The organism is Parafrankia sp. BMG5.11 (assembly GCF_004337455.1).
The window spans coordinates 56,557-114,227 of the sequence record NZ_SJXI01000016.1 but is presented as its reverse complement, the minus strand read 5'-3'; the positions used below and the strand labels follow the sequence as shown (position 1 = coordinate 114,227).

Here is a 57,671-nt window from a genome sequence, read left to right as displayed (position 1 = left end):
CGCGGCCAGGGACGGCGCGTCGTGGAGATGGCCCACGACGACGAGGGCACCGCCGGCGACTGCGGCCTGCGCGGCCGAGATGCCGTTGATCCCGTCCATGAAGTTGAAGGCGTTGACGAATCCCGTCACCCACAGCGGGCCGATCAGCGCGGCGGCGGGCAGCGCCGCCATCGGCAGGATCGCCGCGTCGTCGAGGGACACGCTGATGAGGACCACAGTCGACACCACCAGGCCGGCGAGCAGCTGCAGGGCCAGTCGGCGCAGTGGGGCTATGCCGCCCACGTCGCCGCCGAGGTCCTCGGCGAGGCCGATGAGGCCGAACAGCGTCACCCCAACGGTCATCGGGAGCAGGTCGGGGGCATCGCCGTGACCGCTGGCGAGTAGGAGAACCAGCACGCCGGCGAAGAGGCCGAGGGCTACCGCGATGCCGCCGCCCCGCGGGGTCGGTACCTGGTGCGAGGAGCGTTCGTTGACGTCGTCGATGGCGGCCAAGCGTCGCATGGCGCCGAGCACGACCGGTGTGGCCGCGAGGGTGACCAGCAACGCCGCGGCTCCCGCTCCGACCATGTCGCTCCTTACGGTTCGGCCGGTGATGACCCGCGCGTGGGCACGCTGGCGCCGACGAAGGCGGATCGCTCACAGGTAGGTGTGACACTCCAGCGGCACGGCAGACCGATGTTCGCGACTGAATGTAATGCATCAACTACGCTCCGCTGCATGATGCGAGTGCGAGTGTCCGACCCGTCGCGGAGCCGCGGATCTTCTGCGCGGCAGGTCCAGGCGATGGGCCGGGATCTCCGGTGAGGCAGGTGGTCCAGGCCGCCGGCGGTGGAGAGGTTCGGGTCGTCGACACTCCGATTCCCTCCATCGGCGCGACTGAGGTACTTGTCGAGACAGTCGCCACCATCGTGTCCGCCGGCACCGAGCGGGCGGTGACGACGCTCGCCCGGTCCGGGCTGCTGGCCAAGGCGCGGGCACGCCCCGACCTCGTCCGCCGGGTGGCGGAGAAGGCCAAAGCGGACGGGATCGGCGAGGCGGTCCGCTCGGTCCGCAACCGGCTCGCCTCCGAACTGCCCCTGGGCTACAGCGGGGCCGGCCGGGCCGTCCGGGTGGGTACCGCTGTCGAGGGCATCCGGCCCGGTGACGTGGTGGTCACCGGCGGGGCGGGCTGGGCGAACCACGCCGAGTTCCAGGCGGTACCCGGACTGCTGTGCGCGCGGGTACCCGCCGGGGTCCCCGCGGCCGATGCCGCCTTCGCGACCATCGCCGCCATCGCGCTGCACGGGCTGCGCCTGGCCGAGGTCGGACCGGGATCGAAGGTGGTCGTCGTCGGGCTGGGTCTCATCGGCCAGCTCGCCGCCCGCATCGCGCTGGCCAGTGGATGTGACGTGGCCGGTGTGGACCTCGCGGACCTGCCGCTGACCACCGCCGCCGCGACCGGCGTGCGGGCGCTGCGCGAGTCCGGCGACGCGACCACGGCCGCCGTGCGGGAGTGGAGCCGGGGACGCGGGGCGGACGCGGTGCTGATCTGCGCGGCGGGCCGGTCCGGCGACCCGGTGATGCGGGCGACCGAGTTCGCGCGCGACCGTGCGCAGCTCGTCGTCGTCGGGGACGTCCCGCTGGGTTTGGCACGCGCGCCGTTCTACGAGAAGGAGCTCGCCCTGCGCTTCGCGCGCTCGTACGGCCCCGGCCGGTACGAGCGTGGCTACGAGGAGTGGGGCGTGGACTACCCGGCGGGCCAGGTCCGCTGGACGGAGGGCCGCAACCAGGAGGCGGTGCTCGACCTGCTCGCCGCCGGCCGGCTGTCCGTGGCCGATCTGGTCACCCACGCCTTCCCGCTCGAGCAGGCCGCGGCCGCCTACGATCTGGTGGCGACGCGACGGGAGCCGTACCTGGCCATCCGGTTCGACTACCCGCGCCGCGCCGAGCTGACCGAGCCGGTGGAGGGCGCCCTTTCTGCGGAGGGCACTCTGCCCGCGGAGGGCATCGCACCGACCCGGGGTTCCGCCCCGGGGGACGCACGGCGGGCCGGACAGCGCACGCAACAGGTGGCGCGTCCGGTCGGCTCGCCGGGCCGACGCCGAGGTGACCGTGTCGGTTGGATCGGCGCCGGGAACTTCTCCGGCTCGGTGTTGCTGCCGGCTTTCCGGGCTGCCGGTTTCGACCGCTTCATCAGCGTCGCTTCGGCCGGTGGGCGGTCGGCGCGCGCCTTCGCCGACCGGCATGGGTTCCAGGGGGCCGCGACCGGGGTCGACGAGCTGCTCGACGACGACGACCTCGACGTGGTGGTGATCGCGACGCCGCACTCCACGCACGCCTGGCTGGCCGCGGCGGCACTCGAACGGGGCCGGCACGTGTGGTGCGAGAAGCCGTTGGCTCTCGACCTGGCCGAGCTGGAGATGGTCGAGCAGGCGGCGGCCGTGGGCGGCGGCGTGCTGATGGTTGGTCTCAACCGCAGGTTCTCCCCGGCGGTCGTCACGGCCCGGCGGCGCCTGGCGGAGCGGGACGGCCCGCTGAGTCTGGTCTACCGGGTCGCGGCCGGTCCCGTACCCGCTGATCACTGGTATGGCGACCGGGTCGAGGGCGGCCGGCTGCTGGGCGAGGTCTGCCACTTCGTCGACACCTGCGCCACGCTGGCGGGAAGCCGGGTCGAGGCGGCGACAGCGCTGCCTGGTCGCCGTGGTGAGGCGCTGCTGGCCGAAGACCTGGCCGTGACACTGCGGCACGTCGACGGAAGCCTGTCGACCATCGCGTACAGCTCCGCCCGCCCCCGGGCCTGCCGGAAGGAGATGGTCGAGGCTTTCGCCGGCCGGCGTCACCTGCGCATCGACGACTTCCGGGAGCTGGTGGTCGACGGCAGCTCGGAATGGAAGGGCGCGCAGGACAAGGGACACCGGGCGGCGGCCGGCGCGTTCCTGCGGATGTGCCGCGGCGGCGCGACCGACGTGACGGCCGAGCTGATCGCGTCGTCCCGGGCGACACTCGCCGCCGCCGCGAGCCTCGGCACCGGACTTCCACAGTCAGTGGAGGCAGCCGCCACCGGCCCGGCCGTCATCGAGCCGGCCGGTGCTGCCCGCACGGGCACGGTGCGGGTGGGCGCGGGCGCGGTCGGGGTGCCGGCGGCGCGGACGGCGGATCCGGACAGCACGCCTCTGGACGGCGCCGGCCTTCCCGCCGCCCAGAGGGGGAAGAGCGAACCATCCCTCTGACGTAGGGGTAACCCGGGTGGACCCGGAGACAGGAGAACAGAGATCGTGCCTCGCGCGCTGATTACGGGAATCACCGGCCAGGACGGGTTGTATCTGGGGGAGTTGCTGGTCGGTCGGGGTTATGAGGTGTTCGGGCTGGTGCGTGGGCAGTCGAACCCGAAGGTGGCGACCGTGGAGCGGCTGGTGCCGGGGGTCGTGTTGTTGGAGGGTGACCTGACGGATCTTCCGTCGTTGATCGGCGCGGTGGAGATCTCCCAGCCCGACGAGGTGTACAACCTGGGCGCGATCTCGTTCGTCGGGCTCTCCTGGAAGCAGGCGGAGCTGACCGGGGAGACGACGGGGATGGGGGTGCTGCGGGTTCTGGAGGCGCTGCGGATCGCGGGTGGTAATGACCTCTCGCGGGTGCGTTTCTACCAGGCGTCGTCGTCGGAGATGTTCGGAAAGGTGCGGGAGACGCCGCAGCGGGAGACGACTCCGTTTCATCCGCGGTCGCCGTACGGGGTGGCGAAGACGTTCGGGCATTACCTGACGGTGAATTACCGCGAGTCGTACGGGTTGTTCGCGTGTTCGGGGATGTTGTTCAATCACGAGTCGCCGCGGCGGGGGATCGAGTTCGTGACGCGGAAGATCTCGCGGGCGGTGGCGCGGATTTCGCTGGGTCTGCAGGACTCGGTGTCCCTGGGGAATCTGGAGTCGCGGCGCGACTGGGGTTTCGCGGGGGACTATGTGGACGCGATGTGGCGGATGCTCCAGCAGGACACCCCGGACGACTTCGTGGTCGCGACGGGGGAGACGCACAGTATTCGTGAACTTCTGGACGTGGCGTTCGCCCGGGTGGGGATCGAGGACTGGTCGGGGTATGTGCGGTCGGATCCGCGGTTCTTCCGGCCGGCGGAGGTGGATGTGCTGGTGGGGGACGCGTCGAAGGCTCGTGAGGTGCTGGGGTGGAAGCCGCGGGTCGGCTTCCACGAGCTGGTGGAGATGATGGTCGACGCCGACCTCGCCGCCGAGCGGGCCGAGGTGTCCCACACGGGGTCGGCCCACCCGGACACGGTGGTCGGCGGCCTGGAGCGCAACTGGACGGCGGCGCCGTGACCGCGGCCTTCGCATCCGTACCTCCGGCGTCGCGCGCCGCGGGCAGGTCCGATCCCGCGCTGGTGCCCGACCAGGGCGCTCTGCCCGCGGCCGGCCTGCACGCCGTCGTCATCGCCGGCGCGAGACCGAACTTCATCAAGGTGAAGCCTGTTCTCGACGCGTTGGCGGCCGACGGTGCCCGAAGCAGCTTCGTGCACACGGGACAGCACTACGACGAGGCGATGAGTGACGTCTTCTTCGCCGATCTCGGGCTGCGGCAGCCCGACTACCATCTGGAGGCGGGATCCGGCTCGCACGCGGTGCAGACCGCGGCCGTGATGACCGCGTTCGAGCCGCTGCTGGCGCGGCTTGCACCCGATGTCGTCGTGGTCGTCGGCGACGTGAACTCGACGTTGGCGTGCGCGCTCGTCGCGGCGAAGGCGAACGTCCCGGTCGCCCACGTCGAGGCCGGCCTGCGCAGCGGTGACCGGACGATGCCCGAGGAGATCAACCGGATCGTCACCGACCGTGTGTCGGACCTGTTGTTCGCCCCCAGCCCCGAAGGTGTCGTCCACCTCCTCGCCGAGGGTGCGCGACCGGAGTCGGTCCACCTCGCGGGCAATGTCATGGTCGACACGCTGCTCGCCTGCCGGGAGCGGGCCCGCTCCCGGCCCGTGCTCGCCGATCTGGGCCTGACCCCCGGGGAGTACGGCCTGGTGACACTGCATCGGCCGAGCAACGTCGACGACCCGGCGGTACTCGACGGGCTGCTCGCGGCGCTGGGCGAGATCGCGCGCCGCTGCCCGCTGGTGTTCCCCGTTCACCCGCGTACCGCCAGCCGCCTGGCCGGGCGGCTGCCGGACGGGGTGCGGGCACTCGGACCGGCCGGCTACCTGGACTGCGTCGCGCTTCAGATGGGTGCGCGACTGGTGCTCACCGATTCTGGTGGTGTCCAGGAGGAGTCCACGGTGCTGGGTGTTCCGTGTCTGACCCTGCGGGAGAGCACCGAGCGGCCGATCACGGTCACCGAGGGGACGAACCGGGTGGTGGGCTGTTCTCCAGCGGCGATCATGGCGGGCGCGTTCGAGGTGCTCGACCGCCCACCACCGCCGCGTTGTCCCGATCTGTGGGACGGGCATGCGGGCCGGCGGATCTCCGCGGTCCTCGGGCGGACCCTCGAACGTCGGGCCCGTCGTGGCGGCGGGTCCCGCCCGCGTGGGCGGGCGGAGGCCGTGCCCGACCCCCTGCTGCCGACATCGCCTGTCGATCGCGGAGCGTGACACACCGTAATGCTGTTGCGTAGCTGACAGTATTTAATGAGTGACAATAAGTTCATGACTTCTTCGGGAAAGCTGGTGGTGGTCGGCCAGGGGTACGTAGGTCTTCCCGTGGCGATGCGCGCGGTCGAGGCCGGCTGGCGGGTGGTCGGCGTCGACGTCGACGCCGGGCGGGTCAAGCGGCTCGCTGCCGGTGAGTCGTACGTCGAGGACGTCTCGCGGGACCGGCTCGCCGCGGCACTCGACTCCGGGCGGTATGAGCCGACGGCCGACTTCGCGGCGGCCGCGGGGTTCGACGTCGCGGTCGTCACCGTCCCCACCCCGCTGCGGGAGGGCGCGCCCGATCTGGGCTACGTCGTCGAGGCGGCCCGCAGCCTGGCGCCACTGGTGACACCGGGGGCGACGGTGGTGCTGGAGTCGACCACCTATCCGGGTACGACAGAGGAACTGTTCGGGCCGTTGCTGGAGGAGGGATCCGGGCTCACCGCCGGAGACGACTTCCGGCTCGGCTACTCCCCGGAGCGTATCGACCCGGGAAACCCGACCTGGCGGCTGGAGAACACGCCGAAGGTCGTCTCCGGCGTCAACGACGCCTCGCTCGAGGCGGTCCGGGCCTTCTACGACTCGCTGGTGGACCGTACCGTGTCGGTCGCCTCGACGAGGACGGCCGAGCTCACCAAGCTGCTGGAGAACACCTTCCGGCACGTCAACATCGCCCTGGTCAACGAGCTCGCGATGTTCGCGCACGAATTGGGGGTGGATGTGTGGGAGGCGATCGACGCCGCCTCCACCAAACCGTTCGGGTTCATGCCGTTCCGGCCCGGCCCCGGCGCCGGTGGCCATTGCCTGCCCATAGACCCGTCGTATCTGTCCTGGCGGGTGCGGCGACGGCTCGGCCGCAGCTTCCGGTTCGTCGAACTGGCCAACGACATCAATGACCACATGCCGGACCATGTGGTCCGTCGTGTGATCGACATGCTCAACCGGCGCGGACGCTCGGTGAGCGGCAGCCGCATCCTTCTGCTCGGACTGGCCTACAAGAGGAACACCGGTGACTCCCGTGAGTCGCCGGCCGCGCGAGTGGCCGCGCTGCTGGCCGATCTCGGCGCCGGGGTCTTCGCGGCCGATCCGCACGTCGACCCCGCGCAGGCGCCGGGACGGGTCGCACTGGTGGACGCCGACGCGGCGCAGATCGCGGCGGCCGACCTGGTGGTCGTGCTGGTCGACCACGACGCGTTCTGTCGCGACCTGGTGATGCGTCACGCCACGGCCGTCCTCGACACGCGCCGGTGGCTGCCGGCCGCGTCGACTCGTGCCGCCGGGGCGCCGGCGGATCGTGAGCAGACCGGAGCGCTACCCGGCCCGGCACTCGACTCGACGGCCGACGTACCGGCGGCGGCCACCGACTCGCCGGTCAGGGTGGTCGTTCCAGCACCACGTTCCGCGCCGCGCCGCGCCCTCATCGAGTCGCTGTGAGACCCGTGAGGGGGTGACCTGCGGCTGTCGCGGGGCGCCCCGCCTGTTCGGTCGTCCCGAGGTCCCGAGTGTCGTGACTCTGTGTAGTAGAACTCTCTCTGTAGGTTGGCGAAGGTTGCCGGGTGTCCTGGAGGGAGCTGGGAGAGTCCTCATGACCACGGAGTCTCGGATCCGTCGGAGTGCCGATGCGGCGATGTTCGCCTGTTCCCCGGCGGGCACGTATCGCCACGGGTTGAGCTGGCCCGGTGCGCTCGACGAGGCGGGAGTGCCGCGCCGGACCGGCGGCTGCGGGTGAACGGTACGGCGCGGAAAGTGACCACGACGGAGGCAACCAGAGCACATGGGTGGCAGATGGACCGGCGGCAGACCGACTGGTGGCAGGGGTACAGGCGGCAGGGGGATGCGTGGCGCCCGCGGGTGGCTGGTGCGCGTGGTCCGGCGCTCGACGGGCTCGGTCGACAGGTGAGGGCGAGGCGCACGGTGGACGGCGACCGGACTGCTGGGCCCATCACGGTCGACGGGCCCGCCGGCAACGGCGAGCACCGTGGCTCGGGAAACGACCGCGAGCGCGCGTCGGTCGGGAGGCGGGTGGACCCCGCGCCCGCCCGCCCTGACCGGGACAGTCCTGTGACGGTGCTGGAGGTGCTCCCGAGGATGGACCGGGCGGGCGAGGTGATCCGCGCGGTCAACCTCCTGCGGCGCCTGGACCCGCAGGAGTACCGGCTGCTGTTCTGCGTCACCTCGGGTGCCCCCGGATCGCTGGACGACGAGATCCGGGCACTGGGTGGCGAGGTCCATTACTGCCGCGCCGACCTGAGGTTCCCGCTCGCCTTCTACCGGCTGCTGCGTTCGGTCCGGCCGGACGTCGTCCACTCGGGTGTGGCGACCTTCTCGGGCGTGGTGCTCGCGGTGGCCCGGGCGGCCGGTGTGCCGCGCCGTGTCGCGCACTTCTTCAGCGGCGCGGACCAGAGCGGCGAGAGCCTTCGCGGCCGCCTCCAGCGGATGGTGGGGCGGGTGCTGCTGGACGCGTTCGCCACCGACCTGCTCGCGGCCAGCGAGGCGGCGATGCGCGGACGGTGGCGGGAGACCTGGCGGCTCGACCCCCGGTGCCGGGTCATCTACAACGGGGTCGAGCTCGAGCCCTTCGGAGTGGCCATCGCGGGCCAGCGGCCCATGCCGGACCTCCCCGAACTCGACGAGTTCGGGGAGGCCATGACACCGCAGCTGACCGTCCTGCACGTCGCCCGCCCGGACCCGGTCAAGAACCGGGCCCGGGCCATCGAGATCGTCGCGGCGATGTGCGCGCGGGGGCTCGACGTCCGCCTGCGGATCGTCGGGCGCCAGACCGAGGACGAGACCGAGCGGCTGATGACCCTGGCCCGGGGTCTGGGTGTGTCCGACCGGGTCGAGTTCATCGGCGAGCGGCTCGACATCCCGAAGCTGCTGGTGACCTCGTCGCTGCTGCTGGTGACTTCGCTGCGCGAGGGGCTGCCGAGTGTGGTGCTCGAGGCCTGCGCGGTCGGGACCCCGGTGCTGTCGTCCGACCTGCCGGGAGTGGGGGAGATCGCCCGGGTGCTGCCCGGGATCACCATGCTGCCGCTGGGCACCCCCAACGAGATCTGGGCCAACACCGCGGCCGATCTGGCGGTCGTCCCGCCCACGATGGACGAGCGCCGTGAGGCGATGCGGCGGCTGCGGCGGTCCCCGTTCACGATGGAGAACTGGCAGCGCGACATCACGGCCGTCTGGTCGTAGCCGGGGTGTGCGGCCCGCTTCTCCGCGGGCGGGTCCGTTCTCGAGGAGCGCCTGCCGCGAGGCGGGCCCGTCTCCGACGGGGCGCTCTCCGCGAGCTGGACCCGTCCAAGGTGGACTCCGGGCGGGTGGGACATCCCACCTCGGTCGCCGACACCCTTATCGTCTTGTTCTGTCCGGCCGCACGGCGTGAGGTGCGCGTCCGGGCGGACCACCTGATATTTTTAGCCTTGCTAATTAAATGTGGCGCGGATTCCGGTGAGGTGCACCGGCGTCCGGGAGGCGATGGTCACAGGCCCACCGGCCCCGCCGGAACGTGACCGACGGTTCCAGCCACCGCCGTCACCCCTGAGAGTGCCAGGATGGGACGAGGTGGCCGAACCGTGGCGAGTCACGGTGTCGACCGGATGTGATCGCTGCTGGTGTCGGACCTCCCCGCGGACGAGGAGCGGGTGAGGTGACGAGGAGGAGACGAAGGCCATGGACAGCTTCGGCAGCACCGGCAGACTCGCGGTAGGTGATCGCACCTACACGATCAGGCGGTTGGACGCGGTGCCCGGGGCCGACCGCCTGCCGTACAGCCTCCGCGTTCTGCTCGAGAACCTGCTGCGCACCGAGGACGGCGCCAACATCACCGCCGACCACGTACGCGCGCTGGCCGACTGGGACCCGGCGGCCGAACCGAGCCAGGAGATCCAGTTCACCCCGGCCCGGGTCATCATGCAGGACTTCACGGGCGTGCCCTGCGTCGTCGACCTCGCCGCCATGCGCGAGGCGATGGTCGCGCTCGGCGGGGACTCCACGAAGATCAACCCGCTGGCGCCCGCCGAGATGGTGATCGACCACTCGATCATCGCCGACCACTTCGGCCGGCCGGACGCCTTCGAGCTCAACGCGACGCTGGAGTTCCAGCGCAACCGCGAGCGGTACCAGTTCCTGCGCTGGGGCCAGGCGGCGTTCGACAACTTCACCGTGGTGCCGCCGAACACCGGCATCGTGCATCAGGTCAACGTCGAGCACCTCGCCCGCGTGGTCTTCACCAAGGAGACCGCCGAGGGCACCCTGGCCTACCCCGACACCCTCGTCGGGACGGACAGCCACACCACGATGATCAACGGTCTCGGGGTGCTCGGCTGGGGCGTCGGCGGCATCGAGGCCGAGGCCGCCATGCTCGGCCAGCCGGTGAGCATGCTGATCCCGACCGTCGTCGGCTTCAAGCTCACCGGTGAGCTGCCCGCCGGCACCACCGCCACCGACATGGTGCTGACCATCACCGAGCAGCTGCGCAAGCACGGCGTGGTCGGCCGCTTCGTCGAGTTCTACGGCGAGGGCGTCGCGAACGTCCCGCTCGCGAACCGGGCCACGATCGGCAACATGAGCCCCGAGTACGGCTCCACCTGCGCGATCTTCCCGATCGACGCCGAGACCCTGTCCTACCTGCGGCTCACCGGCCGCCCCGACGAGCTCGTCGCGCTGGTCGAGGCGTACGCCAAGGAGCAGGGCCTCTGGCACGACCCGAGCCACGAGGCGAAGTACACCACCACCCTCGAGCTCGACCTGTCGACCGTCGTCCCCTCGCTGGCCGGCCCCAAGCGCCCGCAGGACAGGGTGCTGCTGTCGACGGCGAAGCCGGCGTTCCGCGAGGCCCTCGCCAACTACGCCAAGCCCACCGAGCTGGCGAACGGCGGCGCCGACGAGGCCGACGCCGAGTCGTTCCCGGCCTCCGACCCGGCGGCCGCGTTCGGTGACAAGCCCTCCGACGCGCCGGTCGCCCGGATCTCGGTCAACGCGGTCGCCGGTGACGTCAACGGGCGGCCGTCGAAGCCGACGACCGTCACGCTGGCCGACGGCACCAGCTTCGAGATCGACCACGGAGCGGTCGCCGTCGCGGCGATCACCTCCTGCACCAACACGTCGAACCCGCAGGTCATGATCGGGGCCGCGCTGCTCGCGCGCAACGCCGTGGAGAAGGGCCTGACCCGCAAGCCCTGGGTGAAGACCACGCTGGCCCCCGGCTCCAAGGTGGTCATGGACTACTACGAGCGGGCCGGGCTCATCCCCTACCTGGAGAAGGTCGGGTTCAACCTGGTCGGCTACGGCTGCACCACCTGCATCGGCAACTCGGGCCCCCTCGCCCCGGAGATCTCCGCCGCGATCAACGGCGCCGACCTGGCGGTCGTCAGCGTCCTGTCGGGCAACCGGAACTTCGAGGGCCGGATCAGCCCCGACATCAAGATGAACTACCTGGCTTCCCCGCCGCTGGTGGTCGCCTACGCGCTGGCCGGCACGATGGACATCAACATCGACACCGACCCGCTCGGCGTCGACACCGCCGGTGAGCCGGTCTACCTGCGCGACATCTGGCCGAGCGAGACCGAGGTCGCCCAGGTGGTGGGCGACTCGATCACCTCGGAGATGTTCGCGGACCGCTACGCCGACCTCTCCGGAGACGAGCGCTGGCAGGCACTGCCCGTCGGTGACGGCGGCGAGGTGTCGCAGACCTTCGGCTGGGTCGAGGACTCGACCTACGTCCGCCGTCCTCCGTACTTCGACGGGATGGCGGCCAAGCCGTCCGCGCGTACCGACATCGTCGGCGCCCGGGTGCTGGCCTACCTGGGTGACTCGGTGACCACCGACCACATCTCGCCGGCCAGCTCCATCAAGAAGGACTCGCCGGCCGGGCGCTACCTCACCGAGAACGGGGTCGCCCCGGGGGACTTCAACTCCTACGGCTCCCGCCGCGGCAACCACGAGGTGATGATCCGCGGGACCTTCGCCAACATCCGGCTGCGGAACAAGCTGGTGCCCGGCGTGGAGGGCGGCGTCACCCGCCACCTCCCCGACGGCGAGCAGGTGGCGATCTACGACGCGGCCCAGAAGTACGCCGCCGAGAGCGTGCCGCTGGTCGTGCTCGCGGGCAAGGAATACGGCTCGGGCTCGTCGCGTGACTGGGCTGCCAAGGGCACCGCACTGCTGGGCGTTCGGGCCGTCATCGCCGAGTCCTACGAGCGGATCCACCGGTCGAACCTGATCGGCATGGGTGTGCTGCCGCTGCAGTTCCCCGTCGGCGAGTCGGCGGAGTCGCTCGGGCTCACCGGTGAGGAGACCTTCACCATCACCGGGCTGGCCGACGTCGACGAGAAGACCCCGACGATCACCGTGCAGGCGGGGGACAGCTCGTTCGAGGCCGTGGTGCGCATCGACACCCCCGGCGAGGCGGAGTACTACCGCCACGGCGGGATCCTGCTGTACGTCCTGCGCTCGCTGATCTGATCTGACCTGGGTTCGATCCGGTCTGATCCGGTCTGATCAGGTCCGTCCGGAGGAGGGCACCACGCCCGCTCTCCTCCGGACGGGCCCGACGGGCACGCCCGCATCCCGCCTGTTCGGGCTCTGCGGGTTCTCGTGCCCCGCAGTGGGCTCTAGCGACGGCCGCGGCCCCGACCGCGGCCCGGGACTTCCAGCTCCGCCGGCCCCGGCCGGCGGGCGTCGACGAGCTTGCGGACGTAGAACAGCGCCCCGAGGATCACCGCGAGGTCGTCGACGAGGCCCACCGGCCCCAGCGGGATCTCGGGGACGGCGTCCACCGGGGAGATCACGTAGAGCAGGCTGGCGATCGTCGCGGCGACGCCGTGTAGCGGCAACCGGTAGCGGCGCAGCAGGTAGAAGGTGCCGGCGACCAGCACCAGACCTACTGCGGCGATCACGCCGAGGACGACGACCAGGCCCGTGCCCACACCGTCGCTCATCGCAGTTCCTCCGTGCGGTGGTCACATGCCGCCCGGCCCGTACCGGGCGTGCACGCCCCCGGACGTCGTCCCGGTGACGATCGTGCCCCTGGATGGTCGGCCATCGTGGTCCTCACGGCTCCTTCGTCGGGGTTGGTCCCGGATGGATGATCTGTAGGGAGATGCCCCGGTGCGCAGCGGTCCGAACATGCCCCGACCATGCTCCGTGACCGGTGCTTTTCGGCCCTCCACCCGGTTGCCCGATTGTGTGACGAGCGACGTGGGGCCCGGCGTCGCATGTCGTGGAGCGGGACGGCAAACTGCCAGCATGACCTCCGCTGAGGACGAGAGAATCACGTTCGGCCTGCCCGCCGACGACGCCGAGATCATCCGGTCCGCCGCGGACGCCGAGGGCCTCAGCCTGGAGCTGTTCGCGGTGGAGAGCATGCGGCGCTACGCCCGCGAGGTACTCGCCGACCGTCGGCTGTTCAGGGTCTCCGAGACCGCCTGGGCCGAACTGGACGCGATGCTGCAGGCGCCACCCACCGACAACCCGCGGCTGCGCAAGCTGCTCGACGAGGAGCCAGGCCAGGAGTAGGCGGGACCTGTGTCTCCGTAGACGAGCTCCACCTGCCCTGACAGGGCGGCAGGCCCGTCGCCCCGGCTGCCCCCGTCGATCCCGGTAGATCGACCCCACGACGAGATCGACCATGCCTGGAAGGATTCGGCCCGTGCCGTTCACGAAGCCGTCGGCCCTGGTGGAGGACCACGACACGGTCGCGTTCGGCTGTGGCGATCCCGTCCTCGACAGCTGGCTGCGCCACCACGCCAAGGACCACCAGCGCGAACGCATCACCAGCACGTTCGTGCTGCTGGACGGCTCCACCGTGGCCGGCTACTACTGCCTGGCGACCGCGGCGGCCGAGCGCGTCGGCACGGCCTCGCGGTGGCGTTCCCACCGGCCCGTGGACCCGGTCCCGATGATGCTCGTCGGCCGGCTGGCCGTGGACGTCCGCTATCAGGGCCGGGGGGTCGGTGCCCGGCTCGTCCGCGACGCGACGATGCGGGCGCTCACAGTGCGCCGCATGGTCGGAACCCCGCTGCTGGGCGCGCACGCGACCGCACCCGACGGACAGTCGTTCTACCGTCACCTCGGCTTCGTGCCCACCGCGCTGGACCCGCATCTGGTGCTGCTTCCCCTGCAGAACGCCGCCGGCTCCTCGGCCTGACTTCGTGCACCTGGCCCGGGTCGTTGTACTGGTCCCTGCGCAGCGCGCGGGACATGACCACCATGCCGGGCCGTCTCGCTGACACTTGACGTCGTCGCACCGGTCCGGTCTGCTTCTGCATCCCGGTTTTCCTCGACATCGCGCCGCGCCGCGCACGAATATGAGGAACGCGGGTTTCCTGCTGCGGATCTCAGGAGGCGCCGCCTGTGCGGTCTGCGTCGGATTCTGTGTGACCACTGCTGTCTGGGGACTTGGTCGCCGGATATGGACTCTCCGCTGTCTGCGAAAAAAGATATCGCCTAATCCAGGTGCTGTCATATGGGCAACCTGCTGCGGTCGTACCGGGAAGATTCGGGTCGCCGGCGGTCTCTTGGTGGCGGTTGCGGGGGGTTGAAAACTATTCGTTCGGACGCTGGAACCGGTGCGCCGCACCGAATCAGCCTTATTTTTACGGGCGGTCCTCGGGTATATTCGGTGGCGATTATGGTCGGATGGTCCGGACTGGAATCCGCCTCCTTCGCTCTCGATCCGATTTTTCTGGCCGGGGCGGGCCGTATTGGCTGACGGGTGTCGGAGAGCCGGTTCGAGGAATTCTCGCATTCGCTGAAATGTGTCGGATCGGACGCCGTTAAGTCGCTGGAGACACGCCTGTTTTGTGCTGCCGCTGTAAGGGAGGTAGGGCCGCTAGGTTGACGACCGTAGAACTAGTGCAAAAGATCGTTCTGAAAGGTAGAAGATGACAAGCAAAATAGGGCGGCGTACGGCCATTCTAGCCACATCGGGCCTCGTTTCCGTTGCCGTCACCCTGGGTGCGAGCGCCACCTCGGCACAGGCCCTGGTGCCGGGGGGCGGGCCGGAGGTGAAGAAGGAGAAGACCGCAATCAGCTACGAGCGGGTCGTCTGGTACGACGGCAAGGACAAGAAGCACCACGAGAAGAAGGATTGGCCGTCCGACGGTGACGAGTCCTACGGTGACGAGTCCGACGACCAGGCTGATCTCGCCGCCCCGCTGCCGGTTCCCGGTGTCTCGGTCGGTGCTGTCGACCCGGTTGAGGTCGCCGACGCGGCGCTGGCTTCCGGTGATCTCCGCGAGAAGCCCGACAAGAAGCACAAGGATGTCTCGAAGCGTAAGGACGCCTTCAGCTACGAGCGGGTCGTCTGGTACGACGGCAAGGACAAGAAGCACCACGAGAAGAAGGATTGGCCGTCCTACGGCGGCGAGTCCGACGGTGACGAGTCCGACGGCCCGGCTGAGCTCGCCGCCCCGCTGCCGGTTCCCGGTGCCCCGGCCGGCTCCGGCGGCCCGGCTGAGCTCGTCGACACGCCACTGGTTCCCGGTGTCTCGGTCGGTGCTGTCGACCCGGTTGAGGTCGCCGACGCGGCGCTGGCTTCCGGTGATCTCCGCGAGAAGCCCGACAAGAAGCACAAGGATGTCTCGAAGCGTAAGGACGCCTTCAGCTACGAGCGGGTCGTCTGGTACGACGGCAAGGACAAGAAGCACCACGACAAGAAGGATTGGCCGTCCTACGGTGACGAGTCCGACGGTGACGAGTCCTACGGTGACGAGTCCGACGGTTACGTGGAAGACGGGGACGATGCGGGAGACGTAGCCGCCGCCTACCAGCCGGTCGGTGGCTACGACCGCCACTACAAGGACCTGGTGAAGAAGAAGATCAAGCTTACTCTCGAGAAGGTGCTCTGGTACAACTCGAAGCACCACGAGCACAAGTACCCGTGGGCAGGAGTTTAGTAGCCGGATCAGCCCACCGTGATCACCACCCCGTCGCCGGTGACTCCCGCGCCCATTCCGGTTGCATAGCGGGTTAGGAATGCCTGCCGAATTTCGGCGGGATAGAAGCTGTCTGGATTCAGCGGAAAAGCGACGAGGCGCCGTCGGCCGGCCGGCGGCGCCTCACCGATTGACGCGGTTCCGCGTACTCGTACCTGTGGGGTGTGGGACATCGCTCGACTGCTGGGCTGTCCGCCGCCCGCGATCTCGTGGGCGACGTTTTCGAGCGTCAGCTCTGGTCGGTGACCTGGGCCGGCCAGGGCCTGACGAGCCCGCTGTCCCGGGGGCACGTCCACCATGGCTTCCACTCGTGTACCACCGGCCGCATCGGGTGCGGATGGCCAGGGCACGGTGGCACGGGGTCGGAGATGAAGTCGTCGGCCAGGAACGTCTGCAGCCAGTCCGCGAGATCGACTGCCAGCTCGGCTGGGTCGGTCGTCGGGCTCACGGATGTGCCGGCCGCACTGCCCCGGTAGCGCGCCGAAACGACCCACTCGCTCGCCCAGCCGATGACCTCGGGTTCGGTGACGGGAACCCCCAGATGCGCGGCGACCTCGGCCGCGGTCGTCCGGTCCCGCACCACCAGTGCCAGCGCGTAGGCCAGGTCGTCGTCGTCCGGGTCCTCGACGGTCACCGTGATCCACCGGCCATGGGGTGGCAGCTCGGCCAGGGCCGCGGCAGCGGCGGCCTCGATCCGCTGGCGAGGGGCCAGAAGGTGCTCGGGGGCCACGGCCGGCGATCCGCCGCTGCCTGCCTCCCGCGACTCAACCATGATCGAAGACTAGTCGGAACCGCGTCCCCCCGCGAGGGAGTACCTGGCTCTCCACAGTGCCGGGACGGGGTTCCTTGCGGGAGCGTCTACGTCTCCGGCGCGCCATCGACTCCTTGGGCCCTCTGGCGGGCTGTGAACGCCCAACCCTGCCATTTCTCGATCTGGACGAAAACAATTGGTCCGGTCGGGGTGACGGCCTGGTACTGGTCGTACTTTGCCGCCAGGTGGTGGATCGCCACCGCCCGCTTCACCCCTTCGTTGCCATCCGTGACAACTCGTGCGCGGCCATCCGCCCGAACCCACCACAGGCCGTCCCAGTCGTCTGTGTACTGGTCTACGAGGAGGCTGACTCGCGGGTTGGCGGCGATGTTCGCCAGCCGCCGTAGGGCCGTCGAGCGCTTCGGTTTGTGATCGACGGCGATGGCGACCTGATCGTCGTCCAGGGTGAATGTCACCGGCACCAGATGCGGCTGGCCGTCCACGCCGGCCGTTGCCAGGCGGGCGACCCGTGCCGCCGCGAAGCGAACGCGGCATTCGGCCTCGTCCAGGTTCACGGCACTCACCATAGCCAGCCGTTCCGATGGGCCGGTGCGTCCGGCCTGGCGGCCAGCCGGGATGTTCCTGGTCGGCGGCGCACGTGCGGGTGCACCACCGCCGCGGCGTCGGCACCAGGCCTACTACTGTCCTTGTCGTGGACCTGGCCGTGACGGAGGCTGGCGAGGGCGAGGCGCTCGTGGTGTTCGTGCACGGTGTTCTCGACAGCGGGCGCTCGTTCTCCCGGGTGGTCGACCTGCTCGCGTCCCAGTGCCGCATGCGCTGGTACGACCGCCGCGGTTACGGGACGTCGACGAACGGGACCGGCGCACCGGTGGACGTGAACGGCCACATCGAGGATCTCGTCGCGGTTCTGGACGGCCGCCGCGCGGTCGTCGTCGGCCATTCGTTCGGCGGGGTCATCGCCGCCGGGGCCGCGGTGCGGGCGCCGGAGAGCGTCGCGGCCGTGGTGCTCTACGAGACGGTGATGGCGTGGGTGCCGGGGTGGGACGACCGGCGCATGCGGCAGATGCTGTGGAGCGAGGACCCTGAGGACGCGGGCATGCGCCTGATGCTCGGGGCGAAATACGACGCGATGAGCGCCGAGGCGCGGCTTCGGCTCCGGCCGCAGGCCCGCGCGTTCGTCACGGAGGAACGGTCGACCCGGGCGCCGACACCGCCGTACGACATCGCCGCGCTGGAGATTCCCGTCGTGTACGGCTTCAGTGAGAGCTTCCCCGTCGTCGTGATGCAGCAGCACCTGAGCGCGGTGGTGCGTGACGTCGAGCTCGTGACTTTTCCTGGCGACCACTTCGCCCATCGCACGGCACCGGCGGAATTCGCCGGGCTTGTCCGGTTGGCGGTTCGGCGCGCGTCCGGGAAGGCGTAGTCCCGCGCCTCTCGCGGCGCGCGGGATTCGGCCGCGGGCGGGTCAGCTGAGCCAACTGATCGGATGATCGCCGATCAGGACCCGGGCCGTCAGGACGACGGCCGCGCAGGTGAGCAGCGGAACCACCACCAGGCGCTCGACCCGGCCGTCCGTTCTCGGCACCAGGACGGTCTCCATCCGCCAGTTCACCGGCCAGAGCAGGAGGCAGCCCCTGGGGGTCAGGCAGTCCCCGAGCAGGTGGGCGAGGCAGCCGATGGCGACGGCGTAACCGGCGAAGCTCATGTCGAGGCCGTGCATGAGGTAGATGGCGGCCCCGGCTGCCGTGCAGTCCTTCAGCCCGGACCAGAAAGGGTGGCCCTCGAAGTCCAGGCCGAGGCCGCGCAGCCCGAAGCCCACGAGGATGTACAGCGCCGCCCACCAGCCGTACTGGAAATGGGTGGCCAGCAGCCCCATGGCCACACCCATGGCGGCGGCGAACAGCAGGGAGTGGGTGGCGTGCCGGTGCCCGCCGGAGGCCCGGCCCACCCAGCGGCACAGGATCTTGGTGACGGGCCCGAGGGTGTTCGCGATCCGGCCGGAGGGATGGTCGATGTCGGGCAGCAGCCCGGCGCCCGCGGCCACCACCGCGCCGGCGATCACCTGTTGGGACGACAGCGACAGCGCGTACGACCCCAGCCACTCCTCCCGCGAGAGGACCGGCACGGCGGCCAACCAGACCACCGCTCCGCTCAGCACGTGCGTCTGCCCCATCACAGCAGCTCAACCCCGACGACCAGGACCCCAATGATCAGCACCGGTGGACTTTAGCGGGTCCACCGGGCGCAACGCCCGTGACACGCCAAAGTGCCATCCCTTCATCAGGCCGACAATCAGGGCAGCCGACCGGGGCCACCGGGCGCGGGCCATCCGGACCGCGGCGAAGCCTCCGGCCGGGGTGCGCGCCTCAGGGCGGGCCGGCGAGGTAGCGCTGGAGGTCGGCGTGGCGGAACTCCCACACCGCGCCGGCCCGGCACAGGACGCCGCGGGCGTGGGCGTCTTCGAGGAAAGTGACGAGGCGCAGGGGTTGCTGGCCGCGTGCGGCCAGCCATGGTCGGGCCAGCCCAAGTCGTCCCCATGCTGACGCGAGCCCGATCGCGAGTCCGCCCGAGAGCCCGGCCGCGAGTCCGAGCGCGAGGGCGATCGCGATCATGAATGGGGGCACGATCGCGAGTCCGGCCATGAATCCGACCAGGAGCACGAACGCGAGCCCGACCGCGAGCCCGCCCGCCAGTGTGAACGCGAGTCCGTTCACGAGGGCGCTCGCGCGGTCCTGGCTCAGGGTGTACCTGGGTTCGACGCTCGATTGTGTATTCACAGGGGCGTCGAGCCCGACCCAGCCCACGAGCCCGACCGTGAGCCCGCACATCAGCCCGACCGTGAGCCCGGCCGGAGGCCCGTCCGTGAGCCCGATCGGGAGCCCGACCACGAGCCAGGCCGCGAGCCCACTCAGAAGAACGGGACCTCGAGGTAGTCGTAGCGCGGTCCGCGCCGGAGGCGCATACCCGAGGCCGCCCGCGAGCACGAACGCGAGACCGGCCGCCAGCCCGGCCGCCAGCCCGAACGGGAGCCCGAACGTGAGTGCGGCCGTGCGCGCGGCCGTGGGCCCGGCCACGACTCCGGCCGTGAGCGTGATCGTGAGCCCGGTCGCGAGCCCGCCCGTGATGCCGACCGTGAGGATCCGGTAGGTGCCGGGGGTCGCGCCTGGGATCTCCCACCAGGCGAGGCTGGTGGTGTGCAGGCGGTGTTCGAGGTGATGGCCGAGGAAGGCCAGGTAGCGGGTGGCCTGCTTGATGGTCCAGCGGGTCGGCCGGTCGGGGTGTGGCCGGTAGGCGGCGGGGATGAACCCGGCGAGCAGGTGTTGTTCGACGGCGGCCGCGGTGGGCAGGGCGCACAGGTCGGAGGGATCGGGTAGGCCCACCCTGGATTCCCAGGGCCAGGGGTTGTAGACGGTGCTGGCGAGGAAGGCGGTCAGCGGGGTGGTGAGCGCCTGGGCGACGGACGAGGTCGGGTCAGCCAGAGCGGTCAGGGCTGGTGCCCATCGGAGTGGGCCGTCACTGCCGGCACCGGCCAGCAGATAGCCCCTGATCGCCGTCGAGGTGAGGGGGAGGACGTGGATGCCGGCGGCGCCGTCGAGGTGGATCGGCCGCTGGTCGGGGTCGGGACGCACGGCTGCGCGGAACTCGTCGGTGCGGCAGCTCAGCACGAGCCCGATGTCGCCGGGGAGTTCGTCGTTGATCGAGGCGAGAGCCTGGTCGGTGCCGCCGGCGCGGATCTCGTCCAGCCCGTCGAGGACCGGCAGGATCAGCCCGGCGCGCAGCAGCGCTCCAGCCCGGGTGTCACCGGTGGCCGCATCGACGGCGGACAGGTGGGGGTACTCAAGCAGGATCTGGTCTTCCAGCCAGCCGTACAGGCTTTGCCAGTCGGGGATCCAGGAGGCCAGCGGGACCAGCAACGGCACCGGCTCGCCGGCCTGGCGGCGGCCGATCAGGTCCAGGACGAACCGCACCAGCAGGACCGTCTTGCCAGCCCCGGGCTCGCCGAGCACGACCAGCCGCCCGCAGGGGCTGCGGTCGTAGGCCGCGAGCAACGCGCCACTACCGGCGAGGCCGCCCGGCCCGCTGCCCGGGGTGCCGGATACCGGTCCGTTTCGTCCATCCACGGCCTCCTGTCGCAGCTTGGGCCAGCTGTGGACCAGGTCGGCGTCGGCGGCCTGCCAGAACACCTCCAGCGGCGGGCCGCCCACCCCGCGGCGGGTCGCTTCGGTGTCCCATTGATCGCGCACCAGGTCAGCGAGCCGGTCGGCGACCCTCTCGATGTCCAGGCCCCCAGCACGGGCGAAGGCCCTGTCCGCCAGAAAGGCCGCGACCGGCAGTAGCACTCCGACCGCGATTAGCACGGCAGCCCAGCCACCCTGCCCGGCCAGCCCCGCCGCCCAGCCGACGGCCACGGCTGCGCCGCCAGCTATCAGCCAGAACGGGCGTTGTGCCTCCCCGCGCCCCCCGCTGATGCTCATAGCAAGCATTTATCCACACTGCGCTATATACATTCGCTCGGGGGTGAGCGCGTTGACCGTGCCATGGCCAGCCGGTGGTAGGTGGCTGCCGGGGGAGTCGGATCGCCTACCCTTGATCGGTGGGTGGCCCGGATCATGGCCGCTGCCAGGGAAACGCGGGTTCGTCAGCCCTTGAGCAGGGCGCGGGACATGACGACGCGCTGGATCTGGTTGGTGCCCTCGTAGATCTGGGTGATCTTCGCGTCGCGCATCATCCGCTCGACCGGGAAGTCGCGGGTGTAGCCGGCGCCGCCGAAGAGCTGGACGGCGTCGGTGGTCACCTCCATGGCGACGTCCGAGGCGAAGCACTTCGCCGCGGCCGTGATGAAGCCGAGGTTCGGCTCGCCGCGCTCGGCGCGGGCCGCGGCCACGTACACCATGTGCCGGGCGGCCTCGATCTTCATCGCCATGTCGGCGAGCATGAACTGGACGGCCTGGTTGTCGGCGATCGCGCGGCCGAACTGGCGGCGCTCGCGGACGTAGCCGATCGCCGCGTCCAGCGCGCCCTGGGCGATGCCGACGGCCTGGGCGCCGATCGTGGGCCGGGTGTGGTCGAGGGTGGCCAGGGCGGTGCGCAGGCCGGTGCCGGGCTCGCCGATGATGCGGTAGGCGGGGATCGTGCAGTTGACGAAGTGGATCTCTCGGGTGGGGGAGCCCTTGATACCGAGTTTGCGCTCCTTCGAGCCGACCTCGAAGCCGGGGTCGTCGGCCCGGACGACGAACGCCGAGATGCCGTTGGCCGGCTTCGCCGCGTTCGGGTCGGTCACGGCCATGACGGTGTACCAGAGGGACTCGCCGGCGTTGGTGATCCAGGTCTTCGTGCCGTTGAGGACCCAGTGGTCGCCGTCGAGGTGCGCCCGGGTGCGCATGGACGCGGTGTCGGAGCCGGCCTCCCGTTCCGAGAGCGCGTAGGAGGCGGTCGCCTCCCCGCTGGCGATGGAGGGCAGGACCAGCTTCTTCAGATCCTCCGAGCCGGACAGCAGGATCGGCATGGTGCCGAGCTTGTTGACCGCCGGAATGAGGGACGAGGAGGCGCAGACCCGGGCCACCTCCTCGATGACGATGCAGGTCGTCACCGAGTCGGCGCCCTGGCCGCCGTAGCTCTCCGGGATGTGTACGGCGCTGAACCCGGAGCGGACCAACGCGTTGTGGGCCTCGACGGGATAGCGCTCGTTCTCGTCGGCGTCGGCGGCGAACGGGGCGATCTCCTTCTCGGCGAGATCGCGCACCGCCTCGCGCACGGCGACGTGGGTGTCGGTGAGCCGGTAGGTGTCGAAGTTCGGGTCCACGTCCGTGCCGTCCTCGTCCTAGCTGGTCCTGGCGATGGTCAGGTGGTTCAGGCGTAGCTGTGGAAGCCGCGCCCGGTCTTCTTCCCGAGCAGGCCGGCGTCCACCATCCGCAGCAGCAGCGGCGGCGGCGAGTACAGCGGCTCCTTGAACTCCTCGTACATCGACTCGGCGACGGCCTTCACCGTGTCGAGCCCGATCAGGTCGATCAGCCGCAGCGGTCCCATCGGGTGGGCGCAGCCGAGCACCATGCCGAGGTCGATGTCCTCCGCGGAGGCGAAGCCGGACTCCTGCATCCGGATGGCCGAGAGCAGGTAGGGCACGAGCAGCGCGTTCACCACGAAACCGGCGCGGTCCTGCGAGCGGATGACCTCCTTGTGCAGCGCGGTGGTCACGAACTCCTGGGCGCGGGCGAGGGCCCGCTCCGAGGTGAGCAGCGACGGGACGAGCTCCACCAGCCGCATCACCGGCACCGGGTTGAAGAAGTGCACGCCGAGGACCTGGTCCGGCCGGTTGGTGGCCATCCCGAGCTTCATGATCGGGATGGATGACGTGTTCGAGGCGAAGATCGCGGAGTCGTCGGCGACGACCTTGTCGAGGGCGGCGAAGATCTCGGTCTTGGCCTGCTCGTTCTCGGCGATGGCCTCGACGGTGAACTGGCGGTCGGCGAAGTCGCCGAGGTCGGTGGTGAACGACAGGCGGGCCAGCGCCGCGTCCCGGTCGGCCTCCTGGAGCTTGCCGTTGCGGGTGCCGCGGTCCAGTGAGGCGGTGATCCGGCGGCGGCCGGCCTCGACAGCGCCGGCGTCGACCTCCCGGACCAGGACGTCGAGTCCCGCCCGGGCGCACGCCTCGGCGATTCCGGAGCCCATCAGACCGCATCCGACGACGCCGATCCGCCGGATCTCGCCGGCCACCGGGCTCTCGCTCGGGGTCTGTACCTGCTCCGCCTGGGTCTCGGCCACGTGGCCGCCTCCGTTCTCGTGCTGCTCGTGTCTGGCGCCGTGCGCGGTGCGGCCGCCCGGCGGACCGCCGTCCCCGGGGGACAGCGGTCTCGGGGCGACGCCGCCTCCAGGCGACCGCCGCGTGCTGCCGCCCGTGGAGGAGTCTCGTCTGCCCGTGCGGCGGCTGCGACCTCTGGATAGTCCCCCTATCCAACTATAGGACGCCCTTGTAGTTGCTTGCGCCCATCCGGTGATCTGGTGTTACGGGTGTAGCAGGAGTGACCAGACCGCGAGGGTGAGCACCGACAGCGGAGCGCCCACCCCGACGAGCAGGCTCGGCAGCGGCGGCGCCAGGCCGTGCCGGTTGGCGATGATCGCCCCGGCGACCATCGGCGGCATGGCGGTCTCGAACAACGCCACCCTGACGTTCGGGTCGGTGAGGACGTCCGGGTCGGTGAGCGCGTCCGCGAGCGCGTAGCAGCCCAGGACCACGACCGGCGCCACGGCCAGCTTCACCACCAGCCCCAGGGCCAGCTCACGCCGCCACCGGCGGACGGCCGGCAGCCGCAGCTGCAGGCCCACCGAGAACAGGGCCAGCGGGGTGAGTGTTGCCCCGATCGAGGCCAGGGCCTCGTCCAGCCAGGCGGGGAAGCCCACCGGGCGCAGCGCCAGCGCCAGCACCAGGGCGATGAGCGAGGGACGCGCCAACGCCCTGCGGGCCACCGCCAGCGGCGTCGACGCGGCACCCGCGGTGGCCGTCACCAGCACCAGCACGACGGTGTTCAGCAGCAGGGAGGAGCCGAGCTGGTCGGCGAGCAGCGCGACGGGTACCCACTGCTCGCCGAAGAACGCCGTGACCATCGGGATGCCGACGAACGAGGTGTTCGCCACCGCGGTCGCGGCCACCAGCGCGACCACGACCTCCCGCGGCAGCCGCATCAGCCGTGCCGCCGCCAGGTAGATCAGCACGGTGACGGCGAACAGAAGGTACGGGGCGGCCACAACGATCGCGACGTTCGACGGGATCTCCACGCCGTGCAGCACGTGCAGGGTCAGCGCGGGCAGGGCGACGTCGAGCAGCCAGATGTTGAGCGCCCGCGGGGCGTCGTCAGGGAGCTGGAACGAGCGCTGCGCCACCACCCCGGCGACAAGGCCGACAAGTACGACGACCAGGGCGGACACCGACGCATCGTCTCAGCCCGCAGGCCGGCCGAAATCGCCTCGCACGCGTCGCCTGCGTCACTCGGCCGGGGCGTCGGAGGGCTCCGGTCGGCTTGGCTTGGCTGGTGGGCCCGCTCCGTCGGGGTCGTGGCCCGGCCGGTGGGGCGAGCTTCCGCTGGCCGGGCGGGCCAGCCGGGTGCGGTAGAGGCGGGTGAAGGTGATGTGGCCGGCGAAGAGTAGCCCGGCGACGACGTAGTTCAGATCACCGAGGGACTCCTGCCCGGGCAGTGGGAGGAGCGTGTAAGTGATGAGGACGGCCGCCGAGAGGAACAGCGTGCCGATCGTGACACCGCCGATCCACGGCGGAGCATCGGTCATCGACCCGTGCCGTGCCACCTCCGGCACGGCACCCACCGGCACGGCCGTCGGTCCGGGCGTCGGGCTGGACGGCGGTTCGCTCTGCGGCCTCACGGTGCCAGTCTGCACCGCCGGGGTGTCCCGGCGGGACCGGTCGGTGAACCGCCGGTGGCTGCCGGGTGCCTTCCACCTGGGTCGATTGTTCCTGTCGGTGGTGGATGTGACACTGCTCGGGCGGACGAGGCCGGGTCCTGGGCAGGCGGGCCCGGCAGGCTGGGAGGGCGGCAGATGACGGCGCCAGTGCTCGTCGGCCCGGGCGGGGTCGCCTGGCGCGACGGCAAGCGTTACATGTGGCTGACGGCGCTGCTGCCGCCGCTGCTGCCGATCGTCTCGTTCGGGCTCTGGCACCGCACCGGCTCGGGCCTGCCCTGGTGGCTCACACCCGCCTTCGTGTTCGTGCTGCTGCCCGTACTCGACGCGACGACCCCGAAGGACCCGGTCGGCGCCCCGGAGGGAACCCGCGAGGCGCTGGACGCCGACCGCTACTACCGCTGGTGCACCTACCTCTATCTGCCGCTCGCCGGTGTCGCGCTGCTCATGGGCTGCTGGGCGTGGACGCGCGGCGACCTGTCGGTGATCGAGCGGGTGGCGGTCGTCCTCGCGCTCGGCACGGTCACCGGGATCGGTATCAACACCGCGCACGAGCTGGGCCACAAGCGCGCCCGGGTCGAGCGCCGGCTCGCGAAGGCCATGCTGGCGCCCGCCGCCTACGGGCACTTCTACGTGGAGCACAACCGGGGCCATCACGTCCACGTCGCGACGCCGCGGGATCCGGCCAGCGCCCGGATGGGGGAGAGCTTCTGGCGGTTCTGGCCGCGCACGGTCGTCGGCAGCCTGCGGTCGGCCTGGGCGCTCGAGGCGGCCCGGCTGCGTCTGCGTGGTCGTTCGCCCTGGTCACCGCGCAACGAGGTGCTTTCCGCCTGGTGCTACACGGCGGTGCTGTTCGGGGTTCTCGCGGTGGCGTTCGGGCCGGCGGTGCTCGCCTTCCTCGTACTGCAGGCGGTCGTCGGCTTCTCCCTGCTGGAGTCGGTCAACTACATCGAGCATTACGGGCTGGCGCGGGAGTGGACCGCGGCCGGCCGGTACGAGAAGGTCGACCCACGGCACAGCTGGAACAGCGACGACGTCATCAGCAATCTCGCGCTGTACCACCTGCCCCGGCACAGCGATCATCACGCGCACCCCACCGTGCGCTACCAGTCGCTGCGGTCCTTCGCCTCGGCTCCGCAGCTTCCCGCCGGATACGGCTCGATGATCGTCGCATCGCTGTTCCCCCGGTTCTGGTTCCGAGTCATGGATCCGAGGGTCGCCGCGCACTACGGCGGTGACGTGACCCGGGCCAATCTCGACCCCGCGCGGCGCGCGCGGCTCGTCGCCCGCTATGGCGGGGGCGGCGCCGCGGCCGCCGTGCCAGCGGTCGCTTCGCCACAGGCCGTTGCGCCCGCTGCGTCGGAGGTCGATGCGTTGCCCGATCGCGTTTCGGCGGGCTGAAGCGGCAAGCCCGAACCGAAAGCCATCACCGCCTTCCCGGAGGTCCCGATTCTTGTCAGTCGGGCCCGGGATCTTCGGCTGGGCGCTAACCTCGTCGCACCTGATTCACCCGGTGGACGGCGAGCTGAAACGACTACGTGGCGGCGAGGGCTGGCGCAGTGAACGCGACGGAGACGTCATTCGTGACAGCGGCCCCGGTGGCCTCGTTGTCCCATCATTCATTGCTCATTTTTCTTCTTCAGGTGACCGTCCTGTTGTGCCTAGCGCTGGGGCTCGGTCGTCTCGCCATCCGACTCGGGCTGCCCTCCGTGGTCGGCGAACTGCTCGCGGGCGTGGTGGTCGGCCCGTCGCTGCTCGGGGCGGTCGCGTCCGAGTTCTCGGGTTGGCTGCTGCCCGCCGAGCCCGACCAGATGCACCTGCTCGACGCGCTGGGGCAGATCGGCGTGATCCTTCTGGTGGGCCTCACCGGCATCGAGATGGACATGCGGATGGTCCGTCGGCGAGGAGCCACCGCCGCGCGGATCAGCATCGCCGGCCTCGTGCTGCCGGTCGGGCTCGGGATCGGCGCGGGCCTGCTCCTGCCGGAGTCGCTGCTGGCGGACGGCGCCGACCGCGGGGAGTTCGCGCTGTTCCTCGGGGTGGCCATGGGGGTCAGCGCGATCCCCGTCGCGGCCAAGATCCTGCACGACATGCGGCTGCTGCACCGCAACGTCGGCCAGCTCATCCTCGCCTCCGCCACGGTTGACGACGCGGTCGGCTGGTCGTTGCTGTCGGTGGTCTCCGCGATGGCGACAACGGGGGTGCGCGGCGGCGACATCGCGTGGCCGGTGCTCAGCGTGATCGGTGTCGTCGCCGCGGCGTTCGTTGTCGGCCGCCCGCTCGCCCGGCTGGCCGTCGCCGCCGGCGGCCTTGCCAGGCCGTCCGCTGAAACGGCTGAAACGGCTGACACCGGCGGCACCGGATCGGGTTCCGGTATCGCGGTGGCGGTCGTCTTCATCCTCGCCGCGGCCGCCGGGACGCACGCTCTCAAACTGGAGGCGATCCTCGGCGCGTTCATCGCCGGCATCCTGCTCGGGTCCACGCCGACTCTGGACATCCGGCGGCTCGAACCGCTCCGCCTGATGGTCATGGGCGTGCTCGCGCCGATCTTCTTCGCGTCCGCCGGGCTGCGCATCGACCTGACCGCGCTGACCCGGCCGGAGGTGGCGCTCGCCGCCGTCGTGATCCTCGGACTCGCGATCCTGGGCAAGTTCGCCGGTGCCTACATCGGTGCCCGCGCGAGCCGGCTGGGGCACTGGGAGGCGCTCTCGCTGGGCGCGGGCCTGAACGCCCGCGGCGTCATCGAGATCGTCGTGGCCGGGACGGGCCTGCGCCTCGGCGTCCTCTCCACCGCGACGTACACCGTGATCGTCCTGGTGGCGGTCGTGACGTCGATCATGACGCCGCCGATCCTGCGGGCGACCATGCGCCGGGTGGAGCAGACCGCCGAGGAGCAGCTGCGCGAGCTCGACCTGGCCGGCCGCTCCGTCGGGGCGCCCCGCGGCCTCGACGCCGAACGCCCCTGAGGACCGGCCAGCCCCCGGCCAGCGCCCGCTGACCCGCGGGTCAGCGGGAGCTGAGGATCTTCTCGAAGAACTCCCGGTAGCCGCGCAGCGCCTTGCGCAGGTCCTCGGTCGACGGCTCACCGTGGTCGTGCCAGGCAGAGCGCAGCCCCGAGTGCTCCCGGCTGATCCGGTCGGTCAGCGACCGGACCGCCTCGTCCACCAGCCGGTCGGCCTTCTCGACCGCCTGGCGGGGATGGTCGACGAAGTCGATCAGGACCTGCCGCCACGCGCCTTCCGGCTCGCCGGACGAGGTGGCCTCGGTGGCCGTCGGCCCGGCACCTGCCGGGCCAGCGGACGCCGAGCCGGCTGATGCCGGGCCGCCAGGTGCCGAGCCGGCAGGGGTCGGGCGGCCGGCCCTGGCCGGATCACCGTCGCCCGGCTTGTCCCGGACGGCGTCCGGCGGTGCCGCGGGGCCGCTCGTCCCGATGGTGAACCCCGGCTCGTCGCCGACCAGGGCGTACGCCGAGGCGTCCGGCTCCGCCGCCGTGCCCGGCAGCGCCGAAGCCGCAGGGGCAGCCCGGTCGTCCGCCTGGTCCACCCTGGCCGTTCGGTCCGCCTGGGCCGTGGGCGCGCCGGCCGGGCCGGGGGCGGGACGGGCGGACGGGCCGCCGTCGGTGGTCCGCTTCCCGGACGGCGGTGCCATCTCGGGCTCGCGTGCGTCGGATGTGTTCATTGCGGGTCCTCCTGCCTTGGAGTCTCGGCCGAGTCGTGCGCCAGGCCCGCCCGGTGCCGTTGCCGGCGGCGGGGGACGTCCGAGCGGTCAGGTGCGCTGCCGCGGGGGCCCGGCCAGGGCCGGGGAGCTCTGGGCGTCCTGGTCCCGCGGCTCAGTCTCGCCGGTGACCAGCCATCCGAAGAGCCCGCGCAGCTGGACCAGGGCGGTGCGCAGTTCCTCGGTGTCGGGGCCGTCGGTGTCGGGGCCGCCCGCCGGGGCCTCGGCGTGGGCGTGCGCGTCCCGGTAGGGGGCGACCAGCTCGGGCCGCTCGGCGGAGATCAGGTCGGCCCGCTCGTCAAAGGTCGACTCCGGGTAGCCCCGGGCGCGCATCACCTCGACGACGAGCCGGTCCGCCTGGCGGGCGGAGCCGGCGGGGTCGTCGACGAACCGCGCCTGGACGGCGTCCCAGCGGGTGAGATACCCGGCGCGGGCGGGCTCGTCGAGCGGCTGGAGGTCAAGCTCGTCGCGCCGCCGGGCCACCTCGGCGAGCCTGCGTTCGGCCGCGCGGCGATCCCCGCCGCTGTGTTCCACCGCACGGTCGTACTCCGGCCCGAAACGACTGCGCAGCGCCCGGCCGGAACCGCCCGGGGCCAGCCGGGCACCCCCGAGCACGCCAACGAGGACCACGCCCAGGATTACGAGAACGAGGACCAGCAGGAACCATCCCAGCGCCGACACGGCGTGACCTCCGTACGAATCGGCTGATCACCAACGACGTCGGCTGCGGTACCCGTGGGCCCACCCCATAAACGCGGGACGCCCGTTCCCGCAACGCCTGTCCGGGTTCCGCCAGCGCGTGCCAGGCCCCGGCGGGGCCTGCTCAGCTCCCCGCGGGGGCCGCGGGACGGACGCCGAGATCCGCCGCGGCCGCGGTGAACTCGGCCCGCAGCCGCTCCTTGCCGTCCGCCGGCAGGAAGGAGTGCTCCACCGCCGCGGCGGCCACGTCGAACACCTGCTGCCGGGAGAGCCCGAGCGAGCGCAGCGCGTGCAGGTACTCCGCGCGCAGCGTCGTGTTGAACATGGGCGGGTCGTCGCTGTTCAGGTTCACCTGGAGGCCCTGCGCGATCATCTCCGGCAGCGGGTGCACCCCGTAGCTGGCTACGGCCCCGGTGCACAGGTTCGAGGTGGGGGAGACCTCCAGCGGGATGCGGTGCCGGCGCAGGTGCTCGACCAGCGCCGGGTCGCCCAGCGCGCTGGTCCCGTGCCCGATCCGCTCCGCGTGCAGGTACTCGAGCGAGTCCCAGATGGTCCGGGGCCCGGTCGTCTCGCCCGCGTGCGGGACGCAGTGCAGGCCGGCGTCCCGTGCCGCGGTGAAGACCGGGCCGAACTGGGGCCGCGGCACCCCGATCTCGGGCCCGCCCAGGCCCAGCGCGATCACGCCGTCCCCGCCGTGGGCCAGGGCCAGCTCCAGGGTGCGCTCCCCGGAGGTGACGTTGTCCGTCCCCGGCAGGCCGGGGATGTCGGTGATCCAGCGCACCTGGATGCCGGCCTCGCGCTCCGCGTCGAGCCGGCCCGCCTCCACACCGGCGAACACGACCGCGGGGTCGATGCCGCGCTGGACGTGCAGGAAGGGCGTGAAGGTGATCTCCGCGTAGCGCACCCGCTGCGCGGCCAGCCCGAGCGCGGTCTCCCGGGCGAGCAGGCGGAAGTCCTCCTCGTCCCGCAGGACCTGGACGGCGGCCAGGTAGACCTCGATGAAGTGGTCGAAGTCGCGGAACTCGTAGTAGGCCCGCAGGGCGTCCAGGTCGGTCGGCAGATGGTCGACGCCGTGGCGGCGGGCGAGCCGCAGCAGGGTCGCCGGCAGCATCGAGCCCTCCAGGTGGACGTGCAGCTCCACCTTGGGCAGCCCGTCCACGAACTGCTCGTCCGTCACCTCGTCGGTGACCTGACCGGTCACGGGGTCGCTCACGTCTGTCCTCCGGTCCGTGCTGCGGGTCCGTCCACGATTCTTCCGCAGCCGGCCGCGGGTCAGCCGGCGGGACGGGCGGGGGGCTCGGGCGCCGATCCGCCGAGATGGGCGGGCAGCCACCAGGGGGACTCACCCGGCGGGGGCGCGGGGTAGCGGCGCTGCGCGTCGTCGAGCAGCTCGCCCATCCGGAGCTCCAGCAGCGCGGTGCCGGTCCGGGCATCCGGCAGCTCCGAGTACGGGATGGGCTTGCCGACCGTGATCGAGACCGGCGTGCCGACAGCCGCGCGCAGGTTGCGGGGGCGGCCCTTGGTCAGGATCCGCTGGCTGCCCCAGAGCACCAGGGGGATCACCGGCACCTCGGCCTCGGCGGCGATCCGGGCGGCGCCCGACTTGAACGGCGCCAGGCAGTAGCTCGGGCTGATCGTGGCCTCGGGGAACACCCCGACGAGCTCGCCCTCGCGCAGCGCGCGCACCGCCGCGATCAGCGAGCCGGCCCCGGCCGCCCGGTCGACCGGGATGTGGTGCATCCCACGCATCAGCGGCCCGCTGACGCGGTGGTCGAACACCTGCTTCTTGGCCATGAACCGGACCATGCGCCGCCGCGCGTGCCAGAAGGGAACCCCGGCGAGCGCGAAGTCCAGGTAGGAGACGTGGTTGATCAGCACGATGGCCCCGCCGCCGGCCGGCACGTTCTCCTCGCCACGTATGTCCAGCCGCAGGCGCAACGCGCGGAAGAGCCCCAGCGCCGTATGGATGACCGGTCGGTACACGTACTCCGCCATGCCGCGAATCCTCCCCAGATCGGTATGCCGTCAGATCGGTGCCTCGCGGTCCGCCGCCCGCCGCCCGCCACCCGGCGTGCGCGGACCCATCGTGCGCCACGGGGCGGCGCGAGTCGTGCATTTACCGGATGCCCCGTCCGGCCGCGCCCCGCCCGGCTCCGTGCTGTCGGCGAGCCGACGGACGATGCCATACCGGGGCGTTGGACCCGGGCGGCTCATGCGGGACGATCGTGGCGGCGTACCGTCCGTCCGCCGGCGACAATCCACCGGCGACGAGGAGAGGGGCAGCCACGTCCGATCTGCTGAGCCGGAGCCTCGACGCGCAGCCGGCCCCCGCGCACTGGATCCTCGTCCTCACGGGGGTCGTCGCGCTGCTCACTGTGGCGAGCGGCCGCACCTGGCCGACCGCCCGTCACGTCGTGACGATCGCGCACGAGGGCGGGCACGCCCTCGCCGCGGTCGCCACCGGCCGCCGCCTGGCCGGGGTGCGCCTGCACTCCGACACCTCCGGCGTCACGGTGTCCTCGGGCCGGCCGACCGGGCCCGGGGTCATCCTGACCGTCGCCGCCGGCTACACGACGCCGTCGCTGCTCGGACTGGGCGCCTCCGGCCTGCTCGCCACCGGGCGGATCAGCCTGCTCCTGCAGATCCTCGTCGCGCTGCTGCTGGTCATGCTGGTGGTCGTCCGCAACGCCTTCGGTGTCGTGTCGGTGCTGGTCAGCACCGTCGTCGTGCTCGGGATCTCGTGGTTCGCGGCGGACGACGTCCAGGCCGGCTTCGCCGCCTACGCGACCTGGTTCCTGCTGCTCGGGGCGGTGCGGCCGATCATCGAGGTCCAGCGGCAGCGGCGGCAGCGGCGCGCCCGGGACTCCGACCCGGACCAGCTCGCCCGCCTCACCGGACTGCCGGGTGCCTTCTGGGTCGGCGCGTTCGGACTGCTCTCGCTGGGCTGCCTGGCGACCGCGGCGGCCGCGCTCGTCGTCTGATCCTCCCGGCGACCCTTCCTGGCCGGTCTTCCTGGACGGCCTTCGTGGACGGCCCTTCTGATCGCCCGTCGGCGGGGGCCGGTGCTGGTTGGCCGGAAGTGTCGGTGGGAGCTGGAAGACTGCTCAGACATGTGCGGCAGGTATACCCAGACTCTGAGCGCCGACGATCTCGCCGCGGCGATGTCCGCGGCGGACGAGACGGGCGGCCGGGTGACGGAGAGCTACAACGTCGCCCCGACCACGGTGATGCCGATCGTCGTCGCGCGTCGGCCGCCGGGCGGCACCGGGCACGGTGAGCCGGCGGCTGGCGTTGGCACCGGGGGGGCCGGCGAAAGCGGCGAGGTTGGTGAGACAGGCGGGGGCGGCGGGCCGCGGGCCGCGGGCGGTGGGCGGGTCCTGCGGCTGGCCACCTGGGGTCTGGTCCCGTTCTGGGCGAAGGACCCGGCGATCGGCAGCCGCCTGATCAACGCCCGCGCCGAGTCGGTCGCGTCCAAGCCGGCGTTTCGCGCTGCGTTCGCCGCCCGCCGGTGCCTCGTTCCCGCCACCGGCTTCTACGAGTGGCGGCGGCCCGGCGGCTCGCGCCGCGGCCAGCCCTACTACATCCATCCGGCCGGCCACCCGGGGGCCGACGGCCTGTTCGCCTTCGCCGGGCTCTACGAGGTCTGGTCGAAGGGCGAGCAGCCGCTGACCACGTTCACGATCCTCACCACCGACGCGGCCGCGGGCACCGAGTTCATCCACGACCGGTCACCCGTCGTGGTGCCGCGCCCGGCCTGGTCCCGGTGGATCGACCCGACGCTGCGGGATCCCGAGGCGCTCGCCGGGATCCTGCGGCCCGCTCCGGCCGGGGTGTTCGCCGCGCACCCGGTCTCACCCGAGGTCGGCAGCGTCCGCAACACCGGCCGTCACCTCGTCGACCCCGTCGACGTCGACCCGGAGGAGGCAGCCGCCGCTGCCGGTCCGCCGGCCACCGCCGGCCCGTCCCGGGCCCGGCGGGCCGGGCGAGCGACGCCCGTCGCCAAGTCAGCGTCCGTCGCCGGGCCGACCTCCGTCGCCGAGCCGCCGCCCGGTGTGGGGGTAATCGCCCCGCATGAGGTCGGCCTCTTCGGCGAGGATGGCGTGGGTCCGCACGCGCGGCGATGACACCGAGGCCAGGGCCTGACCTGGCCTGGTCTGGCCCGCCCGGCCCGGCCACCCGCCCGACGGAGGCAGCCGGGACCCTGCGTGCACCGCGCTCTCGGGAGGACATCGGATGGGAACAGAAGATCTCGCCACGGAACGGCTCGCCAACCTGCGCGACGTCGGCGGCATGACCACCGCGGACGGCCGCGTCACCAACACGGGCGTGCTGTACCGCAGCGAGATGCACCGGGTCGAGGACGCCCGGCCGGCGGCGGAGTTCACCTGGCCCCCGCCGACCGTGGTCGACCTGCGCTCCGCGGTCGAGCGGGGGAGCTCCCCGCACCCGCTGTCGCTGATCGGCTCGGAGATCCACGTGATGCCCCTGCTCGGCGAGGAGACCGGCCGGGTCAGCGACTCCCTGCCGCCGGACGCGCTCGCGGGCGGCCTGCGCACGCTGTACGCCGCGATGCTCGACATCGCGACACCCCGGCTGGTGGAGATCCTCGACCTGGCGGCGGAGGCCCCCGGTCCGCTCCTGGTGCACTGCGCGGCCGGCAAGGACCGCACGGGCGTGGTCGTCGCCCTCCTCCTGCGCCTGGCCGGTGTCGTCCCGGAGCAGGTGGTCGCCGACTACCTGGTTACCGGCGAGAACATGCCGGGCGTGCTGCGCCGCCTGCGAGGGCACGCGATCCTCCCCGACGGCCGGGTCGTCGACAAGGAGGTCACCAAGGTCTCGGTGGCCGCCGTCGAGCAGGTGCTGACCATCATCGACGGGCACCCGCAGGGCCCGGAGGGCTGGTTCCTCGACCGCGGCGCCCGGCCCGAGGCCGTCGAACTCTGGCGCAAGCGCATCCTGGGCTGAGTCCGGGGCGACCATTGCCGTCGCTCGGGGAGGGCATCTGCCGTCGCTCGGCGAGCGCATCACGGTCCTGGCCTCGGTGGCTGGCCGGGGAGTCCGGCTCAGTTACTCGCCCTTTAGTTTCTTCCTCGCCGTTTCGGGGGTCGCTGGCGGCGGATTTCGCTCGGAGAGGACGAGAAGGAAATTAAAGGGCGAGCAGGCTGCTCAGGGGCGCAGGGCCAGGCCGAGTGCCACCTCGGTCACGCCGGTGACGACGAGCTGGATGCCGAACAGCACCGCGAGCACGACCACGGTCGAGGACGGCCAGGCCAGGGCCAGCACCCCGAGGACCACGGCGAGCGCGGCGATCAGCAGGCCACGGGCCACGCTGCCGGTGCGGCCGGCCTGGCCGTTCCGACTCGCCAGCACCAGCAGTGCCCGGACCACCCCCGCGACGATCAGGGCCGCACCGACGATCAGCGCTATCGCGTGCAGCGTCACCCCCGGCCACAGCAGGATCACCACGCCGGCGACGGCGGTCAGTGCGCCGAAGAAGATGGCGGAGCTGCTGTTCTCGGTGCGTACGGCGGAGACGATCTCGGTGATGCCGGAGACGAGAAGAGCCACACCGGCGATGACGGCCAGCGCGCCGACGGTGGTGAAGGGATTGGTGATGAGCAGCAACCCCAGGACCGTGACCGCGATTCCGAGGATGACCAGGGCCGACCACAGCGAACTCGGGCGCTGCGTCTCCCGGTTCTGTCGATACGTGGTTGTCATCGTGACCTCCCCGTGTCTGGCCCGAAGGCGTCCGTGAGCCGGGGCTCGTGCCCGTGACCTGGGAAAGGCGTACCCGCAACGCCTGGTGGGCGCACCCGTGCGGCGGTAGTCACCGACCGTCCGGCGCGGGACGCCCGTCGGGCGCGGTGCCGCGGCCCGTACCCTGGAGGACATGACCTCTGCCGCGTCGTGAGGCGGGCGTTTCCCAGGCACCCCGGTGTCGTGGTGGCCAACCGCTGACACCTGATACGCGCACGAATCCGATGTACGAAAGAGGCCGACCCTCATGATCATCGTGTCCGAGCTCGAGCTCCGCGCCGGAGCCCGCACACTGATCGAGCCGGTCTCGTTCCGGGTGCAGCCGGGTGACCGTATCGGCCTCGTCGGCCGCAACGGCGCCGGCAAGACGACGATGCTGAAGACGCTCGCGGGGGAGACCCTGCCCTTCGCCGGCAAGGTGGACATCCGCGGCGAGATCGGCTACCTGCCGCAGGACCCGCGCACCGGCGACCTCGCCGACACCGCCCGCGACCGCGTGCTCGCCGCCCGAGGCCTCGACGTGATCCTGCGCGAGATGGAGAAGCTCCAGCTCGAGATGGCCGAGTTCGTCGACGAGACGGCCCGCGACACCGCGGTGCGTCGCTACGGCCGGCTGGAGGAGCGGTTCGGGATGCTCGGCGGGTACGCCGCCGAGGCGGAGGCGGCGCGGATCTGCTCCTCGCTCGGCCTGCCCGACCGGGTTCTCGGCCAGCAGATCGGAACGCTCTCGGGCGGCCAGCGCCGCCGCGTCGAGCTGGCCCGGATCCTGTTCGCCGGTTCGGGGAACTCCGACGCGACACTGCTGCTCGACGAGCCGACCAACCACCTCGACGCCGACTCGATCACCTGGCTGCGTGACTTCCTGCGCGCCCATTCCGGCGGCCTGATCGTCATCAGCCACGACGTCGACCTGCTGGACAAGAGTGTGAACAAGGTTTTCCATCTCGACGCCAACCGCGCCGCGCTCGACGTCTACAACGTCAACTGGAAGACCTATCTCACCCAGCGTGATCAGGACGAGCGCCGTCGGCGGCGGGAGCGGGCCAACGCGGAGAAGAAGATCGACTCGTTGCGGGCGCAGGCCGACAAGATGCGGGCGAAGGCCACCAAGGCGCGCGCGGCACACCAGATGGACCGCCGCGCGGAGCGCCTCGCCTCCGGCCTCGCCGAGGTCCGGGTCGCCGACCGGGTCGCCAAGCTGCGCTTCCCCGATCCGGCTCCGTGCGGCCGCACGCCGCTGACCGCCACCGGCCTGTCGAAGTCCTACGGCTCGCTGGAGGTGTTCACCGGCGTCGACCTGGCGATCGACCGCGGCACCCGGGTCGTGGTCCTGGGCCTCAACGGCGCCGGCAAGACGACGCTGCTGCGCATGCTCGCCGGCCAGGAGACCCCGGACGCCGGCGAGGTGCACCCGGGGCACGGCCTGCGCCTGGGGTACTACGCGCAGGAGCACGAGACGCTCGACACCTCCCGCACGGTGCTCGACAACATGCGCGCCGCGGCGCCCACCGCCTCCGACGTCGACCTGCGTCGCATCCTGGGCGCATTCCTGTTCGGGGGGGACGCGGTCGAACAGCTCGCCGAGACGCTCTCCGGCGGTGAGAAGACCCGGCTGGCCCTGGCTGGCCTGGTCTGCAGCTCGGCGAACGTGCTGCTGCTCGACGAGCCGACGAACAACCTCGACCCGGCGTCGCGCGGCGAGGTCCTGAGCGCGCTGCGCACCTACCGGGGCTCGGTTGTCCTCGTCACGCACGACCCGGGCGCGGTCGAGGCACTGAGCCCCGACAAGGTCCTGATGCTGCCGGACGGCGTCGAGGACACCTGGTCGCCCGACCTCGCCGATCTCGTCACCCTGGCCTGATACCACGGGAGTACCCGGCGGCGCCCGGAGGTGGCCACCTTGACACACTGGGCCCTCGGTCCGGGCGCCCATCGGCGCGCGGGAGACAGAACACGGGACGAGAGCGGGAGCACGTGAGCACAGAAGGCGGCACCAAGGCAGTCGTGGCGGCACTGCTCGCGAACCTGGGCATCGCGGTCGCGAAGTTCGTGGCGTTCCTCTTCACCCGCTCCTCGTCCATGCTCGCCGAGTCGATCCACTCCGTCGCCGACTCGAGCAACCAGGCGCTGCTCCTGCTCGGGCAGCGCAACGCCAGCCAGCCGGCGGACGAGGAGCACCCCTTCGGCTACGGGCGTTCCCGCTACATCGCGGGCTTCCTCGTCGGCATCGTGCTGTTCAGCGTCGGCGGGCTGTTCTCCGTCTACGAGGGCGTGGAGAAGCTGCGCCACCCCCACGAGCTGGAGAGTGGCGTGGTGGCGATCGTGGTCCTCGCCGTCGCGATCGTGCTCGAGAGTTTCTCGTTCCGGACGGCCATCAAGGAGTCGAGGCATCTCAAGGGCTCGGGGTCGTGGTGGCGCTTCATCCGGGACGCGCGCTCCCCGGAGCTGCCGGTCGTCCTGCTGGAGGACCTGGCCGCGCTGTGCGGCCTGCTGCTCGCCCTCGCCGGGGTCGGCCTGACGCTGCTGCTCGACGAACCGCTCTGGGACGGCGCCGGCACCCTCGCGATCGGCATCCTGCTGCTGGCCGTCGCCGTGATCGTCGCGATGGAGACCTACGGGATGCTGGTCGGGGAGGCCGCCACCCCGCAGACCATCGAGGTGATCCGGCAGGCGCTGAGCTCGGCGCCGGCGGTCACCACCGTGATCCACATGCGGACCCTGCACCTCGGCCCGGACGAGCTGCTGGTCGCGGCCAAGATCGGGCTTGACCCGGATCTGACCATGGCCCAGGTCGCCGCCGCCATCGACGAGGCCGAGGCGCTGCTGCGCGACGCCGTGCCCACCGCGCGCCGGGTCTACCTCGAACCCGACATGCCGCGGGGCGAGGTGGCCCAGCCGGTGCCGCCCGCCGCCGCCGAGTCCGCCTGATCGCCGAGCCCGCCTGGGTCACGAGGCATTCGGGCGCGTTCTCCGGCCGGGGCCGCGCAGCTCAGCCGTTCCCGAGGAAGACCCGCAGGACGATGGCGGCGAGGGCGCCCGTCCCGATCAGCAGGCCTGGAAGGTCACCCGCGCGCACCGTGTCGCCCGGTCCGTCCGGGCGGGGGCGCGGGGCCAGCGCCGCCACCGCCAGCCACGGCGCCAGCGGCAGCCAGGCCAGCTCCACCCCACCCCAGGCCAGCCCCGCGCACAGGCTGAACAGCACCGCGGCGCCGGCGCCGACCAGGAACGGCCAGCCGGGGGTCAGCCGGATCCGGCGCAGCGCGCGGACCAGCACCGGCCCGCCGGCCAGCAGCACCACGACGGCGTCCAGGGCGAGCCAGGCCAGCATCGTGGCGGGCCCGGTGTCGACCCGGGCCTGGGTGAGGCCGTCCGGCCAGGAGAAGCCCCAGGCGAAGAACAGCCAGAGCGGGAGCAGCGCGCCGAGTCCGGTGAACACGTTCATCAGCGGCTGGCGCCGGACGAAGTACGCGGCCGCGACGGCGACGCCCAGCCACACCACGGCGTAGTCGAACAGGCCGCTCACCCCCAGCAGCAGGCCCGACAGCAGCGCCCACGACAGCCGCCATCGCCGGCCCGGCTCGCACCCGAGCACCCCCACGGCGACCGCCGCCGCCGCCGGCAGGATGGCGACGGCCCGCGGCGACGCGGCGGCCCACAGCGCCCACGGCGTCAGCACGAGCACCGGGATGGCCCGGCGCGCCGCCGTCTCGTGGCACAGCGAGCGCACCGCGACCGCGACCAGCGGGACGCCCAGCGCGGTCAGCGCCGTCAGCGCCAGCCCGAGCGGCACCGCGCTCCCGGCCCCGTCAGCCCCGTCGGCGAGGTCGCCGAGCCCGAGCTGGTCCAACCCCCACACGAGCAGCACAGGGCCGGGCGGATGGCTTGTGAGCAGGCTGGAGGGCGCCCGCGGCAGGTCCGTCGCGCCGGCCTGTGCCGCGGACACCGGCCCGTCGACGGACTGGGCGACCCAGCCGGCGAGGTAGCTGAGCGGCTCGTCGCCGACGGCGCCGGCGGCGGTCAGGTACACCGGAGGCGGGCGCAGGCCATCGGTGAGGCCCGGGCCGGCCGCCGCGGCCAGGGCGAGGCTCCAGCACAGTGATCCGGCGAAGCCGAACAGGAGCAGGAGCGGCCAGCGGGCGCGGATGGCCCGGCGGGCGAGCGCCAGGGTGACGATCGCCACGAGCACCGGGAGCAGCGTCGCCGGCGCCAGGTGGGGCGTGCGCCAGCCGACCGGGAACGGCGCGGCGGAGCCGAGGTCCACGTCGGTGGCGGCGATGAGCCCGCTGAGGAGCAGGCCGAACCCGGCCGCCGCGCACCAGAGCCCGACATCGACCCCCTCGGCCCGCAGCGCGGACAGGGCCGGGGCGCGACGGGGCAGCGTTCCGGTCACCTTGCGTGTACGGATGTGCCGCGTGGGTTCCTGCCGGGCGCTGGGTGTGAGCCGCGCCGGTGAGGGCGCCGCCCTCGTCGGCCGGCCGTTGACCATGCATGCACCGTAACCAGTCCCGGCGGCCCGCGGATCCCCGCGGGGGAGCCGAGACGGATGTACCGTCGGTGACGATGTTCGACGCGCCGCGCGGGAGCCCCTGCCCGATCGGATCCCAGCCGGCCGCAAGACTGGCCGCTGTGTCGTCGAACTCGGGCTTCGGGCGCGCTGTAGCAGGTCAGGGGCTATGTGACTGCTCGGAGTCGGCTCGTCGGCGTGCGCCTCGGACGCGTGCGAGGTTGTCCCGGCGACTGCACCATCGCGTGTGATGGATCACACGGGCTTCGAGTGGCGCGGACACCGAAGCTGGGTGAAGATCGGTTCGCAGATCATCGAACACGGAGGGGGCCACATTGGCCGAGCTTAGGAAAGGAACCCGGATCACCGGGGCGGAGCGGGACAAGCTCGCTGCCGAACTTCGGAAGAAGTACGAGTCCGGACAGAGCATTCGCCTGCTTGCCGAGTCGTCGGGTCGTTCGTACGGGTTCGTCCACCGGATCCTGTCCGAGTCGGGCACGACGCTGCGCGGACGTGGGGGCGCGACCCGGGGTACCAAGAAGAAAAGCGCCTGACCATGAGCATGCCGGCCGCCGCCGACCCGGCGGCGGCCGGGCTGGGCGTACTCGCAGCTGGCCCTTGCGTCTCGCTCACTGTGAGTGAAGATGTGTCGGGTTGGGTGGGCGACACGCCCACCCTCCCGTCCATCGCCGCGGCGATGGACGGCATCCTGCGCGACCTGCGCGGCGACGTCCGTGTCGTCGTCGTGAACGCCGTACACCGCCTGTCGGCTCCGGCCGACCACAAGGCCAGCCATGAAGCTCCGGCCGACCACAAGGTCGACCACAGGACCAGCCACGAAATCGATCACAGAGCCGATCGCGAAGTCGGCCACCAGACCGGCCCGACGGCCGGCCCATCCGCCGGCGGGGTCGCGACCGGGCGGAACCTCGCCACGTGGTCCCGGGTCGCGCGCCGGCTGTCCGAGCGGCCGGACCTGCTCAGCATCGCCGTCTCCGCCGGGCCGACGACGGGCCCGGGGCTGGCACTGGCCCTCGCCTGCGACCTGCGGGTACTGACCGAGGACGCATCCCTGTGCCTCACCGAGGCCACGGCCGGTCGCGTGCCGGGCCTGGGCGTTGCGGGTACCCTCGTCGACGCTGTCGGCTACGCCCGCGCGCTTGCGCTCTGTCTGACCGGCAGGCCGGTGGGCGCGCGGGACGCGCTCCGGCTCGGCCTCGCCGCGCTCGTCGTCCCCCGCCGGGACCTCGACGCCGAGCTCGGCCGCCTGGTGGACCGCCTGCTCGCGGTGCCGCCCGACGTCAGCGCGGAGACGAAGGCGCTGCTCGCCGGCGCCCGCGAGCGGTCGGGCATCCAGCGCCGCGCGGCGGAGGACGACGCCCTCGCGCGGGTCCTCGCCACGACCGCCGGGAATGCGGGCTAGCAAACCCTCGCTTACACCGTTACGTAGTAACACGTAGCGGTGCGTCGGAGGCTCCATGAGAACTGCGGTCGACAACTGGTCCACGATGCGCTCGTTCCAACGGGACCGCTCGGTGACGCGGGCCAGCCTGCGCCCGGGGACCGTCCGCCGCATCGTCGGCTTCGCCCGCCCCTACCGCCGGCTGCTCGCTGGTTTCGGCGTCCTCATCGTGCTCGGCGCGGCGACCGGCGCCGTCACCCCGCTGCTCTTCAAGGCGATCATCGACGATGGGATCGTGCCCGGCCGGGCCGGGGTCGTCCAGACGCTCGCCGGGGTGGTCGCGGCTCTCGCCGTCGGCGAGGCGCTGCTCGGGCTGGGTCAGCGCTGGTTCAGCGCCCGCATCGGCGAGGGCCTGATCTACGAGATGCGCTCGCAGGTGTTCGACCACGTGCAGCGCCAGCCGATCGCCTTCTTCACCCGCACCCAGACCGGTGCGCTCATCACCCGGCTGAACAACGACGTCCTCGGAGCGCAGTCCGCGTTCACGAACACGCTGTCCGCCGTGCTGTCCAACATCCTGTCGGTCGCCTTCGTCCTGATCGCGATGATCAGCCTGTCCTGGCAGATCACCGTGGTCGCGCTCGTGCTGCTGCCCGTGTTCGTCGTGCCGGCGCGCCTGCTCGCGCCCCGGCTGGCGGCGCTGACGCGGGAGAGCTACGGCCTCAACGCCGAGATGAACACGATGATGACCGAGCGGTTCAACGTCGCCGGGGCGATGCTCACCAAGCTCTACGGCGAGCCCGACCGTGAGGTGCGGACCTTCCGCCGCCGCGCCGGGCGGGTCCGTGACATCGGCGTGACCCAGGCGATGTACGGGCGGATCTTCTTCGTGTCCCTCACGCTGGTCGCCTCGCTGGCGACGGCGATCGTCTACGGCGTCGGCGGTACCTTCGCGGCCCGGGGCAGCCTCGAGGTCGGCACGGTCGTCGCGCTCACCGCCTACCTCACCCGGCTCTACGGCCCGCTGACGCAGCTGTCCAACGTGCACGTGGACGTGATGACCGCGCTGGTCTCGTTCGAGCGGGTCTTCGAGGTTCTCGACCTGCGGCCGGCGATCGAGGACGCGCCGGACGCCGTCGAGCTGCCGGCGGGGCCGGTGGCCGTCGAGTTCGACCATGTCGGATTCCGCTATCCGGCGGCGACCGAGGTGTCACTGGCCTCGCTGGAGTCCACGGCCGTGCTCGACAGCAGGACGCCGGAGCCGGTGCTGCACGACGTCACCTTCCGGGTGGGCCCCGGTGAGCTCGTGGCGCTCGTCGGCCCGTCCGGCGCGGGGAAGACCACCATCAGCCAACTCGTCGGACGGATGTACGACGCCCGGGACGGCGCGGTCCGGATCGGGGGGCTCGACGTCCGCGCGGTCAGCGGCCGCTCGCTGCGCGCGGCCGTCGGCGTGGTCACCCAGGACGCGCACCTGTTCCACGACACGATTCGGGCCAACCTGCTGTTCGCCCGGTCCGACGCGACGGAGGAGCGCATGTGGGCGGCGCTGGACGCGGCCCACATCGGCCGGGCGGTGCGCGACCTGCCCGACGGGCTGGACACGGTCGTCGGGGACCGTGGATACCGGCTCTCGGGCGGTGAGAAGCAGCGGCTGGCCATCGCCCGGCTGCTGCTCAAGGAGCCCGCTGTGGTCGTCCTGGACGAGGCCACCGCCCACCTGGACAGCGAGTCGGAGGCCGCGGTGCAGCGGGCGCTGACCGCGGCGCTGGCCGGGCGCACGTCGCTGGTGATCGCCCACCGGCTCTCGACCGTCCGGCGGGCCGACCGCATCCTCGTGGTCGACGGCGGGCGGATCGTCGAGAGCGGCACCCATGACGAGCTGATGGCCCTCGGCGGCCTCTACGCCGAGCTTCACCACACCCAGTTCGCCACGCAGGACGACGCCGGGACCGGCGGACGGCCGGGTTCGCGGGCCGCCGCCGATGCCGCCGATACGGATGACGCTGCCGATACGGACGATGCTGCCGTCGTGGGAGAGGTGGGCGAGGCGGGTGCTCCGGCCGCCGCGGGGGTGACCGGGCCGCCGGCCGACTGGAGCTCCGGTGCCCGCGTCACCCTCGACCCGCCGAACGGCGGGGTGGCGGCCCTGCCGGCCGCGCGCTGACTGCCGCTCAGGCCGCCTGGGCGACGGAGGTCACACCGGCCGGGCCGGTCGGCGAACCGGTTGTCACGGATGCCGCGTCCAGTGACACGGTGTCCGTGGCTGCGGTGTCGGGCTCGAGGGCCTCGTGGGGCAGCGCGATGTCCACGTCGCCGGAAGGCCGCCGGTGAATTGCGGGATTGTTGGTCATGGCCGGGCTCCAGGTTGTTTCAGGGCGGTAACATGCCGCGGTCTGGACGTCCGGGATCGTGCGGCGCCGTTGCCAGCTTTCCCGTAACTGTCGCTTCACCCGCTCTTGCGGGTGGACCATGCGAAGGTACGCCTGCTGTGCCCTTGCGCGCAGCATGTGTCCGAACGCCCGGGTGCGAAACGGTCACAGAACCTCTCGGGACTAAGTGGCCCAGAACCGCCGGATCGAGTGTGTCACCAGGGCCCATGTCCTATCCCGGGCGTTCGTTACCTAGGCTTTGACCGTGCCACGAAGAGCCAAGATAGTTTGCACCCTCGGCCCGGCCACCAACTCTCCCGAGATGGTCCGGGCCCTCGTCGACGCCGGAATGGACATTGCCCGGCTCAACTTTTCGCATGGAACGCACGAGCAGCACGCCGCTGCGTACGCCCTGGTGCGCGAGGCGGCCGCGGCCGCCGGCCGCAGCGTGGGGATCCTGGCCGACCTGCAGGGGCCGAAGATCCGCCTCGGCAGGTTCGCCGACGGCGGGGTCACCCTGCTGCCCGGGCAGCATTTCACCGTCACCATCCGTGACGTCCTGGGAGATCAGGAACAGGTCGGCACCACGTACCCGGGCCTGACCCGGGACGTCGCCGCCGGGGACACCATCCTCGTCGACGACGGCCGGCTGAACCTGCGGATCGACGGGGTCGAGGACACCGACGTCCGCACCACCGTCGTGATCGGCGGCAAGGTCAGCGACAACAAGGGGATGAACATCCCGAGCGCCGCGCTGACGGTGCCGGCGCTGTCCGAGAAGGACGCCGACGACCTGCGCTTCGCGCTCGAGCTCGGCGTCGACATGATCGCGCTGTCGTTCGTCCGGTCCGCCGAGGACTACGCGGCCGTCCGCTCGATCATGGACGAGGCCGGGATCCGGGTTCCCGTCCTCGCGAAGATCGAGAAGCCGCAGGCCGTCGACGAGCTCGACGGGATCATCGAGGCCTTCGACGGCCTCATGATCGCCCGCGGTGACCTCGGTGTCGAGCTGCCGCTCGAGGACGTCCCCCTCGTCCAGAAGCGGGCCGTGAGCCAGGCGCGTGAGCGGGCCAAGCCGGTCATCGTCGCCACCCAGGTGCTCGAGTCGATGGTGAGCGCGCCCCGGCCGACCCGCGCGGAGGCGAGCGACTGCGCCAACGCCGTGCTGGACGGCGCCGACGCGATCATGCTTTCGGCCGAGACCAGTGTCGGGGCGTACCCGGTCGAGTCGGCCGCGACCATGGCGCGGATCATCGAGACCGCCGAGGCGGATCTCGGCCGCATCCCCCCGCTGCGGACCCCGCCGCGCACCCTCGGCGGCGCGATCGCCCAGGCGGCGGTGAGTGTCGGGGAGGCGGTCGGTGCCCGCTACCTGGTGGCCCACACCCTCAGCGGGGACACCGCCCGGCGGCTGATCCGATACCGCAGCTCGGTGCCCGTCCTCGCCTTCACCCCCATCCCCGGCGTGCGCAGCCAGATGGCGTTGCTGTGGGGTGTGGAGACGGTGCTGGTGCCGTTCGCGGAGAGCACCGACGAGATGGTCAGGCAGGTCGACACGGCCCTGCAGCAGATCGGGCACTGCCGGCCGGGCGAGCTGGTGGTCGTCGTCGCCGGTACTCCGCCGGGTGTCGCCGGCATGACCAACATGATGCGGGTGCACCGCATCGGTGAGGCGGTCTGACCGGGCCCGCGGGCCCGTGCCCGCCGCGGGAGTGCCGCCGCCGGTCGCTCGCGATCGGTGGCCCGTGGCGGGCTGGAACGGCACGATCGTGGTGGCGCCGGCCGTGGCGGAGTGAACAGCGCCGGGCCACCGGGCTTCGACCCGGTGGCCCGCGGCCGCCCGCCACCCCATTTCCCGCGCTGCACCTTCGGTGCCGGGTACGACGACAACTGCTGAGCGGCGAGCTTGCGGTCGCGGGCCGCCGCGGTGCGGGACGAGCCGTGGTCGGGGACGAGCTGCCGGCTGGGACGAGCTGTCGAGCTGCCGGCTGGGACGAGCTGCCGTCCGGTCAGCCCGCCCGGGCGAAGTCGATGACGCGCCGGGGGTCGTCCGGATGGTTGATCTCGTCGAAGAGGATCCAGCGGTCGACCCGGATCTCGTAGAGCCGGTGGGCGTTACCGTCCGCCAGCATCATCTCCACGTTCGCCAGCTCGCTGCCCTGCGGCCACCGCCCGTGATAGATCGGCAGCAGTGCGTCGGCCTCCGCCACCGGTACCTCCTCCGCGGTACCGGCGAAGCTCACGCCCTGGACCTCCTGGCCCAGCCCGTCGAGCTCGATGGTGACGATCGCGCCGGCCACCCGACGATCGGCTCTGATGTTCCTGCAGTGGGTGCGGTCGGGCCTGGAGATGAAGAACAGACGGTCCGGTTCGAACGAGCTCGCGTACCAGAGGTTGCAGACGGCGGGCTCGCCGCCACCCGCCAACGTCGCGATCTGCATCACTTTGCCGTCGCGAACGTAGTTCCGGGTCACGGACAGGTCCGTCGAGACGGCCTTGGACGTCGACACGGGAATCCTCCCAATCATCGGGTGTGGGCCGTGCAGCGTGAACAGCGTGCCCGGCTGGCGGGCGGCCGGTGGCTCCGCCGGCTGCCGGACGCCCGGGCGTGGTTCCGGAAAATGCCCTCGATCGTCATTTCGCGGGGGGAGGAACGATCGACCCGGCGCTTTGCGCGGAGCGCGCCGACCGGCACCGGTATCGCGCGAGGGGTTCTCCCCCCGATACCCGGTTGGGACGCGGTTCGCGGATCGAAAGCAGGATTCAGAACAGGCTCCTGAGGAACTGGGAGCTCGGGCGCGTCGACCACGCCTGTCGCCTGGCAGGGACACACTGTGCGGGTATGGTAGCCGAGGCCTGAGTGGCGCTGCTGTGTGTAATAGGTCCTGCGCGTCGGGCCGTGTGGCCGTGCCAGTGGTGACGCCGCGTTCCCACCCCACCCCGCGCCGCCCGCTCCGGCGGAAAGCCTGTGTACGGGCCCGGGCACGGGTACGGAAGTGGGTCGCCGCGCGGGCGCGGGGTTGTCCCGCGCGATCCCATCCGTTACCGTCGGCGCGCGCGACCAGCGGCTCCACGACGGCGCCGTCCGGGCGCGACCGCGAAGCACGTCTCCGGCGTGTCATCCGTGCCGCTTCGCGCGGGTCGATTCGACCGGCCCCGCCCGCGCATGCCTGGGCGAAGTAGGACGATTCACCCGGGCCGCCTTCCGTTGGTCAGAGCACGGACGGATACCGTCGCCCGGTTCGCCGGTAGCCCGTCAGGGCACCGGATGGAAGCGCTGCGCGTCAGGAGTGAGTGCATGGCCGACCAGGGCGACCCGGCCGAGAAGCCGGTGCCCGCCGCGGAGCCGCCGGGTGAGCGTGGCCGATCCGGCGGTCCCCGCCCGGGCGGCCCGCCCGCGTTCGCTTCCGCTCCAGCCCCCGACCGCCAACCGGCCGACCGCGGACGCGCCGAGGGCCCGGCTGACCGCCAGCCCGCCGACCGCGGACCGGGATCCGGCGATCGGCGCCCGCCTGCACCGGGGCGTGACTCGGCGCCGGAGCGCGGCGGACGGCCGGGAGCCGCACCGCCGCCTCCGGCGAACCCGTCCCGCCCGGTGGCGCCGACCCGCCCCGGTGTGCGCCCACCACCTCGCGACGGGACGTCCGCCCGCGGCGGGACGCAGCCGGCATCGCCCCAGGCGGCACCGCCGGCACGGCCAGGCACGCCCGAGAAGCCATCGGTACCCGGTAGCCCGGCACCCACCACACACGCGGGACCCGCGGCGCCGGTGAAGCCTGCCGGGCCGATGAACCCGGCGGCGCCGGTGAAGCCCATGGGACCGGCCAAGCCCGGTGAGCCGGCGGCGCCTGCCGGGCCGGTGAAGCCCGCGGCGCCGGTCAGGCCCGCGATGCCGCCTCCTCCACCAAGATCACCCGCGCGCCCGCCTTCGTCCGGGCCCGCCGGCCAGGGCATGGCGGCGCGGCCGGCGGCTGGCACGAAACCGTCCGGCCCGGCCACGCCTGCCACGTCGGCAGCCTCGTCGGCGTCGGCCACATCAGCGGCGCCGCCGGCCAGGCCTGCGGCCACGACGCCGGCGACGCCGCACGCCGCGACGAAGCCGCCCACCACGTCCGCGGGCCAGGAGAAGTCGCGGGCGTCTGCCAAACCGGCCGCACCGGAACCGACGTCGAAGAATCCACGACCACAGAGCGCAGGGCCACAAGGCGCAGGGACACAGGGCGCAGGGACGCAAAGCCCGGCGTCGCAAAGCCTGGCGTCGCAGAGCCCGGGGCCGCAGAATGCGGCGCCGGCGAACCCAGGATCGACTCGGCCGCCGGGTTCCGGGAAGCCGGCGACGCCGGCCTCGGCGCCGGGTGCGGGGAGGCCGGCCTCGACGTCGAAGCCCGGCTCGCCCGCGCCCTCCTCCGGCACCTCGCCGTCTTCTGGCACCACGCCGTCCTCCGGTTCCGCGGCGCCCGGCTCCGCGCGGTCCGCGTGGCCCTCGCCGCTGCGGCCGGCGTCCCCGGCGGCGGGATCGGTGAACCGCCCCGAGACGTTGCGTCCCCCTCCCGCTCCGGCGACGGGTGCCGGCCGCGGGCAGCCCGGCTCCGGCCCGGAATCACCCCCGGCGCGGGACGCCCTGCGCCCGTACCAGGGACAGTCGGCACCGGCTGCCCGGCGGGCCCCGGCGGTTCCGCGGAACACCGGGACGGGTGCGCCGAACCAGCCGGCACAGCCGGGCGGGCAGCCCGGCGCGGCTCCGGACCGCTCGAGTCCGCCCGGTGCCAGGGAACCATCGGCCCGCGCCGCGGCGGGGACGTCCGCGCCTTCGACGGACCAGACGACCCCGCCGGCGCCGGCGGACCGGGCCACCGGCGGGCCGGACGAGGACCAGCGTCCCCGGCCGCTGTTCGCTCCGCGCCCGTCCGCTACAACTACAACGCCGTCGTCCCGATCGCTTCGGCCGACGCCACCGACTCCGCCCACCCCGCCGACACCACCGGCCACGCCGCCGACCCCGCCGACGCCTCCCGCGCCGCCCACTCCGCCGGCGCCGCCCGTCCCGCCAGCCCGGCCCACCGGGCCGCCCACATGGCACACGGCACCGGGGAGCCAGGCGCGGTCGGCTGATCCGTCCGCGCGTTCGGGCTCGCCGGCCTCTCCGGTGGCGCCGACGTGGCGGTCCAGCCCGGCGCCGGCCCGGACGCCGGGCGAGGACCGCCCGACGTGGTTCGAGCGGGCGTCGGCGGGCGCGACGGATTCCCCCGAGGCGGCCGGTGGCGGTTCCGACCAGCCCGCGGCGCCGCTCGGGGACCGGCGGCCATCGACATCCTCGGCATCGACAGGCACGGCGTCGGGCGCGGCGCCGTCCACCGCCGTGCCCTCCTCGCCGGCCGCGCCGCCAAAGTCCGCCACGCCGCAGTCCGCCACGTCGCAGAGCGCGGCGCCGTCACAGTCGGTCGCGTCGCGGTCCACGGCACCATCGCGGTCCGCGGCAGCCGCGGCGCCCGCCGGTGCGCCCGAGTCGGCCAGGCCGACCGGGACCGCGCGGTCCGCCGGATCGGGCGGTGGCGGTGCGCGGTCCGCTCGCGCGACATCCGCGACGCCGGCGGCGAAGCCCACCCACACGGAACCGTCCACGACCGCCCGCGAGGCCCTCGATCCGCCGACCATGCGGGTGGACCTGCGCCGCATGGCCGGCCGGCGGCCCACATCGGGGCCGGACGCGGAGTCGAGCGCCCCTGCCGTGCCCGAGCAGCAGACGGGCGGGCGGACGTTCGACGCGGACCCGGGCATCCCGCCGGACTCGCCCCCCACCACGGGCTTCGTGCGTCCCGCGACCGGCCGCGGCGCCGAGCCGGCGACCCGGCGGCGCCAGGATCGACCGGACCCGGGCACGGCGGTGCCGGGCACGGCCGACCCGGGGCGGCCCACGGAGCCGGGACGACCGGACGATCCTGGCCGGTCCGCCGATCCGGCGTGGACACCCGACGCCGCGCCGCATCGGACCTCGGACACGACCGGGCGCGGGCAGCCGTCCGCGGGGGAGCGTGCGGCGACCGATCGGCAACGACCGGCGGAGCCCCGGCCGGCGGCCCCGAGCCCCGGCCCGGCCGCGGACTCCGGCCCGGCGGTGGATCCGGTGGAGGATCTGGGGAACCGTGCCGGGCAGACCCGCCGCGAGCACCGCACCGCCGCCGCGCCGATGGCGGTGCGCGGTCGCCGGGACATGGCCCTCCTCGCGCTCGGCGGGGCGGTGGCGGCGGTGGCCGCCTTCCTCCCCTGGAGCACGTTGACGAGCGGGGACGAGACCCGCACGTTCACCGGCATCACCGTCGGTGACGGGCGCCTGACGCTCGTCACCGGGCTGGTGATGGCCCTGATCGGCCTGGCGTCGCTGCGCGGCCGTGGCCGCCGGGCGGGCGGGGCCGGTCCGGCCGGACCGGAGGCCGATCTCCTCGTCGCGAGGGCGTCAGCGCTGCTGCTCGTGATCGTCTCCGGGTTCGATCTCGCGCTGGGACCGCCGTCCCTGTCGTCCTTTCGGGCCATCTCCGCCGATGTGATAGCCGTCCGGCCGCAGATCGGCGTGGTCGTGACTCTGGTGGCCGGGCTCGTGGCGCTGGTCGCGGTGGCGCGCCCGCGGTCCGGGCGGTAGCGGCCCAGCTGACCGGCCATGCGCGGCCGGCGGCGGCGCCGTTGCGCCCGCCGAGGAGACCACGTCGTCCGCGACCGGGACTCGAACATGTGTTCTATCGTGGGTGACATGGGGAACGTGAGGTGCCCAGCGGGCCGTGTGCCGTTGCGATGGGCGGCATGCGGCCGCTGTCCGCGCGTGGTACCACCGTCACGGGGCGCGGGGAGGCCGGGCCCGTCCGCCGGCCCGACCGGCACCAGGGCTTCGGTGGTGGACGGCGGGAGGACCGGGTGGGCGAGCATCGGCAGCGGAGCCCGTGGGCCCGTCCGTCCGGCGGCGAGAACGTCACGCCGGACGACAGATCACGGGTCGACGCGGGCCTGGCGGCCTGGCGGGCCGCGGCAGAGGCCACCGCCGATCCCCGCTGGGGCAGGCCGTCGGCCGAGCCGGAGGCTGGGCGAGCCGTGGTGGTCTGGGGCCGGTGGGCCGCGGGTGAGACATCGCCAGGCGTCCCGGCGAGCAACGGCGCCGAGACCGCCCCTCGGGCCGCTGATGTCGTGGACGCCGCCTGGCCGGGAGCGTCCGGCCCGGGGCCGGTGGGCCCGGAGGCCGCCGCCCCGGCGCGCTCACTGCGGCGCCTGCTGGCGATCCTCTGCCCGCCGCTGGTGGTCCTGGCCGGGGGCGCGGCGGTCATCGGCTCGACGATGACGTGGGCCACGGTGCGCGCGTTCGGCATCGTGGAGTTCGCCATCCACGGCACGGATCCCGACCAGCACGGCCAGCTCACGATGCTGCTCGGGATCCTCGCGATGGTGGCGGGCCTGCTGCTGGCGGGGCGGCGTGTCGACTGGGGCCGCATGCTCGCCGTGATCGCGGGCCTCATGCTGATCCTCACGGCCGTCGTCGACGTCGCCCGCTTCCGCCGAGGCGGCCTGCTCTCCGGGACGGGTTTCGACGCAACTACCGACCTCGGTCCCGGCCTGTGGGTGATCAGCTTCAGCGGGGTGGTGCTGGTCCTCGTCGGTGTGCTCGTGCGCTACACCCCACTGGCCCGCCCCGCGGCGGTCGCGGAGGACTGACCGCCCCAGCGGCGGTCCGGATCAGGTGCGCGGCTGCGGGTTCACCCCCAGCTGGCTGACCCCCGTACGGGGGTCAGCCCGAGGATGTCTTTGGGGTCATGACGGAATAGCCCCGTCTTGGCAGACTCTGTGACGGCACAGCAGGTGACGGGGGGTGGGACGTTCGGACCGGGGGGACCGGCGTCCGATCACACCCGCTGGCCCGAAGCGCGCGTTCCATCGGGCAGGGGCGGCGCGAGGCGTGCGCCGGACGCGGGGATCCGGCGTGCGCCGGGCAGTGGGCACCGGCCGCCCGGGCCGGTGCCCACTGCGCCCGGCCCACAGGTGCGCGGGCCCGTCCTGCCGGTGGGGCTGTGGGGTCGTGGCAGCAGGGTTGCTCCCCGCGTGGCACAGGGCGCGTCGGGATGGGGTGTCGGCGCTCGGAGGGAGACCGTCTGGTCGAGCGATTCGTCGCGAGTGCGCTGGGATGCGAGTGGCCTGAGGGTGCGGCACGTGGGCGGCTCCGGTCAGTCGAGGTGGCCGTCCTCCTTCGCGCGCTTGTAGAGATCGATCTTGGTGTCGGCGTGGCGGCCGGCTTTGCGGTACTTCACCCGCACCCGCTCGATGTACTGCTTCGCGGTCTCCGGGGAGACGGTCATCTTGCGGGCGACGGTCTTGAGCGGCATACCGGTCGCGTAGAGGCGCAGGGCCTCCAGCTCCTTGAGCGACAGCGTCGGCCGGTCGGGCGCCTCGTCGGTCAGGAGCATGAACGCCAACTGGGGTGAGACCCAGCCGGTCCCCGCCCCGGCCGCGCGGATCGCGGTGGCCAGCTCGCCAACGTCGTCGGTCTTGGTGACGAAGCCACCGGCGCCCGCGCGCATCGCGCCGCGGACGGCCTTAGGGTCGCCGAGCGCGCTGAAGACGATCACCGAGGCGCCGATGCCGGTGAGTTGCCGGATGTTGTCGGGTGCCTCCGAGCCGTCGCCGAGGTCGAGGTCGAGCAGGACGACGTCCGCCTTCCGGCCCGGGCCGGCCAGCAGTTCGGCGATCGACGTCGCCGTGGCAAGAAGGGTGAGGCCGTCGAGCCCTTCGATGACGTCGGCGAGGCCGCGGAGCACGATGGGGTGGTCGTCGACAGCGGCGACCGAGATGAGCCTGCTCACCGCGTGGTCGACTCCCGCTGCGTTGCGCTGTGGGTCACGTCGCTCCCGTTCTGCCCGCCGTCGGGCATACGCGTGACGTGTCCGTTCCCCCACCGGAACGCCACCGGACACCTTGCCTGCAACGCAGCTATTTCAGCAGACCGGCACCTGGCGTTACCAACAGGTTCCCGGACGCATCAGGTCCGACGGGCATTCCGGTCCAGTTCGGTGACCGACCGTGCCGTCCGCGACCGGGCGGTGGCGGGTCTCGGGGCGGGCGTCGCACCGGAGAAGCAGCGCTGGGCCGATCATTGCCGTCTCGCCTACCAGCCGATCTTACGCGTGGCTCGAATTCGACTACGGACCGTGGGTGGCGGGCGTTGTGGTAGCTGTCGGTGGCCGCGAGCGCGGCCCGTCATCATCGTTACCATGTGATCGCTGATGGTGTCCGTCTCGGTGGGTCAGCGGGCGTTGTCGGCTGACGGGTTGCCGGCGGCGGCCCGTCACGGCCCCGGGCGGCCCCACCTGTCGAGGGCCTCGGCGAGCTGCTCGATCTCCGCGGGGCTGCTGTAGACGTGCGTGCTCGCCCGCAGCACCGGTGCGGTCAGCTCGGGTGCCCGGCCGGCCGGGATCGGGCTGGTCAGGATCCGGGCCTCGACGTACAGCGCCCGGCAGACCGCCAGCGGATCGACACCGGCCGGTGGGCGCAGGGTCACGATGCCGGTGGGGGAGTCGGCCTCCTCGCCGAGGCGCCAGCCGGCGACTCCGTCGAGGGCGCGGCGCGCGTGCCGGGCGAGGGCGGTGATCCGGTCGCGCATCGCGCCGAGGTCCTCGGCCAGCAGCTCGGTCAGCGCGGTGGCCAGCCCGACCCGGCTCGCCACCGCCGCCTCGCCGACCGCCATCCGGGACGGGCCCGGCAGCGGTCGCGCGGGCAGCGCGGGATGGGCCCGCAGGTCGTGGGGGTGGGCCGAGTGGAGGCTGGGCGCCCCGGGGCCGAGGCGGTCGACGACGTCCGGGCGCACCGCGGTGAAGCCCGCGCCGCGGGGGCCACACAGCCACTTGCGTGAGGTACCGACGTAGGCGGCCGCCCCGATGCCGGCGAGGTCGACCTGGCCGAGCGACTGGGCCACGTCGAGGATCAGGTCGACGCCCGCGGCGGCGCAGCGGGCCGCCATCTCCGCCGCGGGCTGCGCGACGCCGCGCTGGCTCGGGACGTGCGGGAACGTCACCAGGGCGAGGTCCTCGAGGCGGGCCGGGCCGGGCACGCGGTCGAGGCGGTCGAGGTCGATGCGGCCCAGCGGGTCCACGGGGAGCTCGACCAGCTCCAGGCCGTCGCGGGCCGCGCGGGTCGCCAGCAGCAGCAGGTTCGACCCGTACTCCCCGGGCACGACGCCGACGCGGGAACCGGGGGGCAGTGGCCAGGCGGCCAGGAGCGCGGCGAATCCGGTGCTGGCGGAATGCTGGAAGACCACGTCGTCGGCGATGAGCCCGGGGCCCAGCAGCGTCGCGAGCCGGGCCCGCGCGCCGGCGAGGACCTCCGCGGCCTCCATCTCGGCGATGTAGGCGCCCACCAGGTTCTCCTGGCGGAGGTGGTCGGTCTGGTCGGTGACGGTCGCGATGCTCGGCCGGGCGGCCGCGGCGGCGTCCAGGTGGACGACGCCCGCCCGCGCCCGCGCCGCGCGCCAGCGACGGCCGATCTCGGGTTCCGGAACGACGGCGTGCCCGCGGCTCAGGCGGGCCCGGTCGGCATCGAGGGCGGGGATCGTCCTCCGGCGCGGTTCCATGTGGTCAGCGTCGCAGCTGCCCGGCCGGTCCGGGCCGGATCCGGTCGCCAGGCACCGGACGGGTGAGCCCCGACCGGTCGGCGGACCCGCGAGATGGTGGCAGGCTCTGCGCATGGACGTCGTGCCCGCGCGGGACGCCGCGGTGCTCCAGGGGCGGGTGCTCCCGCCCGGCCCGTCCGGTACGCGTGGCGCGGCGGCGGGGCGGCGCCGGGTCGCGGTCGTCGGTGCCGGCGCGGTGGGCGGGTACTTCGCCGCGCGCGCGGCCGAGGCCGGTGCCGAGGTGCTCCTCTGCGTGCGCGGCGGCGGCTTCGACCGCCTGCGCATCGTCCGGGCCGGCCCCGCGGCCGGCGGAGGCGTCACCGAGCTGCGGCTGCCGGTGGTTCGCGACCCCGCCGATCTCGGCGGGCCGGTGGACTGGATCGTGCTGGCCACGAAGGCCCATCAGACCCCGGCCGCGATGGGATGGCTGCGTGCCGGCCTGGGAGCAGGGACCGGAGTGGTGGTCGCGCAGAACGGGGTCGACCACGCCGAGCGGGTCAGCCCACCCGTCCCGCGTGACGCCGTCCTGCCGGCGGTGGTGTACCTCAATGCCGAGCTGGAGCGGCCGGGTGTGGTCCGGCATCTGGCCTACGGGGTGCTGCAGGTGCCCGACGGCCCGCTGGGCGAGCGCTTCGCCGGGATGCTGCCGCCCGGCGACGTCCGGCTCGTCCCCGACTTCGCCACGGCCGCCTGGTCGAAGCTGCTCAGCAACAGCGCGGCGAACTCGCTGACGGCGCTGACGGCACGCGGTCTCGAGGTGCTCGCCCGCCCGGATGTCGGCGAGCTCGCGCTGGCGGTCATGCGGGAGACCGCCTCGGTGGCCCGGGCCGCCGGCGCACGCATAGCCGCGGACGCCCCGGAGCGCACGCTCGCCCGGCTGGGCCACCAGCCGCCCGGCGCGGGGACGTCCATGCTGCGTGACCGGCTGGCGGGCCGCCCGCTGGAGCACGACGCGCTGCTCGGAGCGGTCGTCCGGACGGGCGGGCGGCTCGGGGTGCCCACGCCGACCTGCGCCGTGCTGCTCCCCGTGCTCGCCGCCCTCAGCGCCAGCCCTGCCGTGGGACCGGGTGGGACGCCCTGACGGTCAGGACGTGCGTTCGGGTACCGCGTCGGCGACGATGTGCTCCGCGATCGCCAGCGACGCGGTCGCACCCGGGGACGGGGCGTTGCGCACGTGGACGACCCGTCCGCGCACGGCGAGGACGAAGTCGTCGACCAGGCTGCCGTCCCGCGCGACCGCCTGGGCCCGCACTCCCGCCGGGCCCCGCACGACGTCCGCGGTGCGCAGCTCGGGGACGTAGCGTCGGGCCTCGGCGACGAACGCGCGCCTGCTGGCGGTGCGCAGTATCTCCTTGGCGCCGGTGCGCCAGTGCGTCTTAGCCATCTTCTGGAAGCCCGGCCAGGACAGGGTCTGCCGCAGGTCACCCCGGTCGACGGTGCCCACCGTGTAGCCCTCGCGGGCGGTGGCGAGCACGGCGTTGGGGCCGACGAGGATCTCCCCGTCCACCCGCTTGGTGAGGTGGATGCCCAGGAACGGGTAGCGCGGGTCGGGCACCGGGTAGATCAGGCCACGGACGAGGTCGCGCCGCTCGGGGCGCAGCAGCCAGTAGTCGCCGCGGAACGGGATGATCCGCGGCGAGCTGTCCTCTCCGGTGAGCGCGGCGACCTCGTCGGAGTGCAGGCCGGCGCAGGAGATCAGCCGGTCGAACGGGCCGACCGACTCCGACACCACCCGGACCGTCCCGCCGTCGACCGCCGCCGTGTGGTGGTTCCCGTTCGGCGCGACCGGCGCGGAGCCGCGCACCCGCAGCCGCAGCCGGACGCCCGCCGGGCCGTCGTCCACGCCGATCACCTCGGCGCCGGTGCGCACCGCGCCGCCCGCGTCCAGGATGTCCGCGCGCAGCGCCCGGGCGACGGCCGGGTAGTCCACGATCGCCGTGGTCGGGGAGTGCAGCGCGGCGACCCCGCGGGCGTGCGGCTCGATCGTGCGCAGCTCGGTGGCGTCGAGCATGCGGGTGTCGGGCACGCCGTTGGCCGTCGCCCGCTGCGCGATGTCGTCGAGCCGGCCCAGCTCGCTGTCGTCGACGGCCACGACGACCTTGCCGCACTCCTCGTAGCGGATGCCGCGGGCCTCGCAGTACTCGCGCAGCAGGCCGACGCCGCGGCGGCACAGCGTCGCCTTCAGCGAGCCCGGCTTGTAGTAGAGGCCCGCGTGAACGACGCCGCTGTTGCGCCCCGTCTGGTGCTGGGCGACGTCATGCTCCTTCTCGAACACGGTGACCGTCGATCCGGGCACGACCTGCCCGAGCCTGCGTGCCACCGCGAGCCCGAGGATCCCGCCGCCGATGACCGCGATCCGCTCCGCCACCCGTGCCGCCTCCACTCGTCCATCCGTCACCGCCCGGCGGCGCCATGAGCCACCGGTCCGGGTGGGTCCCCGTCACGGACGGCGTCGCCACGCCTGGTCCGGGTGGCCGCCCGCGGTACGCGGCGCGGCGTCTACCTGCGCTCCAGTATCCCGGTACACCGTCCGTGACCGGTGCCGGCCCGGCCGGCGGCCGGTGCCGTGGTCAGCCGAAGAAGTGGCCCGGCGGGTGCGCGCGGTCGGTGCGCGAGCGCGGCCGGCCGCGCAGCGCGTCGGTGAGCGTGCGCGCGGTGTTGACCAGCGGGACGTGGCTGAACGCCTGCGGGAAGTTGCCGGTCATCCGGCCCAGCCGGGGGTCGTACTCCTCGGCCAGCAGCCCGACGTCGTTGCGCAGCGCCAGCAGCCGCTCGAACAGCTCCTGCGCCTCGTGCACCCGCCCGGACAGCGCGTAGTTGTCCGCCAGCCAGAAGGTGCAGGCGAGGAAGGCACCCTCCCCGGCCGGCAGGCCGTCGACGGCGCCGTCCTCGGCCGTCGGGTAGCGCATGACGAAGCCGTCCTCCATCAGCTCGCGCTCGATGGCGGCCACGGTGCCGACGACCCGCGGGTCGGTCGCCGGCAGGAAGCCGACGAGTGACATGTAGAGCAGGGCCGCGTCGAGCTCCTTCGAGCCGTAGAACTGGGTGAACGTGTTGCGGTCGGAGTCGAACCCGCGGGCGCACACCTCGTGGTGGATCTCGTCCCGCAGCGCCGACCACCGCTCGACCGGGCCGGGTAGCCCGGACTCCACGATCCCCCGGACGGCCCGGTCGGCGGCCACCCAGGCCATGACCTTCGAGTGGACGAAGTGCCGCCGCGGCCCGCGGACCTCCCAGATGCCCTCGTCGGCCTTGCGCCACCCGGTCTCGAGGAAGTCCATGAGCTTGGTCTGCAGCTGCCAGGAGCCGTCCCGGCCGTCGTCCTCGGAGGAGTGGATCCCCGCGAGGAAACCGTCACGGGCCGAGCCGGGACGCCGGTTCGCCACCGCGACGCGGGCCACGTGCAGGGCGTCGAGGACCTCCCCGTAGACGTCGAGCTGGAACTGGTCGACGGCGGCGTTGCCCACCCGGACGGGGGAGGAGTTCTCGTAGCCCGGCAGCCACGGGACCTCGTACTCGGGCAGCCGCCGCTCACCGGCCACCCCGTACATGATCTGCACCCGGGACGGGTCGCCGGCCACGGCGCGCAGCAGCCACTCCCGCCAGGCCGTCGCCTCGCTGGTGAAGCCGGCGTCGAGCAGCGCCAGCAGGGTGATCGTGGCGTCACGCAGCCAGCAGTAGCGGTAGTCCCAGTTGCGGACGCCGCCGATGTGCTCGGGCAGCGAGGTGGTGACCGCGGCGACGATGCCGCCCGTCGGGGCGTAGGTGAGCGCCTTCAGGGTGATCAGCGACCGGCGGACCGCCGGCTGCCACTGGCCGTCGTAGGTGCAGCCGGCCATCCAGTCCGACCACCACGCCTCGGTCTG

General features: G+C 72.7%; 48 protein-coding genes (2 of these 48 only partly in view). 25 read left to right on the top strand and 23 right to left on the bottom strand.

Going from position 1 to position 57,671, the window contains the following annotated elements:
• Window positions 1–567, bottom strand: partial view of a glycosyltransferase family 4 protein gene (locus E0504_RS13125; RefSeq protein WP_131624637.1) — the 5' end (the start) only. It extends 642 nt beyond the left edge of the window; the window shows 567 of its 1,209 coding nt (coding positions 1–567); its start codon is at window positions 565–567; its stop codon lies beyond the left edge, outside the window.
• A gap of 233 nt (window positions 568–800) precedes the next feature.
• On the opposite strand from E0504_RS13125, the gene E0504_RS13120 reads away from it, so the two are divergent.
• The 7 genes from E0504_RS13120 to E0504_RS13095 all read left to right on the top strand — a co-directional run bounded on the left by E0504_RS13120 (window position 801) and on the right by E0504_RS13095 (window position 12,061).
• Entirely contained in the window at window positions 801–3,209 is a 2,409-nt protein-coding gene (locus E0504_RS13120) for a bi-domain-containing oxidoreductase (protein ID WP_131624635.1), read from the top strand.
• A gap of 45 nt (window positions 3,210–3,254) precedes the next feature.
• Window positions 3,255–4,304 (top strand): GDP-mannose 4,6-dehydratase, encoded by a 1,050-nt coding sequence (gmd, locus tag E0504_RS13115; RefSeq protein ID WP_165938504.1) that lies wholly within the window; start codon window positions 3,255–3,257, stop codon window positions 4,302–4,304.
• A 62-nt stretch (window positions 4,305–4,366) separates the two neighbouring features.
• On the top strand, window positions 4,367–5,563 hold the full coding sequence (gene wecB / locus E0504_RS13110) for a non-hydrolyzing UDP-N-acetylglucosamine 2-epimerase (protein ID WP_131624649.1): 1,197 nt from the start codon (window positions 4,367–4,369) through the stop codon (window positions 5,561–5,563).
• 54 nt (window positions 5,564–5,617) lie between these two features.
• The gene (locus tag E0504_RS13105; RefSeq protein ID WP_131624633.1) at window positions 5,618–7,036 is read left to right on the top strand and encodes a nucleotide sugar dehydrogenase; all 1,419 of its coding nucleotides are present in this window, start codon (window positions 5,618–5,620) and stop codon (window positions 7,034–7,036) included.
• A 151-nt stretch (window positions 7,037–7,187) separates the two neighbouring features.
• Window positions 7,188–7,331: a hypothetical protein gene (locus E0504_RS50350; protein WP_165938503.1), complete on the top strand. Its 144-nt coding sequence runs from the start codon at window positions 7,188–7,190 to the stop codon at window positions 7,329–7,331.
• A 185-nt stretch (window positions 7,332–7,516) separates the two neighbouring features.
• The gene (locus E0504_RS13100) at window positions 7,517–8,791 is read left to right on the top strand and encodes a glycosyltransferase (RefSeq protein ID WP_243657496.1); all 1,275 of its coding nucleotides are present in this window, start codon (window positions 7,517–7,519) and stop codon (window positions 8,789–8,791) included.
• A gap of 477 nt (window positions 8,792–9,268) precedes the next feature.
• The gene (locus E0504_RS13095; protein WP_131624629.1) at window positions 9,269–12,061 is read left to right on the top strand and encodes an aconitate hydratase; all 2,793 of its coding nucleotides are present in this window, start codon (window positions 9,269–9,271) and stop codon (window positions 12,059–12,061) included.
• A gap of 149 nt (window positions 12,062–12,210) precedes the next feature.
• On the opposite strand, the gene E0504_RS13090 is transcribed toward E0504_RS13095, so the two are convergent.
• Complete coding sequence (locus tag E0504_RS13090) at window positions 12,211–12,537, bottom strand: YkvA family protein (protein WP_020459770.1); 327 nt, start codon at window positions 12,535–12,537, stop codon at window positions 12,211–12,213.
• Window positions 12,538–12,844: 307 nt separating this feature from the next.
• Here E0504_RS13090 and E0504_RS13085 point away from each other — a divergent pair, with 307 nt between their 5' ends.
• The 3 genes from E0504_RS13085 to E0504_RS13075 all read left to right on the top strand — a co-directional run bounded on the left by E0504_RS13085 (window position 12,845) and on the right by E0504_RS13075 (window position 15,495).
• Window positions 12,845–13,114, top strand: coding sequence for a DUF1778 domain-containing protein (locus E0504_RS13085; RefSeq protein ID WP_041253986.1), 270 nt, complete (start codon window positions 12,845–12,847; stop codon window positions 13,112–13,114).
• Window positions 13,115–13,247: 133 nt separating this feature from the next.
• Window positions 13,248–13,745 (top strand): GNAT family N-acetyltransferase, encoded by a 498-nt coding sequence (locus E0504_RS13080; RefSeq protein WP_131624627.1) that lies wholly within the window; start codon window positions 13,248–13,250, stop codon window positions 13,743–13,745.
• 736 nt (window positions 13,746–14,481) lie between these two features.
• The gene (locus tag E0504_RS13075; protein ID WP_131624626.1) at window positions 14,482–15,495 is read left to right on the top strand and encodes a hypothetical protein; all 1,014 of its coding nucleotides are present in this window, start codon (window positions 14,482–14,484) and stop codon (window positions 15,493–15,495) included.
• A 268-nt stretch (window positions 15,496–15,763) separates the two neighbouring features.
• Here E0504_RS13075 and E0504_RS13070 read toward each other — a convergent pair whose 3' ends face one another.
• The gene (locus E0504_RS13070) at window positions 15,764–16,306 is read right to left on the bottom strand and encodes a hypothetical protein (RefSeq protein ID WP_131624624.1); all 543 of its coding nucleotides are present in this window, start codon (window positions 16,304–16,306) and stop codon (window positions 15,764–15,766) included.
• 86 nt (window positions 16,307–16,392) lie between these two features.
• Complete coding sequence (locus tag E0504_RS13065; protein WP_207912524.1) at window positions 16,393–16,860, bottom strand: TIGR03668 family PPOX class F420-dependent oxidoreductase; 468 nt, start codon at window positions 16,858–16,860, stop codon at window positions 16,393–16,395.
• Between the two features lie 149 nt (window positions 16,861–17,009).
• On the opposite strand from E0504_RS13065, the gene E0504_RS13060 reads away from it, so the two are divergent.
• Window positions 17,010–17,729, top strand: coding sequence for an alpha/beta fold hydrolase (locus E0504_RS13060; RefSeq protein WP_243657495.1), 720 nt, complete (start codon window positions 17,010–17,012; stop codon window positions 17,727–17,729).
• A gap of 42 nt (window positions 17,730–17,771) precedes the next feature.
• On the opposite strand, the gene E0504_RS13055 is transcribed toward E0504_RS13060, so the two are convergent.
• The 6 genes from E0504_RS13055 to E0504_RS13030 form a co-directional block, all read right to left on the bottom strand.
• On the bottom strand, window positions 17,772–18,479 hold the full coding sequence (locus tag E0504_RS13055) for a metal-dependent hydrolase (protein ID WP_131624620.1): 708 nt from the start codon (window positions 18,477–18,479) through the stop codon (window positions 17,772–17,774).
• A 193-nt stretch (window positions 18,480–18,672) separates the two neighbouring features.
• Window positions 18,673–20,781: an NACHT domain-containing NTPase gene (locus E0504_RS13050; RefSeq protein WP_131624618.1), complete on the bottom strand. Its 2,109-nt coding sequence runs from the start codon at window positions 20,779–20,781 to the stop codon at window positions 18,673–18,675.
• 164 nt (window positions 20,782–20,945) lie between these two features.
• Complete coding sequence (locus tag E0504_RS13045; RefSeq protein ID WP_112105595.1) at window positions 20,946–22,109, bottom strand: acyl-CoA dehydrogenase family protein; 1,164 nt, start codon at window positions 22,107–22,109, stop codon at window positions 20,946–20,948.
• 47 nt (window positions 22,110–22,156) lie between these two features.
• Window positions 22,157–23,068: a 3-hydroxybutyryl-CoA dehydrogenase gene (locus tag E0504_RS13040; protein ID WP_112105596.1), complete on the bottom strand. Its 912-nt coding sequence runs from the start codon at window positions 23,066–23,068 to the stop codon at window positions 22,157–22,159.
• A gap of 240 nt (window positions 23,069–23,308) precedes the next feature.
• A complete protein-coding gene (locus E0504_RS13035) occupies window positions 23,309–24,229 on the bottom strand; it encodes an AEC family transporter (protein WP_112105597.1) in 921 nt (306 codons plus the stop codon).
• A gap of 57 nt (window positions 24,230–24,286) precedes the next feature.
• Window positions 24,287–24,679 carry a hypothetical protein gene (locus tag E0504_RS13030; RefSeq protein WP_243657494.1) on the bottom strand — a complete coding sequence of 131 codons (393 nt, stop codon included), beginning with the start codon at window positions 24,677–24,679 and terminating at the stop codon, window positions 24,287–24,289.
• Window positions 24,680–24,853: 174 nt separating this feature from the next.
• Here E0504_RS13030 and E0504_RS13025 point away from each other — a divergent pair, with 174 nt between their 5' ends.
• Window positions 24,854–26,116: an alkane 1-monooxygenase gene (locus tag E0504_RS13025; protein ID WP_112105599.1), complete on the top strand. Its 1,263-nt coding sequence runs from the start codon at window positions 24,854–24,856 to the stop codon at window positions 26,114–26,116.
• A gap of 182 nt (window positions 26,117–26,298) precedes the next feature.
• On the top strand, window positions 26,299–27,681 hold the full coding sequence (locus E0504_RS13020) for a cation:proton antiporter (protein WP_020459795.1): 1,383 nt from the start codon (window positions 26,299–26,301) through the stop codon (window positions 27,679–27,681).
• Window positions 27,682–27,721: 40 nt separating this feature from the next.
• On the opposite strand, the gene E0504_RS13015 is transcribed toward E0504_RS13020, so the two are convergent.
• The 4 genes from E0504_RS13015 to E0504_RS13000 all read right to left on the bottom strand — a co-directional run bounded on the left by E0504_RS13015 (window position 27,722) and on the right by E0504_RS13000 (window position 31,123).
• Complete coding sequence (locus E0504_RS13015; protein ID WP_131624616.1) at window positions 27,722–28,393, bottom strand: hypothetical protein; 672 nt, start codon at window positions 28,391–28,393, stop codon at window positions 27,722–27,724.
• A gap of 87 nt (window positions 28,394–28,480) precedes the next feature.
• Entirely contained in the window at window positions 28,481–29,110 is a 630-nt protein-coding gene (locus E0504_RS13010) for a hypothetical protein (RefSeq protein ID WP_112105601.1), read from the bottom strand.
• A gap of 142 nt (window positions 29,111–29,252) precedes the next feature.
• Window positions 29,253–30,341, bottom strand: a complete 1,089-nt coding sequence (add, locus tag E0504_RS13005) for an adenosine deaminase (RefSeq protein WP_112105602.1) — start codon at window positions 30,339–30,341, stop codon at window positions 29,253–29,255.
• A 59-nt stretch (window positions 30,342–30,400) separates the two neighbouring features.
• Window positions 30,401–31,123 carry a 1-acyl-sn-glycerol-3-phosphate acyltransferase gene (locus tag E0504_RS13000; RefSeq protein ID WP_112105603.1) on the bottom strand — a complete coding sequence of 241 codons (723 nt, stop codon included), beginning with the start codon at window positions 31,121–31,123 and terminating at the stop codon, window positions 30,401–30,403.
• Window positions 31,124–31,353: 230 nt separating this feature from the next.
• On the opposite strand from E0504_RS13000, the gene E0504_RS12995 reads away from it, so the two are divergent.
• The 3 genes from E0504_RS12995 (at window position 31,354) to E0504_RS12985 (ending at window position 34,093) form a co-directional block, all read left to right on the top strand.
• The gene (locus E0504_RS12995) at window positions 31,354–32,109 is read left to right on the top strand and encodes a M50 family metallopeptidase (RefSeq protein ID WP_112105607.1); all 756 of its coding nucleotides are present in this window, start codon (window positions 31,354–31,356) and stop codon (window positions 32,107–32,109) included.
• Window positions 32,110–32,238: 129 nt separating this feature from the next.
• A complete protein-coding gene (locus tag E0504_RS12990) occupies window positions 32,239–33,252 on the top strand; it encodes an SOS response-associated peptidase (RefSeq protein WP_131624614.1) in 1,014 nt (337 codons plus the stop codon).
• A gap of 109 nt (window positions 33,253–33,361) precedes the next feature.
• A complete protein-coding gene (locus tag E0504_RS12985; protein WP_112104795.1) occupies window positions 33,362–34,093 on the top strand; it encodes a tyrosine-protein phosphatase in 732 nt (243 codons plus the stop codon).
• Window positions 34,094–34,294: 201 nt separating this feature from the next.
• Here the strand turns inward: E0504_RS12985 and E0504_RS12980 are convergent, their stop codons facing one another.
• Window positions 34,295–34,849 carry an HdeD family acid-resistance protein gene (locus E0504_RS12980; protein ID WP_131624612.1) on the bottom strand — a complete coding sequence of 185 codons (555 nt, stop codon included), beginning with the start codon at window positions 34,847–34,849 and terminating at the stop codon, window positions 34,295–34,297.
• 286 nt (window positions 34,850–35,135) lie between these two features.
• On the opposite strand from E0504_RS12980, the gene E0504_RS12975 reads away from it, so the two are divergent.
• Both E0504_RS12975 and E0504_RS12970 read left to right on the top strand, forming a co-directional pair.
• Entirely contained in the window at window positions 35,136–36,749 is a 1,614-nt protein-coding gene (locus E0504_RS12975; protein WP_071062576.1) for an ABC-F family ATP-binding cassette domain-containing protein, read from the top strand.
• A 113-nt stretch (window positions 36,750–36,862) separates the two neighbouring features.
• Window positions 36,863–37,816 carry a cation diffusion facilitator family transporter gene (locus E0504_RS12970; RefSeq protein ID WP_112104796.1) on the top strand — a complete coding sequence of 318 codons (954 nt, stop codon included), beginning with the start codon at window positions 36,863–36,865 and terminating at the stop codon, window positions 37,814–37,816.
• Between the two features lie 61 nt (window positions 37,817–37,877).
• Here E0504_RS12970 and E0504_RS12965 read toward each other — a convergent pair whose 3' ends face one another.
• Window positions 37,878–39,374, bottom strand: a complete 1,497-nt coding sequence (locus tag E0504_RS12965; protein ID WP_131624610.1) for a hypothetical protein — start codon at window positions 39,372–39,374, stop codon at window positions 37,878–37,880.
• 353 nt (window positions 39,375–39,727) lie between these two features.
• Here E0504_RS12965 and E0504_RS12960 point away from each other — a divergent pair, with 353 nt between their 5' ends.
• Genes E0504_RS12960 through E0504_RS12950 form a run of 3 tightly spaced genes read left to right on the top strand, consistent with a single transcriptional unit; the run spans window position 39,728 to window position 42,961 of the window.
• The gene (locus E0504_RS12960; RefSeq protein ID WP_020459808.1) at window positions 39,728–39,946 is read left to right on the top strand and encodes a helix-turn-helix domain-containing protein; all 219 of its coding nucleotides are present in this window, start codon (window positions 39,728–39,730) and stop codon (window positions 39,944–39,946) included.
• A gap of 2 nt (window positions 39,947–39,948) precedes the next feature.
• The gene (locus E0504_RS12955; protein WP_131624608.1) at window positions 39,949–40,815 is read left to right on the top strand and encodes an enoyl-CoA hydratase/isomerase family protein; all 867 of its coding nucleotides are present in this window, start codon (window positions 39,949–39,951) and stop codon (window positions 40,813–40,815) included.
• A 55-nt stretch (window positions 40,816–40,870) separates the two neighbouring features.
• Window positions 40,871–42,961 carry an ABC transporter ATP-binding protein gene (locus E0504_RS12950; protein ID WP_112104799.1) on the top strand — a complete coding sequence of 697 codons (2,091 nt, stop codon included), beginning with the start codon at window positions 40,871–40,873 and terminating at the stop codon, window positions 42,959–42,961.
• Window positions 42,962–42,968: 7 nt separating this feature from the next.
• Here E0504_RS12950 and E0504_RS12945 read toward each other — a convergent pair whose 3' ends face one another.
• Window positions 42,969–43,148, bottom strand: a complete 180-nt coding sequence (locus tag E0504_RS12945; RefSeq protein ID WP_041253997.1) for a hypothetical protein — start codon at window positions 43,146–43,148, stop codon at window positions 42,969–42,971.
• A 283-nt stretch (window positions 43,149–43,431) separates the two neighbouring features.
• On the opposite strand from E0504_RS12945, the gene pyk reads away from it, so the two are divergent.
• Window positions 43,432–44,847, top strand: coding sequence for a pyruvate kinase (gene pyk / locus E0504_RS12940; protein ID WP_131624606.1), 1,416 nt, complete (start codon window positions 43,432–43,434; stop codon window positions 44,845–44,847).
• Between the two features lie 328 nt (window positions 44,848–45,175).
• On the opposite strand, the gene E0504_RS12935 is transcribed toward pyk, so the two are convergent.
• Both E0504_RS12935 and E0504_RS50345 read right to left on the bottom strand, forming a co-directional pair.
• Complete coding sequence (locus tag E0504_RS12935) at window positions 45,176–45,676, bottom strand: pyridoxamine 5'-phosphate oxidase family protein (protein ID WP_071062562.1); 501 nt, start codon at window positions 45,674–45,676, stop codon at window positions 45,176–45,178.
• A gap of 679 nt (window positions 45,677–46,355) precedes the next feature.
• On the bottom strand, window positions 46,356–48,821 hold the full coding sequence (locus tag E0504_RS50345) for a hypothetical protein (RefSeq protein WP_165938501.1): 2,466 nt from the start codon (window positions 48,819–48,821) through the stop codon (window positions 46,356–46,358).
• On the opposite strand from E0504_RS50345, the gene E0504_RS12930 reads away from it, so the two are divergent.
• Entirely contained in the window at window positions 48,820–49,803 is a 984-nt protein-coding gene (locus E0504_RS12930) for a hypothetical protein (RefSeq protein WP_131624604.1), read from the top strand. The two genes, E0504_RS50345 and E0504_RS12930, sit on opposite strands and share 2 nt — an antisense overlap.
• Before the next feature lie 158 nt (window positions 49,804–49,961).
• Window positions 49,962–50,861 (top strand): hypothetical protein, encoded by a 900-nt coding sequence (locus E0504_RS12925; RefSeq protein ID WP_112104876.1) that lies wholly within the window; start codon window positions 49,962–49,964, stop codon window positions 50,859–50,861.
• A 506-nt stretch (window positions 50,862–51,367) separates the two neighbouring features.
• Here E0504_RS12925 and E0504_RS12920 read toward each other — a convergent pair.
• Both E0504_RS12920 and E0504_RS12915 read right to left on the bottom strand, forming a co-directional pair.
• Entirely contained in the window at window positions 51,368–52,003 is a 636-nt protein-coding gene (locus E0504_RS12920; RefSeq protein WP_071062556.1) for a response regulator transcription factor, read from the bottom strand.
• A 482-nt stretch (window positions 52,004–52,485) separates the two neighbouring features.
• Entirely contained in the window at window positions 52,486–53,766 is a 1,281-nt protein-coding gene (locus E0504_RS12915; protein ID WP_112104870.1) for an aminotransferase class V-fold PLP-dependent enzyme, read from the bottom strand.
• 112 nt (window positions 53,767–53,878) lie between these two features.
• On the opposite strand from E0504_RS12915, the gene E0504_RS12910 reads away from it, so the two are divergent.
• Complete coding sequence (locus E0504_RS12910) at window positions 53,879–54,886, top strand: 2-dehydropantoate 2-reductase (RefSeq protein WP_112104869.1); 1,008 nt, start codon at window positions 53,879–53,881, stop codon at window positions 54,884–54,886.
• 3 nt (window positions 54,887–54,889) lie between these two features.
• Here E0504_RS12910 and E0504_RS12905 read toward each other — a convergent pair whose 3' ends face one another.
• Together E0504_RS12905 and E0504_RS12900 are read right to left on the bottom strand one after the other, a co-directional pair.
• Window positions 54,890–56,173: an L-2-hydroxyglutarate oxidase gene (locus E0504_RS12905; RefSeq protein ID WP_112104875.1), complete on the bottom strand. Its 1,284-nt coding sequence runs from the start codon at window positions 56,171–56,173 to the stop codon at window positions 54,890–54,892.
• A gap of 202 nt (window positions 56,174–56,375) precedes the next feature.
• Window positions 56,376–57,671: the 3' portion of a glycoside hydrolase family 15 protein gene (locus E0504_RS12900; RefSeq protein WP_112104868.1), read on the bottom strand. 594 nt of this gene lie beyond the right edge of the window; the window shows 1,296 of its 1,890 coding nt (coding positions 595–1,890); its start codon lies beyond the right edge, outside the window; it ends in the stop codon at window positions 56,376–56,378.

Coding starts and splice junctions, on each gene's coding strand:
- E0504_RS12945 (WP_041253997.1), bottom strand. CDS start 43,148: ATGACCAACAATCCCGCAATTCACCGGCGGCCTTCCGGCGACGTGGAC.
- E0504_RS12955 (WP_131624608.1), top strand. CDS start 39,949: ATGAGCATGCCGGCCGCCGCCGACCCGGCGGCGGCCGGGCTGGGCGTA.
- E0504_RS13085 (WP_041253986.1), top strand. CDS start 12,845: ATGACCTCCGCTGAGGACGAGAGAATCACGTTCGGCCTGCCCGCCGAC.
- E0504_RS13015 (WP_131624616.1), bottom strand. CDS start 28,393: ATGAACACATCCGACGCACGCGAGCCCGAGATGGCACCGCCGTCCGGG.
- E0504_RS12915 (WP_112104870.1), bottom strand. CDS start 53,766: ATGGAACCGCGCCGGAGGACGATCCCCGCCCTCGATGCCGACCGGGCC.
- E0504_RS13000 (WP_112105603.1), bottom strand. CDS start 31,123: ATGGCGGAGTACGTGTACCGACCGGTCATCCATACGGCGCTGGGGCTC.
- E0504_RS50350 (WP_165938503.1), top strand. CDS start 7,188: ATGACCACGGAGTCTCGGATCCGTCGGAGTGCCGATGCGGCGATGTTC.
- E0504_RS13090 (WP_020459770.1), bottom strand. CDS start 12,537: ATGAGCGACGGTGTGGGCACGGGCCTGGTCGTCGTCCTCGGCGTGATC.
- E0504_RS13055 (WP_131624620.1), bottom strand. CDS start 18,479: ATGGGGCAGACGCACGTGCTGAGCGGAGCGGTGGTCTGGTTGGCCGCC.
- E0504_RS12950 (WP_112104799.1), top strand. CDS start 40,871: ATGAGAACTGCGGTCGACAACTGGTCCACGATGCGCTCGTTCCAACGG.
- E0504_RS12985 (WP_112104795.1), top strand. CDS start 33,362: ATGGGAACAGAAGATCTCGCCACGGAACGGCTCGCCAACCTGCGCGAC.
- E0504_RS13050 (WP_131624618.1), bottom strand. CDS start 20,781: ATGAGCATCAGCGGGGGGCGCGGGGAGGCACAACGCCCGTTCTGGCTG.
- E0504_RS12910 (WP_112104869.1), top strand. CDS start 53,879: ATGGACGTCGTGCCCGCGCGGGACGCCGCGGTGCTCCAGGGGCGGGTG.
- E0504_RS13075 (WP_131624626.1), top strand. CDS start 14,482: ATGACAAGCAAAATAGGGCGGCGTACGGCCATTCTAGCCACATCGGGC.
- E0504_RS13105 (WP_131624633.1), top strand. CDS start 5,618: ATGACTTCTTCGGGAAAGCTGGTGGTGGTCGGCCAGGGGTACGTAGGT.
- E0504_RS12975 (WP_071062576.1), top strand. CDS start 35,136: ATGATCATCGTGTCCGAGCTCGAGCTCCGCGCCGGAGCCCGCACACTG.
- E0504_RS13025 (WP_112105599.1), top strand. CDS start 24,854: ATGACGGCGCCAGTGCTCGTCGGCCCGGGCGGGGTCGCCTGGCGCGAC.
- E0504_RS12965 (WP_131624610.1), bottom strand. CDS start 39,374: ATGGTCAACGGCCGGCCGACGAGGGCGGCGCCCTCACCGGCGCGGCTC.
- E0504_RS12990 (WP_131624614.1), top strand. CDS start 32,239: ATGTGCGGCAGGTATACCCAGACTCTGAGCGCCGACGATCTCGCCGCG.
- E0504_RS50345 (WP_165938501.1), bottom strand. CDS start 48,821: ATGGTCGGCGGATCGAGGGCCTCGCGGGCGGTCGTGGACGGTTCCGTG.
- E0504_RS12930 (WP_131624604.1), top strand. CDS start 48,820: ATGCGGGTGGACCTGCGCCGCATGGCCGGCCGGCGGCCCACATCGGGG.
- E0504_RS12925 (WP_112104876.1), top strand. CDS start 49,962: ATGCGGCCGCTGTCCGCGCGTGGTACCACCGTCACGGGGCGCGGGGAG.
- E0504_RS13070 (WP_131624624.1), bottom strand. CDS start 16,306: ATGGTTGAGTCGCGGGAGGCAGGCAGCGGCGGATCGCCGGCCGTGGCC.
- E0504_RS13095 (WP_131624629.1), top strand. CDS start 9,269: ATGGACAGCTTCGGCAGCACCGGCAGACTCGCGGTAGGTGATCGCACC.
- E0504_RS12980 (WP_131624612.1), bottom strand. CDS start 34,849: ATGACAACCACGTATCGACAGAACCGGGAGACGCAGCGCCCGAGTTCG.